This window comes from Reinekea marinisedimentorum (assembly GCF_004341165.1).
Classification (GTDB): domain Bacteria; phylum Pseudomonadota; class Gammaproteobacteria; order Pseudomonadales; family Natronospirillaceae; genus Reinekea; species Reinekea marinisedimentorum.
In genome coordinates this window covers 1-57,671 of sequence record NZ_SLZR01000006.1, presented here as the reverse complement: position 1 = coordinate 57,671, position 57,671 = coordinate 1, and the positions used below count along the sequence as shown (strand labels likewise).

Sequence of the window (57,671 nt, the reverse complement as noted above, 5' to 3'; positions counted from 1 at the left end):
CTGAAAGTCGGCCTTTTCAAGCCTGAAGAAGTCAAATAAGGGGGTTCTGATGAAACGCGTTGTAGTTACAGGAATGGGCATTGTTTCCAGTATCGGGAACGATGTAAATGCAGTCACTGACGCCCTGAAACAGGGTCGCTCCGGCATCACTTTTAATCAGGAATATGCTGATCTTGGCATGCGCAGCCAGGTATGCGGTAAGCCTGATATTAACCTGGCCGACCATATCGACCGTAAAGTCATCCGTTTCATGGGCGATGCAGCCGGTTTTGCATACGTTTCGATGAACCAGGCAATTGAAGATGCCGGCTTAACGGAAGATCAGGTTTCAAACCCACGCACTGGCCTGGTTGCCGGTTCCGGTGGTGCAGATTCCGGCAGTCAAACGGAAGCAGCAGACATCATGCGCGAAAAGGGCTTAAAACGAGTTGGCCCGTACCGCGTCACCCAAACCATGGGCTCTACGGTTTCTGCCTGCCTGGCAACCCCGTTTAAAATTAAGGGTGTGAACTACTCAATCAGTTCGGCCTGTGCGACCAGTGCCCACTGTATTGGCAACGCTATGGAGCTGATTCAGCTGGGTAAACAGGATGTTGTATTCGCCGGCGGCGGTGAAGCTCTGCACTGGACCATGAGCTGCCTGTTTGACGCCATGGGTGCGACCTCGACTAAATTCAACGATAACCCTGAAGCGGCAAGCCGTGCTTACGATGCTGACCGCGATGGCTTCGTCATTGCCGGCGGTGGTGGCATGCTGGTTCTTGAAGAGCTGGAACACGCCAAAGCCCGTGGAGCGAAGATCTACGGTGAGCTGGTTGGCTACGGCGCGACAAGCGACGGTTACAACATGGTGGCACCAAGCGGTGAAGGCGCCGTACGCTGCATGCAAATGGCAATGCAGAATGTTGAAGGTGAAATCGGCTACATTAACGCTCACGGCACCAGTACACCGGCCGGAGACATCACTGAGCTGAAGGCAGTACGTGAAGTATTCGGTGAAAAGATGCCGCCTATCGCATCCACTAAATCCCTGACCGGCCACAGCCTGGGCGCTACCGGCGTTCAGGAAGCGATCTACTCGCTGGTGATGATGAATGAAAACTTCATAGCCGCGAGCAAGAACGTTGATAACATCGATCCGGAGGCTGGTGATGATGTCAACATCGTAACCGAGCGCCAGGACGACGTTAGCCTGAATTACGTCATGTCGAACAGCTTCGGCTTTGGCGGCACCAACGCAACACTGGTTTTCAAGAAGTATCAGGGCTAAGCCCGCTTAACCTGCACTGACCCGCCGGGTTGGTGCAGGCCCCTTCGCTTTTCTCTCTTTTTATCTTACTCTCATTCTCCATTCGCCTGGCTTTGAAACGCTGTTATCCCGAAAAGATGACAAACCTCAACATTTTGAGAACCTTTTTCATTAACATGACGGCCTACCCATACTGCAAATCGATGATAAAGAAATCATGGCCCTGAGCGACTACCTGACCACCTTTGGACAATACCTGAAAGCCAAGCACGGAGAGAAGATCTACAAACTGTCACTGCACGCAGATGTAACCTGCCCAAACCGTGACGGCACCAAAGGCATCGGCGGTTGCACCTTTTGTAACAACAAAAGCTTTTTCCCGAACGACATGGACCCGAATACCGGCATTACCGAGCAGATTGAATCGAATGTTGAGCGGCTGCATGTAAAAACCAAGGCCAGAAAATTCCTCGCTTACTTTCAGGCTTATTCCAACACCTACGGTGAACTGAAGTACCTTCAGGAGCTTTACGCTGAATCGCTGAAGCCTGATTGCGTTATCGGCATCTGCATTGGCACCCGGCCAGATTGTGTGTCAGATGAAGTACTGGCCCTGCTTAACCGCATTAAAGACCTGGGCTATGAAGTGTGGATCGAACTGGGCTTGCAAAGCGCACACGATAAAACACTCGATGCCATCAACCGAGGCCACAGCTTTGCAGACTATCAGGATGCCGTGCGCCGCATTCAGCTCTACGGCATCAATGTCTGCACCCATCTGATTGCCGGCCTGCCCGGTGAGAACAAACAGATGGTTCTGCAATCCTGGCAGCGGGTGATGAACGAAGGCGTACAGGGCGTTAAATGGCACCCGCTTCATGTCGTTAAAGGCACCGAGCTGGCCAAACAGTACAGCCGCGGTGAATACCAAACCATCGACCGCGACACCTACATAGATATTGTCGGCGACGCACTGGTACAAACCCCTAAAGAGGTGATCGTGCACCGTGTCATGTCGACCGTTGCCCGCAAAGAATTACTGCTCGGGCCACTCTGGACAGAAGACCGCTGGCCGGTGATGTCAGGCCTGGAGGCTCGGCTTAAGCAGGCTCACAAAAAAGCTGTCTGAAAAGACAGCCAGACCCTCTTCAAAATGACTTTCATGAACAAAAAATTTCGTCCAATTTATTGAAAGCTGTCACAAAAACTAGAAGATCTACACTTTCTTTGCCACAATTGCATTATTGCGACTACGGATCAAATAAACAGTTTATTGACGTTCTTGGTCTACACTGAATATGGAAATGACTCTTTTAAGTTGAGTAACTAAATACAATTATTAACGAAGAAGTAGAGAGAAAGCATGGACTCACAACTGGAAGCGCTTGAGCAGGCAATTGAAGCCGCAGAAGCGGACAAGCGCGCTTTTGTTAAAGAAAACCCAAATGGAACCGGTGATAAAGCAGAGCGAATCAGGCTGTATAATCAGGTTGAGACTGCCCGCAAAGCTCTGCGTGATTATAAAAGAGCCAACCCCCACCTTCTGTAACCTTTAATCGGGCGCCTTGCTCGCCGAGCAAGGCGCTTACCTTCACTTCGCAATAAAACCTATTCTTCAGCTTAAAAATTACCATTTACTCAATCGCCTTATTAAATTCTCGACTAAACTCATGCTTATCATTTTGACAACGAAGAGTTGAAGTTCGATGAGCGCACTCCCCCCTCACAACAATTATCAGGTACCCATCGAGCATCGCAACGAATGCCTGATAACCAATGGTGCTGGCAGTTATGCCAACCTATCGGTTACCGGTGGTTTGAGCCGAAGCTATCATGGGCTGTTAATTCAGGCGACATCACCACCAATGGGTCGCCGGTTGTGTTGGCACAGCTGCATTGAGACTGTGAATGGCACCAGTCTGGATGCGCGCCAGTGGATCGAAAACAATCAGCGCAAGTGTCACAACGGGCATCGCTTTATCACGGCTTTCGACGGGGGAGAAATACCCACCTGGCACTACAACGTAGACGGCAATCAAATCAAGAAAGAACTGCTGATGGAACAAGGCAGTAATACCACCATTCTGAAATACACCCTTATCTCAACCAGTAATTCTGCACCGTCCATTAAACTGAAGCTGGAAAACTACGTGCACTTCAGAGAGATTACCTCATGCAGAAGCTCTCTTTCTGAGCAGGACATATTTAACTGGCGGGTGCAACCTTCCCATCAGGCGATTCATTTCGATGATCAGGTACTGCGACTTTCAGCACAAACACCAGACGCTAACTCCAAACAAAAAACCGAATGGTTTGAGCCTTCGCTAGGCAACCAGATCAGCAACCTCTATTACGCGTTGGAAGTTGAAGATCAGGGCTATGCCGTGAGCGATGCTTCTTTGAAAGTGCAGCAGAGCACCATCGAACTGCATGTGGGTGAGTGTTGTTATATGGTGGGCACACTGGAAGAATCGTGGCCGTTCAGCACTCAGGCATTTCAGAAAAAAACGCAGCTTACCTCCTGCGTTTACAGCGACAACCGCTTTGCCAACGACCTGAGCCATTGCGCCATGCAGTTTATGACCAGGCGTCAGCGCCACCCGGAAAACGCCATCGTTGCCGGCTACCCCTGGTTTGGCGATTGGGGCAGAGACACAATGATCTCTCTGCCCGGAATTGCCTTAACGACCGGCAACTTCGACCTTGCCAAATCGATACTCAAATCTTATGCGCACTTTCTTAATGCCGGCTTATTGCCCAACCGCTTCCCTACCCGAGCCGGTGAATCAATTGATTACGACACCATTGATGCCAGCCTGTGGTTCTTCTGGGCCGTTCAAAAGTATATTGAACACACTCAAGACTGGGCATTCCTAGACAATGAAATCGGCCAGGATTTGTGCGACATCATCCGGCATCATATCCGCGGTACCCGCTATGGCATCGGCATAGATAACGATGGCCTGATCAAAGGTGGAAGCCCGGAAACCAAGCTAACCTGGATGGATGCCTGCTATAACGGCAAAGCCATAACCTCCCGCCATGGTAAGGCCATAGAAATTAACGCCCTTTGGTACAACGCGCTTTGCTTTGCCGATGAATGCTGCCAGCGACTCAAAAAAGAATGCCAGTCTTTTTCCTATCTGATCCCTAAGGTTAAAGAGCAGATCAACCTGCAATTCTGGAATGAAACCCAAAACGCCTGTTTTGATGTCATTAATGAACAGGGGCGTTCAGACCTTATCCGCTGCAACCAGATTATTGCCATAAGCCTTCCTTACAGCGCTTTCGATGAAGATCGCATGACGAAAATCTACAATACCGTTCATGAAAAACTCTATACGCCCAAAGGCCTGCGTACCCTGGCCAAAGAACACACCCAGTACAAAGGCGAATACTACGGAACTCTGGAACGGCGCGACCAGGCGTACCATCAGGGAACGGTCTGGGCATGGTTAATGGGGCCTTTTATTGATGCCACCATGAAATTAAAGAAAGATCCGGAATACGCCGCCAGCTTACTTGAAGGGTTGAAACAGCACTTTTATACCGAGGCCGGTATTCAGGGTATCTCAGAAATTTTTGATGGCGACGCCCCTCATACTGCCCGGGGCTGCTTTAATCAGGCCTGGTCGGTTGCAGAATGCCTGAGAGTGATTCACGCCTATCAACTCAATGTTAAAGACCCGAACGAAAAAGAGGTGGTTTTGGCTCCGGCTGTGCCGGGTACGTATGCCATTTCCGGCAACGAAAATTAGTGTAATATCTTCTGTTATTACACTAGTCGCTCGGGAAAAAACCAATGAATGCAGACAAACCCTATTGCCTTGTTTTAGGTGGTGGTGGCGCGAAAGGCGTTTACCATATTGGTGTTTGGCAGGCGCTACAGGAACTGCAAATTCCGGTGAACGCCTTTATTGGTAACTCCATTGGCGCCATCATTTCTGCGTTTTTATCTCAGGGTGCAGAAGAAGAACTTCTGCACATCGCCCGCTCAATCAATATTAAATCGCTGATCAGACTTTCGAAAGAAGAAGCCCTGACGGATGAAGAATCGATGAATCGACATCCGTTAAAATACTGGCAGGCGGCATACAACAATTTTGTTGAGCGCAAAGGGCTGGATACCAGTCCAATGCGAGAGCTTCTGGAAGGTGCACTCAATGAGGAGCAAATCCGCAACTCAGGATTCGATTTCGGCATCACCACGGTAAACGTTAGCGACTTTAAACCGCGGGAAGTCTTTATTGAAGATATGGAGCAAGGTCAGCTAGTTAATTATGTCATGGCCAGTGCGGCCTTTCCCGGCTTTGAGCGGCCTAAAATTCAGGGCAAACAGTATGTGGATGGCGGCCTTTACGATAACGTACCCTATCGAATGGCCCGCAGACGAGGCTACCGGAGAATCATTCTGGTGGATATTTCCGGCATTGGCTTTAGCCGCCGCCCCAGGACAGAAGGCTCGCAAACCGTTTATATAAAAAACTCGATCGACATGGGCAATGCCTTCGATTTCACGCCGGATTTCATCCACCTGTTCTGGCAATTAGGCTACCTGGACGCCATGCGGGTATTTGACGAACTCATCGGCTACGAATATTTCCTGACCAAAAACGATGCACTGGAGAAAGAGTTTGCAGGCAGGCAAGAGCTGCGGGCGCAAATGACTCCACTGCTGACGCTGTTTCCCGATGCGATGAGGCACGACCAACGGCATCTGCTCAAAACACTGGAGGTGTGTGGCCGAATGCTGCGGGTAGAACGAATTAAAAAGTACGCTTATGGAGAACTGGCAAGAGCCATAGACCGGGCTATCGATAAAACCCGCAGCAAGGCCAATAAGTTTATTGCTGAGCACGGCTTAGAAGCCGAATTACCGCCGCTGAAGTTGCTGGATGCCTTCACTCAGGAAGTCATTCAAAACAAGACGCTGGATGAAAACCCCTACTACTATTACTTTCTGGCTCAGAAGTTCCCGGCAACAAAAGCCGTCTTGCTGGCCCAAAAATACCTGCTCAAAGCGACACCGGAGCTTAAAATTCTGGATTTCTACATGAAAAACGTAGCGGGCAAGCTATAAGCTTGCCCCGGGGATCATCAGGCAGTTAATGAACCTTTCACCGCTCCAATCCACTCATTGATTCGCTGCTCGGTTTTATCGGCTTCATTAATTTCATCAATACCGCAGCCACACCACTGCTCACCCACCTCAGCCAAAGAAAACTCGTAGTTGTACAGGCTTTTAGGAACAAAACCTACAGCGCTGGCACCGGCTCCAGTGAAGGATTTATACAGCTTACCTAACGCACTGCAAAAGTTTTCTGCGTGCTTTTTGCAATCACCGGCACCGAAAAAGGCGACCTTTTTACCGCTGAAATCAAACTCACCGGTTTCCATATCGAGTAAGGCATCTACCCAGGAAAAGTGAGGGTCTCCCTGCCCCCAGGTAGAACTCCCCAGAAACAGAACATCGTATTCGAGCAGGTCATCGAGTTCACCGAAATCATCTTCCATATTAATGATGTCAGACTCATCAATTTCGAACTCGTTAACCAGAGCATCGACAACCTTCATCGATGTTCCACCTGCGGTTCCAACAAAAACGCCTATCTTAGCCATGCACTATCACTCCTCACTTTTAGTATCTCGTAAGCAGCAATTGCAAGCATTAAGCCAGCGAATCAATCTTATGTGAATTGAGCGTAGCCCAGTGAACATAGGCTTTCAGAAACATAAAGCAGAAACAAACCCAACAGCCGTACATCGGCTTGCCGGGTTTGTTGTCAGCTATGCAACAAAGAAAAAGCTAATATAAGTCGGGAGCTTTGGCGGTGAACCGCTGATGATACTGGTAGCAGGCGCGTTCGTCGGCTTCCATATCGCCCGTCGGGTAAAACAGATCGCCGAATACTACCGTTTTGCGCTTGTAATCAAACCCGACCCGCAAAACCGGAATCGCGGCACCCTGAGCAATGCGCAGGAACCCGGTTTTGAATTTGCCCACTTTCGAACGGGTACCTTCCGGTGCCACAGCAATGTGAAGCTTTTCGTGTGAATTAAACTGATCGACCACTTGATCGACAAAGCCTTTTGGGGCATGCCGATACACCGGAATACCGCCCCAGTGTTCAAGCAGCCCCTTAATAGGCCACTTAAACAGAGAGTGCTTGGCTATCCAATTGACCTTAAAGCCAATTTGAAACATCACCATCAAACCAATAAAGAAATCGAGATTGCTGGTATGAGGTGCTACAGCAAACATCAGCTTGCTTTCATTAGGCAGCTGCCCTTCTATCTTCCAGCCCGTAAGCTTAAGCGCCGTACGGCCAAACCACCGGCTAAAACGATTGCCAAAGGGCTCCCAGCCGGCTGGGATTTGCGTTGATACAGACAACTGATACTCCACATTTATATACAACTGTTCAGAAATACATTGTAATTTGTGGGGTTAATTAATGCAGCTATTCATTTTCAAACACTGGAACATAAATACTGGCTTTTCGTCTCTTCTTGAATCTTTGGAACAACTGATTTTCTATCCTCTAAAACAACAAGCCCCCTATGTTTACTGGGCTAAACCGCTACGTTGCAAAAAATGACTTAAGTTGGTCACAATATTATTGATCTATAGCAACGAGGAGTTCAAACTCCGCAGGTTTACTACGCGACTGACTTTTATCGCACTAAATTCAACACAAGAGAGGTTTAGATCAGTATGACACTGAATATTGCAGTGCCAATTGACACCACTGCCGGGGAAACGCGGGTTCCCGTGAGTCCCGATACCACGAAGAAGCTCGTAGGTCTGGGCTTCAATATTACCGTTGAGAAGGGAGCTGGTGCTCAGTCCCAATTTTCTGATCAAGATTACATCGACGCTGGCGCGACTATTGAAGCCGACGTTGCCAAGCTATATGCCTCTGCTGACGTACTGTTAAAAATCAATCGCCCGGAAGAAACTCACCCTGCAACAGGCAAGGGCGAACTGGAAATGCTGGGCGAAGGCAAAACCTGGATTTCGTTCCTGGCACCGGCGCAAAACGCTGACCTGCTGGATGCGCTGCAAGCGAAAGGCATGAGCGCTATTTCACTGGAATCCATTCCACGTATTTCCCGTGCGCAAAAGATGGATATCCTCAGTTCTATGGCCAACATCGCCGGTTACCGTGCGGTTGTTGAAGCGGCTCATAACTTTGGCCGTTTCTTTACCGGCCAGGTGACTGCGGCCGGTAAGATTCCGCCAGCCAAGGTATTGGTGATCGGCGCCGGTGTAGCCGGGTTGGCTGCCATTGGTGCTGCAAAAAGCCTGGGTGCTATTGTTCGCGCATTCGATACCCGTATGGAAGTGAAAGAGCAGGTTCAATCCATGGGTGGCGAATTCCTGACCGTTGAGCTTGAAGAAGACGGTGCTGGCGCTGGCGGCTACGCCAAAGAGATGTCGAAAGAGTTTATTGAAGCGGAAATGGCCCTGTTCATGGAACAGGCTAAAGAAGTAGACATCATCATCACCACCGCTCTAATTCCGGGTAAGCCAGCACCTAAGCTGATTACCGAAGACATGGTTAAAGCCATGAAGCCGGGGTCTGTGATTGTGGACCTTGCCTCACCAAACGGCGGTAACTGTGACTGCACCGTTAAAGATGAAGTGGTTACCGCGCACGATGTTAAAGTTGTGGGCTACACCAACCTGGCTGCACGCGCTGCAAACCAGGCATCTACCCTGCTTTCAAACAACATTTTGCGTTTGTTTGAGCACCTGTGCGAAGCAAAAGACGGCAAGCTGAACTTCAACCTTGAAGATGAAATTACCCGTGGTTGCACAGTGGTTCACGAAAAAGAAATTCTTTGGCCACCACCGCCACCGAAGCTTTCTGCAGCACCGCAACAGCCGAAGAAGCAACCGGAGCCGGTTGTTGAAGCAGAACCGAAAAAGGCTAAGGCACAGCCGATTGCTCTGTACTGGCTGATCGCCGGTGCTCTGCTTTTAGGCTTGGGTAAAGTTGCACCGGCAGACTTTGTGGGTCACTTCACCGTATTTGTACTTTCTATCTTTATTGGCTGGCAGGTTATCTGGAACGTCAGTCACTCGCTGCATACGCCGTTAATGGCGGTTACCAATGCGATTTCCGGTATTGTGATTATTGGCTCGCTGCTTCAGGTTTCCGGTAGCGGCTCAGCGTTGGTTACAGCATTGGCAGCCATCGGTATTCTGGTGGCAAGTATTAATATTGGCGGCGGCTTCGCAGTAACGCGTCGCATGCTCAACATGTTCCGTAAGGAGGGCTAAGAATGACTGGTTTACTTTCAATGGCCTACTTACTGGCTGGTGTTTTCTTTATTTTATCTCTGAGCGGCTTAAGCTCTCAGGAAACCGCTCGTCGCGGTAACCTGTACGGCATGGTCGGTATGGCGATTGCCATTATCGCAACCATCGCTGCGCCAGAGGTTAAATCTTATGTTTTGCTGATCCCAATGATTGTTATCGGTGGTGCGATTGGCCTGCGATTGGCTTCCCGCGTAGAAATGACTGAAATGCCACAGCTGGTTGCCATGCTGCACAGCTTTGTAGGCTTAGCAGCGGTGTTAATCGGCTGGGGTGGTCACTTAAGTGCCGAAGCCAGTTATGGTGTTGTCGCTCAGGCGGCAGAACACATGGGCGCACACAACGGTGCTGAAGCGGCTATTCACAACGTTGAGATTTTCCTGGGCATCTTCATTGGCGCTATCACACTGACTGGCTCATGGGTTGCCTGGGGTAAGCTGCAAGGCTCTATCTCTGGTAAGCCACTTATGCTGCCATTCCGTCATGGTCTGAACATTATTGCTCTGGCGGCCTCGCTGATCATGCTGTTCATCTTTGTGGGTCACCCACACGGAGCTCTGGCGATTGTACTGTTGCTTCTGATGACCATTATCGCTGGCTTGCTGGGTATTCACCTGGTTGCAGCTATTGGTGGTGCCGACATGCCGGTTGTTGTTTCCATGCTGAACAGCTACTCCGGTTGGGCCGCTGCTGCGACCGGCTTTATGCTGGGTAACGACCTACTGATCATCACCGGTGCTCTGGTGGGCTCTTCCGGTGCGATTCTTTCTTACATTATGTGTAAGGCGATGAACCGCTCGTTCATCAGCGTTATTCTGGGCGGCTTTGGTAGTGACGGCGGCAGCGCTGCGGCGGAAGACGAAGAATACGGTGAAGCCGTTTCTATCAACCATGACGAAGCTGCAGAACTGCTGAAAGATGCAGATAGCATCATCATCACGCCAGGCTTCGGTATGGCTGTTGCCAAAGCACAGCAGGCTGTGGCCGAGCTGACTGAAAAACTGCGCAAAGAAGGCAAAGAAGTTCGCTTTGCTATTCACCCGGTTGCCGGCCGCTTACCTGGCCACATGAACGTACTGCTGGCTGAAGCTAACGTACCGTATGACATCGTTCTGGAAATGGACGAAATCAACGACGACATGCCAGAAACAGACGTTGTTATGGTGATTGGTGCGAACGACATCGTAAACCCGGATGCGATCGAAAAACCAAACTCCCCTATCGCTGGCATGCCAGTACTGGAAGTTTGGAAAGCCAAGAAGTGCATCGTGCTGAAGCGTTCAATGGCGACTGGCTATGCGGGTGTTCAGAACCCGCTGTTCTTTAAAGAGAACTCAGCCATGCTGTTTGGTGATGCGAAAGAAAGCGTTCAGGCGTTGGTTTCTAAGGTTTAAACTGCCTGTCTGAATTACAACAAAGCCGGCAATTGCCGGCTTTTTTGTACGCTGAACACAAGCATAATGCAGCTACTCGATTAGCCAACTCATCCGCCATTGGCTTTCGGCCGCTATTATCTTTACGGGTTCATCTGAGCACCAGTAATGCTGAAACAACATCATCAATGGCAAACTGCATACTCCAGTGTCACCAAAAACGGTACTTAAGTTAAAGCGTGGCGGGATATTATTAGCCCAGCTCACGTCTTCATACTCTGTCCGTTTCTCATCGAGCGCCTGCTCCAGTCTATACAATTCGATACTTCCCTTTGCAGATGCCGACAGGTTATGGATAAGCACACTGCGCTCAATATTTGGCGTATTCACCAATAACTTAGCTAATGCGTCTGTCTTTCCAGCCAGTGGGTCATCTGCATACAACTCGAGCTCTCTTCCTACATGATTGTGTTTTCCGGGCTGAGCACTCAACCAAATGCCGACCGCAGCATCTGCGGGTGCCGGGCACTCACTGGTCAGGTTTGTTGCAATATCACCTCTCAAAGCCGCAATAGCTCGGGCTGAGCAACCGGCATGAACACTGATCCAAAGCCAGTGATCAATCTCCTGATTTTCACAGGTTTCTGCTATTGCATCCAAAGACGCAGAGACCATCGGCGCTACCTGAATCGCCTCAAACAACCCGTTGAATTGATTTTTAATGGTATTGGAAAGCTGAGTTGACAACCTACCACTCAATACCAAGCCGCGCTTACCTTCGGGTGTTTCTAAGTTTTTTACTTTGGTAATTAAGTCCTCAATCAGTACGAATTGGCGCGCGCTTTCGTCATCAATCGCCATAGGTACTGCCGGTACAGCAATGATTTTTTCAAGACTCTCGCCATTTATAACGACTTTCTTTTCCTGCGGCTGGCGATGAGAAATGCCTGCGAGTAAATTCGCTAACGCTATCTCTGGAGTATCGACCCCGCCTAATGTCAGGCATCCGCCAATGCATCGATACCGGCTTAGTGAGCTGAGGTCATGCATTTTCCTGCCCTCCATCTTTTAACACAATTTGACTGTGAGGGCCGCTCAACGGATGCCAATCGAGCCCGATGCGATACACCAAAGCCAGCAGCTGCTTATCCGTATCTATCAACAATGTATCTAAAGCAGGCGTTAACTTCTCAACCTTACTGCCATCGACCTTAAGCAACTCAATGGCCGGCGCAGCTTGCGGTAATTTAAGCGTGATGCTCTGCTGCTGAAAGCCGCTGAGTTTGACCAGCGAGCCATAGGGGATTGCCTTCTCAAACTGCTGATCTTCCGGTGCGCTGTTATATAAAGTTTCTGGCGGAAGACCTTTGTACGGGCATAAGCCTTCTACCGCAGCTTCGGCATCTGTTTGTTCAAACATTTCAAATCGAGGCGACCAGGTCATACTAATAGAGTTGAAACCTGCGGGCTTTGGAGTTTCTTTGGTGCTTTTCAGAATGGGCTGATACTCAAAGGTCGGCAGGTAAACGGGCTCACTTTTATGTTGGCGTGCTTTTACATAGCCAGTGCCGACCGGGTTTTCATCATAAATAATTGATTTATTATCACCCTCTTCAACAAACCTGCCACCAAAGGATTGCTCGTAACAGATGGGCTGTGGGGTCAGCGGCTCAGCTTCGCTGGCAATGGTGCCAAAGAAACTCTTTTTCCAGTATCGCTTGCCCGTTGCGACAATGGTTTTTTTCGCTGTGAACTCTGAGTGTAAAAACTCAACGACTAAAGGCTGCTGCTTTATACCCGGCACAGGCACAAGCGACCCTTTCAACAACCATTCAAAACCTTGTTTAAATGGAACAATATCCGACGCATTCTCAACTGACCTGCCTTCCGCATCATCATCGTAATACTCATCGGCATAATTAATAGGGCAATCGCTTGCACTAACAGGTGTCAACGTGCCGGCTTCATCCCAACAAAAACCAACTTTAATTGCGCAGGTCATTTGAGAATTACGGTTTTTGCCCCAGCCGGGGATTAATGCAGCATCCCAAGAGCTAAAGTTATCAAACTTCATGTATAACCTCGGGCACATCAATGTTTGTTTGTAAGAACTGCCACTGGTTGGTAACCCAGTGGTGTGAGTAATCAGGAATTGCTCGCCCTAAGGCCTGCCCAAGGTGATACCAGCCCAACGTTTGAAGGGCTGAAGGTTGATCAAGCAACCAATCTGCGAGGGTCAGAGCTGTTGAACATCGACCACCGAGCTGCAAGCGGTTTCCAGCATTTATATCAACAGGCATGACAGGCTGCAGTGGTGAGCTACTGATGGGCTCACCGGTTTTTGCATCAGTCATACTGTGTTTCCACTCAACTGAAACACCCAAGATATTTTCGACTGCATAGGCTGCACTCTCAGCCTGAGCAGAGATTAAAAAACACTGAGTCAAACGGCCAAGGAAGTTCGCTGTTCCACGATACGAAGCAGCCGTTAAGTGCGCGGGGTTTTGCAGACAATGTTTGAAATAGAGTTCAGTCGCAACGTCATCTTCGGTAAGGGTAAGCCATTGCCATTCGTCAGCGTCGGATTGAGAGCCTTCCAACCAGTCCATAAGTTGCCGGGAAGCATGCGGCTTTTGTTGAATAAGATCACGTAAGACCACCGAACGCTCAGAGTACTTGAGCTGGTCTGATTCTTCCAACCAATAGGGAAGAGAAATACCTAAATGACCCACCAGTTTGCGAATAGTTTCTTCAGGCCACAACAATTTTGAAAACTCAGATTCGCTAAAATGATTCAATAAAGGATGATCTGTCAGCGCTTGTAACTTCTCTTTACTGATTTCACAAGGCATTGCCAACCACAACAATTGAGAAAATTCCTGAGTCTCGTCAGCGCTTATATTCTCAGCCAGCACATCCAAAGCGGAGTTAAAAACAGCCACATCTTCACAGCGAATAGCCGCAATGATAGCTACTTTTAATTGCCAGGGCGCGCCCGGCCAGCTATCAACGAACAGCTCTTCTGCATGGTTAGATAAAACCTGAATACTGGGGAACAGGCGCTGTTCGATACTGTAGGCCTGCTTGGTGCTCATACCGCTCTGCCAACCACTGCACCGCTGCTTAAATAGTTGACTTGCCTGAGTAAGATGACGATCTAAATTATGACGATCTTGATCTGTTAGCATGCTGGCTTTACTCCCTTTGTCAGCATCTATAGTTCGTAAAACTAACAGACCGATATTAACAGAAATCCATTCTAGAAAGTGTGCAGGAAGTCGCTAACCTTGTTGGTACCAGTGGTCACCCTCGCCAGCGGGTTTCCAATTTTCTTCTTCGACTGCATCAGGATTTAAAAAAGGATAGGTTTGTGCGGCCGCTATGGATTCTTCAACAAGCGCCCGATAATCATCCTGTGACATATCACGCCATAACCACCTTGGACGGTTATGCTCTTCATCCCACTTTCGTGTAGTCGGATCTAAGTGCCGATAAGGTTCAAATTCTGGAACATCCGGCAATGGCCTGGATACATCCATAAAGTGCTGAAAAAATTCCCACAGCACACCAACATACCATGCTTGTTGATTAGGTGCGCCATAGACGACGCCATCCTTACTGTATTTATGTGCCAAATACAACTTACACATCGCTCGGTTACCGCCGTCCCACATGGTGGTAGTTCGCGCTTCCAACTCTTCAAACGGGATTTCAGTAATGCCCTTTCTTTTACTTATTGTACGTAAAGCCCCTAAGTCTCTACGCAGTGCTGATCCTGGGATAAAAGCCGGGTCGAATAGATCAGTCACACCAATATGGGTAAGAAATTTCAAGACAAGCCAATACAAAGGTAGTAGAGCGAAGCAGTAAAACATAAAAGGATTCGTAAAAAAAAATAAAGAATTACCAATCGCATCTCTCATACCCAAAGTAAGAAGATCAACTAAAAATCCGAAAATTAACATAAATCCATATACTACAAAAGCCAACAATCCAGTAATAATCCTTAAGAATTGAAACCATACCGATGCAATTTTTAGCGCATTTGGAAACTCATAAACAGAAGGTTTATAACCAATAAGATTATCTGTTAACTCATCAATCTTGTGACGAACATAAGACTTTTTATCAGTAAGTAATATTTTTTGGTTTTCAATCGCATCAGCACCGTCATCCAAAGCTAAATACTCATGACATCGAGTATTATTAACTAAAGATTGACCACCTATGGACTGTATCGAGTGGAGCAGATTGTGAGTACCCTTACTGTGGATTGCGTTACGTGTATGAGGCAACCCATTGATTTTCTCAAAACCTATAGCGGTTGATTTATATTTAACCTGAGGAAATTCACTGATACGTTCACCATCAGTTTTCCCAGTTCTACCTAGCCAAGACAATCGGGTCAGAAAACCTACTTTTTTGTACTCGGGTAGTCTTTCATTAAAATGTGTCATTACAGCCCTTAGCTTGTAGTCCAGCTCAATTTAGACCAACCTACATCAGTCTTAGTATCTTGATCGAAGTCAGACGCATTCAACGGCAAACTCGTTCCATCATTAAGGATATGACGAAACTTAAAATGCCATTCATTCTCCTTAAAAATAGTCTTATCAGGTAAGAAACGCATTTCGATCTTTTCCTCAGTCGCATCTGGAATACTAAAAACCAACACCGTTCTCGTAACAACAGTATTCTGCAAATCGTTAGAAACAAATACTGGTTTCATTTTTTTAAGCCTGTTTCGGGCAACAGGCACAAGCATTCCATTGGCGCCATTAGGCATCATTTCAATAAGCTCAGAAGTACATTCCCAATCAAGAGTACTTTCATCAAGAATAAACGCCGGATGTTCAACTATCACCGACACCCGGTGCATTAACCGACCACTATGTTCATACTTTTCTTTTGTAACACTAGCACTCGGTTGCATGATGATATTTTGAAGACCAGCTTTAGATTTACTAATAATATTAAATTCGTCTACACCTAATCGATTATCTACTGAATTACTAAACGGGGAATGTTCCGCCCAATACTCAGAAGGTGAATCTTTTAACCACTTATTAACGGCCCAAATTACAGCAAGGCTAATTCCAAAAATAGCCCACCCAATTAGCGGTACTACCAAAGAAACACCAGCCATAGAGCCACCAATAATACCAATAGCTGCACCCGCCACACCTAACAAAGCTACGACACCTGTTAATATTGCAGCATCACCATCATGCCGCTTAAACAATTTATAGCTATCCCATGCTGTGAAACCAGCACCGACCAAACTCCCAATGGGCCCTAACCAACGTATAATCGGTACCTTATAAAGGGTTCCACGAATCTTTATAGGGACTTGTCTTGATAAAAAACGAATAGACTTAAAGTTTGATTTTTCCATAGTATGGATAAGCTTATTTTTAGCTTTACTATCATACCATGCATCAGTCACATCAATTATCGCAGCCAAAGTATTTACAGCTTGAGCACGAAACCTCCAAGATAACTCTTTTAAATCATCAGGATGACTGTTATAAAAATTATTTAGAGCTTCTTTCAACGCGATCACTTCAAATAAAAGCATAATCTTTGGAAAGTTAGATGTTGTACCAACATAGAGCTGGTTACTGGTTGCTTGACTTGCAGCTTTATACAACCCATTGAGCCTTGATCGCTCTGGAATAACCCATACGTCTAATGCAGCCCTAATAATCGATTCTGAATTTCCAGTTTTGCCATGCTGCTCGAATATTAGCTCTTTACTCGCAGCTTCTCGATTGGGATCAAATCCTTGCCATGGTTTTAAAAATCCAATATCTGATGCTGCGACAACCTTACCCTCACTATCTAAAAGCTCAGTTACTTGGCTACGTGCCCTACCTTGCTGCTGGTTAAATGCACTTTCTGCACTAAGAAACTTTCTTTGACTGCGATTTTGCTTTTCATAGTACGCATTGGCTATACGTGCAAGCCGGTATTTACCAAGAGCTACTTTGCCTTCTAAGCTCTCACCCTTCATAACTATATGAAGCCCTTCCAAACCAGGAATACCGCTACCTTTAGCTAATCTAAATAGCAAAGTAATACTTTTCTTAATCGGTTCTGATGAACGATATTGAAAATTTTCGGCCAAAGCTGAAACTGTTTTTGAAAATCTGTTAAAAAAATCAAAAAAATTCTTCTCGCCATCAATGGATTCTTTTTCATCAGGCCGGTTAGCGATAGCACGTTGAAAATCCCCAAGCCTAAATGCTGGGCTATAAATAGACTTAACGACTGATAAAGCAGGAGGCTGATCTGAGGTAATATCAACGTCTTCCTCTTTTGGAAAGAGCCAAGAACTACAAGGATGACTGCCTGAGTATATCGACTCAGCAATATCTAAGCCCTTATTTAATACAGGCAAATGTTCTTTACGTTCACGGTCAGGAACTGCCTTCAAATCATATTGATGATCAAAAGTACTAGGATCTATAACAAGGTGGTTTACGACCTCTGCTATTCGTGACCACAATAAGTGATATCGGTCAGACGGCAACCAAGCAAAATCCTGTAATACATCGAACAACTTAATACTAAAATCATATGTTTCGAATGGGTCTGTATCACCACACACTAAATTTATATATTCAGTTTGAAAATCTCGGTATTCTTGACGAATTTCGGATCGTTGACTCACCCTTAACCAGTTTTCTAATTCTATTTTGTTTAAACGATCACCGGTATCCTCTAATTTTTCTTTGATTTCATCAAGTCGATCCTGAGCTTCAGATAGAGACTCTTCTGGGCTTTTTATATCTTTAGCATCCATTGCATTACGTGAGTCGTTATCTAAATAGGTTGCATAGGAATAGCGAGCAATATCGGTTAAGTCACATATATCTTTTCGCTTCCATTGGGGCAGATCTACCGGTAGCTTAGCGGGGGAGTGCTCTTTACTAGAAGAAAGTAGATAGGGGTATGGTAATCCAAGCGAAACTCGACTGACAGCTTCACCTTCTGGAATAAAGCTGCCCTGCATTTCAGCCAACATACTTTGCTGATTCATTAAAAGCAAAGTCATTGCTGTATTATATCGATCAATCACACCTAATGGATCTTGAACTTTTACTACACCATAATCGCCACCAAGAGAACCTTGGTCTTTAAGCGCTTTGCCTAAGCGAGATGTACGGTTCGCTTCAGTGTCTCCTATGGGTTCATCAGCATCTCTCAATTTTATAGACTGACCCGGTTTAATTTGGTCTGGGCTATCAAGGTCATTTAGTTCTGCCAGTTCCTGATAAGATTCAACAAAGCTATATTGGTTTGCAATGACACTTAATACCTCACCATGCTTCACTACATGGCTTAAGCGGGGGTCCTCAGGGTTCATACCACCCATAGAACAGATTCTCGACCAAGACCACTGAACCTCTGAATATGCAATTTGAACCTGAGTTTCAACACCGTCAAGCTTGGTTGGAAAGGTTATATTATAGTTTGATGTACTGTTTGCCTTGCGGGTATCTTTAGTTTGCCAATAACGCAAGTCGACATCAAAAAAATGGCTTCTCTCCTCGTTCTCTGCGCCTTCTTTTACCTGATACTCATGCCATAAATATCCGTTAACGAATATATAAAGCCAGCCGTCTCGAATACGCTTAGTAACATCTATTAAATCGTCTTCATCTTCATAGTGAAGTGCAACATTTGCATATTGAACCTGAGTGTTCGCTGAACCTTGTACCGATTCTTGCTTAACACTTTCGCAAGTATAGAGAGGTAAGCAGATAAAAGGCAGACCAGAGCCATTCCCATCTGCCATTGCTGGTATAAGAATATCGAGACCGTATTTACCTTCGGTCAACTCGGTAATTGACGTATTAGTAGCCATTGATATCTTCCTTATTCTTCAATCATCGGCGTGGTACGTATATCGACCAGATTATCCGCATTCACTGTTCGTATCAGATGTGTAACCGCTTCATTCAATCCTTCAATAGCCACCTCAATCCCATCCGGCCCCGTACTAGCATCCATCTCCGCCGGCGCCTGCACCGAATTAGCCGAACTCACCCCGCCACTCTGAACCAAAGGCATAGGTGGCGTATTCTTCTTATTAGAAACCATCATGTCCGTTGCTCGAGTAGCCGCTACGCCTTCAAAGAAGACATTGCTGCTCCCCATAATGAACGATGCCTCACCTTTAATTTTGTGAGACTTGATGCCCTTCTTATTGCCTGGCTGATCACCGGTACTTTTTGAAAACACGCTGTCTTTCGTGCAGGCGGGGTTGCCGTTAATGACAACGCTACTGACCGTTTTAGAGGAATCTGAACTTTTCGCGACATTGCTGTAAGGGATGGGCACTGTATGTTTACCGATTTTGGTTTTACACACATCGATGGTGGTTAGCACACCACCGCTGCCGGCATGAACGGCAGTAAGACCATTAATAAAAACGTTGTTGCTCATGTTGGTTATTCCCTTACTGTCACTTTTAGTTCAGTTCTATACGCGTGCCTAACAGGCGGTTTGTTCCGGTGGCTTCTGAAAGCAAATCCCTGCCTTCAATTGCAATATCGCCACTGGGTTGAATTGTTAAAACTGACCGCCCTACTTTCAATTTCATGGCCGACTGACTGCACAATACCCATTGTTCGCCATCAAAGGTAAGTTGAGGTTCAGCGGGCTCGTCTCGGTTTGGTAATCGGTGCGTTACAATGGTTTGCTGTGAAACCTTCTGTACCAGAACAAGGTCACCCTCTTTCAATTCACGGTTACCATGAACACAGTAGTCAACTTTTATAGCTTGCCGTTGATAGGAAACCTCAACAGCGACACCACTGTTCACCCTAGTCACTTCCGCAAGGAAGCTTACGCTGTGATCGCTCTCCGGCTGTGCATTGAGCTGAACAATGTTTTTAGCTGATTTTTCCACTTGCAGGCCTCCTTGTTAGTTACTGCCAATAGAACCAGCTTTCAGCGTAATGCTGGCTGCATTAATGGCCACGCTTGGCCCTTCCAATGTTAAGTTGCCGCTGCTATCAATCTGGATAGTGCCGCTGCCCTGAGTAAAGGTTAGTGAGCCGCCGGCACTGAACGATACGTCACTGGAGGCTTCCAGCTGATAGCTGCCACCCTCAACAACGATACTCTGGTCACCGGATACAACATGGGTACTGCAACCATCTGCGGCCTCTACAACCCATTGACCACCCACCTGTACATTCAGGTCACCCTCTTCCGTTACCCAACTTAAATCTTCCTGCGCGGTCAGCTGTAGGTTATTTCCGGCTTGATGGGTAATATCACCTTCTTCGGTCATCAGTGAGTAGTCACCTTTGACAGTTACCTCCTGATTACCGCCAACCTCTATGGTCATATCTGCACCAGACTGTGCCTGCATGTTTTTGCCGGCATAGATTTCCAGATCACCCTCTTCTGAGTGCAGCTCTGCCAGGTGTGCATCTGCGGTGGCGTTCAGTTGCAGGCGGTTTTTCTGTTCGGCTGTATTAAGTTGGATGCGTTCTTCACCCGGCGAATCGTCCATTAAGAACTCGTGTTTACCGCGCGTGCGAATCAGGTTCTGGTATGCGTTTTCACTGGTGACCACGTCGGGGCTCTGGTCGTTATAAACAGCGCCCATAATGGTTGGCCGGTCTATATCGCCATTCTCGAACGAGAGCACCACTTCGGTATCGACCGTCAGCGGGAAGTGCATACCGTGATCATTACCGCCAAAGGGTTGCAGCAACCTGGTTGGCAGGCTGGAGTCATCTCCGGCTTCGCGCTGGTCAAAGGGTAAATGCACCCGGTACAGACCAGCATCGTCAACTTCGCTGGCAATGGTTGCGGTAATAGACGTAGCAATTGGCCTGGCCGGTTTATACAAAGGTAAAAATGCCTGGCCGGCCGGTATAGCAATAAAGATATTGCTGTAACCTTTATGCAGGGCAGCAACACCCCCGCTGGTAGCGGCCGACTGATTTCCCGTAGATTCTAGCTTTGTAATAATGTACTGACCGTTCAAGTCACTATGACCAGTCAGTTCTATGTTCATGCCCGGTTGTAAACCACGGCAATTGGAGTGCATAACAATGGTATTGGCATTTGCCTGGCAGGCGTTGGCCATACCATCGGCAAGCTTTTGCGCTGCGCCGTCACTTTGCAGATTATCACCCCAGCGAAAGTGCGTCATATTGGCGCTGGAATCGGTCTGACTTTCAGCAAAAACATGAGTGCTGGAAGGAAACTGGTAATCGGCTATCTGAACTTTTTGCGGCTGTATACGCCAAACCTGCTTAACCAGAGAAACAGATTCTTCATTAAAGGCTGCACCACGTGCTGATCGATAAGGCAGCTCCAGTGGCTCGCTGGCATAGGGCATCTGTGCGATGTCATCAAAAAGGATTACTTCCAGCCCATCGGTGGTTTGATGCTGGTGCAGCATAATACCATCCCGCAGCAGAATACGATGAATAAAGTCCCAGTCACTTTCTTTGTATTGAACCGTCATAGGGTAAGGTTCAACATCGCCTGCCAGCACTTTTAAGGTGTACTGACCGTCTACAAATTCAGTCATCAGATTTTTAGCTATCTGTAAGGCCGACTCTTCAAGAAATACCCGGTTATGGTATTGATTCTTTAATGCCCACAGTGGCGATTTTAAGGTCAGGCGGTAACCTTCGTAGTTGCCGTTACCGTTTGCACCGCTTATCTGAAATACCGTAGAGTGAACCGGTGAAAGCTCGCCCCGCCACAAGAAGCTGACCACAGCTTTTTTACCCAGCAGGCTTTGCGGGTCTATATCCTGCAAAGCCAGAATTTTCACATCAATGCTGTAATCAGATTCCGCCAGGTTCCAACCGGTAACCTGTACGTTTTCAACGATGAATGCATCATCCGTAAAACTGTCTATCTGAATAAAATACTCGCTCTCATCCGCCATACCTATCTGGCGAACAGCGCGATTAATTTCTGCGACTGATTGAATCATTTTATTTCCCTTTGATCAGACACTTGTCTGGTTAAGGCCGTCCTTCGTTACCGGCCAATCAGTATTTCTGGTAACAATCCTTTTCAGCTATTTTCCAACACAACAGCCTCTGCAACAGCAGGCTTATCGGCAAATACACATTCCAGTTGCTGCTCTTCGTTAAGTACCAGCGTTAATATGTCCGGAACGTCATCCTCACTGATAAAGTGCAGCAGGCTTTGTGCAATACCCGGCATTAACTGCTGGTCTACCATAGAGTTGACGAACCGGGCACCGGAGTCATTCAGCTCACACTGCCCCGCTAAATGGCTAAGTACGGTTTGATCACAACGGAACTCTATCTGATACAAATCCATTAAACGTCTGGCGATCGCTTCCAGCTTCAGGCTAACTATTTGTGCAAGCACTTCACCACTTAACGAAACAAATGGCACCACCTGCATACGAGCCAGCAGAGCCGGGGCAAAGCACCCTAGCAACTCGGGTTTAACCAGTGTCTGCAGCTCGCTTAAGCCTGGCTCCTGCCATTCCTGCTCCTCTTCGCTCTGATGCGAAAGCTCTGCAAGTTTTTCCAATGCATCTTCTTCACCGGCACTCATGATATCGGCTATCTTTTCATCCGCCGATTTCGGGGTGCAGCGCTCCTGAATCTGAGCAGAACCGACGTTGCTGGTCATTAGAATCAGCGTGTTCTTAAAGTCAATCTCGCGTCCTTCACCATCTCGCATGAAGCCACGGTCGAATACCTGATAGAACAGATTCATCACATCCGGGTGCGCCTTTTCTACTTCATCCAGCAGAACAACTGAGTAAGGCCGCTGGCGAACAGCTTCTGTAAGGATGCCGCCCTGACCATAACCAACATAACCCGGAGGTGAGCCTTTAAGCTGTGAAACAGTATGCGCTTCCTGATACTCACTCATATTAATGGTAATTAAGGCACGCGAGCTGCCAAACATATGCTCAGCTATCGCGCGGGCCGTTTCAGTTTTGCCCACGCCACTCGGGCCCGTGAGCAGGAACACGCCTACCGGACCTTCACTGGTGCGCAGCCCTGCTTTTGCAGAGCGTAACGCCTTACCCATCGCCTGCAGTGCTAAATCCTGACCGATAACCACATCACTGATCGCCTCTTCAAAGGTCAGCACAGACTGAAGATCGCTCTTCGACATACTGCCCACCGGCACGCCGGTCCAGTCGGCAACAACATCTGCAATAGCCAGCTCATTAACTTCCGGCTGCACCAGTGGCCGCTCGGCCTGCAATTGGGTAAGTTCTGAACGCAGCGACTGTGAATGCGCTAATACCGCTGCGAGGTCTGCAGTCTCATCCTGAGAGGTCAAATTCTTAACATGCTGATGAATCTCACCCACCAGAGCGCTTTCCTGCTGCCACTGAGCGTGATAGCTTTCTGCTTCGTTCAGGCATTCCTGTAATTCTTTCTGCAGGGTTTCCTGCAGGGAATCATTAACCAGCATGCCGGCTTCTTGCTCATCCGCAATTTGCTGCAAGCGTGTTTCAAGATAATTCTGACGCTCGGCCAGGCTTTCCAGCTTTGAAGGGATAACCGACTGCCCCATACGAACACGAGCCGCTGCAGTATCGAGCAGATCAATGGCTTTATCCGGCAGGTAGCGACCGGTAATATAACGGTCTGAAAGAGTGACGGCTGCCTCTACGGCCGCGTCGGTAATACGCACTTCATGGTGCTGCTGATAGCGGCCTTTCAAACCATTCAGCATCAAAATCGCGGCTTCGATCGTAGGTTCTTCTACCTTGACCAGCTGAAATCGGCGCGCCAGGGCCGGGTCTTTTTCAAAGTATTGCTTATATTCACTGAAGGTCGTTGCTGCAATGGTTCGCAGCTCCCCACGCGCCAAAGCAGGCTTCAACAGGTTTGCGGCATCACTTAGCCCAGCTTCGCCTCCGGCACCAATCAGCGTGTGCGCCTCATCAATAAACAGCATCACCGGTGTCGCCGACTCTTTAACTTCGTCAATAACCTGCTTCAGGCGGCGCTCGAACTCCCCTTTCACGCCGGCACCGGCCTGCAATAAGCCCATGTCTAATACACAGATACGGATATTTTTCAGTAAATCCGGGACTTCACCGCGAGCTACTTTTTGGGCCAACCCTTCAACCACTGCCGTTTTACCAACACCGGGCTCACCCACCAGAATCGGGTTGTTTTTTCGGCGGCGACAAAGAATATCAATGGCCATACGAATCTCTTCATTGCGGCCGGTGATAGGGTCCATATCTTCATTTTTAGCTTTCGCGGTCAAGTCTGTCGTGAACTGATCCAGTGCGGATTCACCCTGCTGAGCCTGCGGCCGCACAGAAGACTGCCCGCCAGCAGGTACATCACGCACGGCACCTTCACTGCAGTTCTTGGTAATCTCGAACCGATGCGCTCGCAGCTCATCAAGTGACACCCTATCCAGGGCACGGTAGGCGCTGAACCCAGGGAATGAAGGAGACAACTCAATAACAGCTTCCAGGATGGATACGCTGTCTATATCTTCCCGGCGATAATGCACAGAGTTAATGACACAAGCCTTTTCCAATACCTGAAACAAATTTTCAGACATACCCGGCTTACCCTGATGACCGGAGCGCAAAGAGTTGATCGAATCAATTAAACCCTGCCAGAGCTCATCAATATTTACCTGAAAATACTCCAGCACAGCATCAATGCCATAACGATGGTCATCTTCAAGCAGCTTAATCAATAGGTGCTCAATAGTGATTTGATAATGACCGCGGCTAATGGTGAAACCGGCAGCCGCTTCCATCATTTGACCGCATTGCCCGTTTAACTTATCCAGTAATGCGCGAAGCGTTTTCCCGTCCATTGACTATTCCTTTTACTGTTACGCCACTTGCTGTGCGCTATTTGTTTCAAATTGTTTTGATGTCATCTTAAATGTCAGGCCCTTGCCACTGGCTTCACCCAGAATGCTGTGCACAGATAAGAGACTTTGTTCACTGCCCAATTGCCAGTTGTGAGAAAACTTCGGTGTCAGTTGAATTGACACATCGAAATCTACGCCATCCGGCAGAAACTCTTTCAGAATACCGGCCATTTTCTGGCCCATCTGCTGTTTGGGCTGAAGCGCCTGCGAGACGTCGTGGCTTACCGGGCCAATCTGCACTTCAACCTTGCGTCCTATCACTGGTATTGCATCACCCAGACAGGTATCCAGCCCAAGTGCCTGCTGCCCGTTCAGGCACAGGCCGTCCTCTATGGGTACCCAACTGATGACATCCGAGTCGATATTGAGTTCTTCCAGCGACATGGCCTCGCGCAAAATGTCTTCAAGTGATTCGCTGCTTCGGGCAGAACCAATGAAGTTGCCACCATAGGCCATGGCATCACTGCTGCTGTGCCAATACTGCCCGGTTGTGGCACGAATCAGGCGCTGATAAAGTCCGGATTCATCCAGCTGCGTGAACGGACTCTGTTTTTTCCACGCCTGATGTAAAAGCCCATAAAGGCGATGGTTAAAAATATCGAGAAACGTCTGCAGTTGCTTACCGGCTGCATCTTCTGCGGTGACGTCATCTAAAAAATACTGAGGCAGCGGAGAGTCAACGCCATACAAGCCCAGAAACCGGCACACAACCTCGAATCGCTGACCGGATATCGCTGCAACCGAGCGAATATCTGAAGCAGGAAACGCCAGGCTGGTATCCGGTCTGATCTTTACCCGAGCGTTAAACTCCGATGCACGGCCTTTAGGTAACAGCTGCTCTAGCAGCATTAACAGCTGGTGAAAATGATAGCGATGGCCGTTAGCTAAAATGTCTTTTAGAACAGGGCTTTGTTGCCAAACACTGGACTCCATTTCCACTCCTTATAAGAAGGCAGCTGCACCACCCGTGTTTGAACAAACTCCGTCATATTCGCGAAGTCACTGAAAAAGCTGTGCAAGACCGAACCAAACAGGTACATATCGGCAATACTACTGAAGCCAGATTCTGCAAGCTCTATGGTTATTTCCAGCCCCTGAAACAAAACACCACGCTTTAGCCGATGGGTGGTATTGGTTCGGATACCTGAAATGGCATCAATCTTCCGCTGATTTTCCGGCAGGTCTGACCAGTCAAACAGCACCAGCAAGTGCTTAAGGTTTTCAACCGATTCCAGAGAGCTGAGTTTTAGCGAAAGCAAGGAAACCAGCTGCCACTGGAAATCCTGAAAATCCGGTGCGCGCAGCATCTTGCTGCATCGGGTCACATTTGCCACCCCAACCTGCCGATTAATGTCCTCACCAACCTTATTAACCCCACCTATCTCAATGAAGCGGCGCGGGTATTGGTCGTTGGTGATCATTGCCACCATACTGACAACTTCCGGGTTAAAAGGAGGCGTACTGTTTAACGAAATATAGGTTAAGCGCTTGTCTATACCGGCAGTGCGATGACTGGTTACAAAAACGCGATCATCCTGTTTGCGGTGCCTCATGGCATGAATCGGCATGTAGTAATTGGTTTCGCCGCTGCTTTGATCGCGACCGGAAACCTCCATAACGCTGTAAACAGAAGAAAATTCAGCGACCTGACGATCCGGGTTAACCCGATATTCGCTCTTGGTATGATCAACAATAACCGGCTCGGTATCTTCCTTATATAAATTGATAGCAGGAACACAATAGAGCTTCAGGTTATCGACTCCCAGTCGGGTATCGACCGGCAGCGAAACAGTGGCGTCAATTTCCAGAGTAAACTGCTCAGCCGCTTCCGGTATAGCCAGTTGTTCCATACCGAAAGGCTCAACAAATAGATATTTTTCCCGCGCACAAAAGTAATCGTGCATCAGGCTCAAGCCGGTGCGGGTTCGCCCATGAGATAACAACAGGTTGTCGCTGGCTTTCTGGTGGGCACCTTTAAATCTGATCGGTTGCGCTGTCGTGATAAACCCACGGCCGGGTAGTTCTGCCCGCACCCTGGTTTGGCTATCGGTGATGGTGTGAAACAGGCCATAAGCAAGAAGCAGGTCGGCCGATAAATACAGCTTCAGTTTGGTCAGATCTATGTTCTTCCATTCTGCCTGGCTGTTCTTCTTAAAGGTCAGGCGCAAAACACTGCCGCCATTAACCTTTTCTTCCGCCATAACGTGATGTAAGTGCAGCGGCAGCACCGAAACTGGGTAAGCGGTTGTAAACTGGCAGTTCGCATTAAGAGGGCCAACATTCATGGCCTTAACACTGCGCCCCTTTTCGACCTCCAGTGCCTCTTTGTTCTGAACGTTTGGCGTAAACTGAATGATCGTATTCGATGGATAAGGCCGAACCATAGCGGGCATAACCTGATCCAACAGTCGCTCGCTGATTTCCGGCACGGAGTCATCCAGGCGCTGACGTATCTGAGAGGTTAAGAAGGCCATACCTTCCAGTAATCTCTCAACATAAGGGTCACGGTCTTTAACGGCATTAAGATTTAACATTGCCGCCTGTTCAGGATAGGCTTCAGAAAATTCCTGAGCTAAATCCTGCAGAGAACGCATCTCTGCTTCAAAGTATTCCCGGTAAGAAAGCATCCGCAGTTTACATCCTGTTGGGCTGCATTATCTGAGCTTGATAGTTACTTTTAAAAAGCGTTTGAAAACGAACCTGAGTTCCATCTTGCAATCGCCCACTTATTTCCATACGTACAACGCAGTAGCGAATATCCCTGGCTCTGGGCTGAACCCGCACCTGAGTTAATCGCGGCTCATATTTTTCAATGACGTTCTTTACGGCGAAGGCGATATCCTGCTCTGAATAAGGCAGCTCACGGTAAAGCATATCCAAATCGGGCAGTCCATAATCCGGTAGATGCTCCAGCACACCCTGACGTGCGTTTAACAGCCTTATCAGGTGATCATGAACGCTGATGAGCAAATCTTCCTGACCGGGATACTTTTTAAGCGGATCACCGTTGGCAGTTTTACCTTTCAGAATATCGAATAGCGCGTACATAGGTATTTCTCAGAAAAAACGCACCCAGTTAAAAACCGGGTGCGTTTATTAATAGCCGAAATTATCGGCCTTCAGTCCAGGAGTCAGAGAACTCAATGTTACCGTCCAGGTAGCTCCAGGTGATCTTTTCATAACGAACAGCAACTGATTCCAGGTGCGGATAGCGTTCTTTATCCAGATCTTTAACGTTTTCCATTTTAGGACCAACGGAAGTTACGCGAACACCTTCCAGAGTGTGGCGGAAGTACTCCACTTCTGTACCGGTGTCATCAATTTTATACCAGCTTAATACCAGGCTGTTTAAAGTTTGGCCATTAGCACACGCTTTATACAGGTATGGGGTCGCGGCATCGAACGCCTTGGTTAAAACCAGTGGTTCGTGCTTACGAGTACCCGTTAATTCACCTGAATCTGCATCCGTTGGGATACGCAATTCGTGATCAAAAGCCAAAATTTCAACAGAACCTTCGCGACCTGAAACAGTTACAGAACCGGTAACATCATTTCCCTGGTCATCAGTGATCCACATATAGGCAGGAATCGCCATCCTTTATCTCCTTGATAATAAAATTAAAATTACGCGCTACAGTACTAAGCAACCTGCGATTCCAACGGCTGGTAATAGCCTGCGCTAAATGGAATCTTACTTCTGCCACGGCAACTCACCGCGGCAAAAAACTTCTATCAGCCTACTTCCGGCATTTGCGAAACAAGCGATAAACGAACGTCTACACCTTCAACCTGGAAGTGCGGCTGAACATGCATATTTACCGAGTAATAGCCTGGGTTATCTGCGGCTTCGGATACAAACACCTGACCATCTTTCAATGGGTGTGAAGCTGCTAACTGCGGATCTGGGTTATTCATCTTAGTTACCAGGCTCTGCAACCAGGTGTTCAGTTCATTTTCCAGATCCAGCCGTGACTTCAGAGAACCGATATTTTCACGCTGCAACACCTTCAGGTATTGAGCCAGCTTTGAAACCAGCAAGATGTAAGGTAAACGCGAGTTAATACGCGCATTGGCCGTAGCTGCATCATCGTTGTATTCCATTGGCTTCTGTGCGGAGTTAGCAGAGAAGAAGCAGGCGTAATCACTGTTCTTGTAGTAACTCAGTGGAATAAAGCCATGGTCAGCAAATTCCAGCTCTTTGGTCTCAGAAATTAAAACTTCGGTTGGAATCTTAGATTCCGTTCCACGACCAGATTCATAGAAATGCACTGGTAAACCTGTCAGCTTACCGCCTGCTTCAGGGCCACGGATATTCACTGTCCAGCCATGTTTCTTCTGGCTCTGGGCCATATTGCTGGCAAAAGCGAAAGCCGAGTTGCCCCAGCAGTAACGGTCGTGTTGCTCACCGGTCACCTTTTCAACATAGCCAAAGCTTCTCACCGGGTTGTTTTCACCATAAGGCAAACGAAGCAGGAAGCGAGGGAAAACCAGACCCACATAGCGAGAGTCTTCAGACTCACGGAAACTCTTCCAGCGCAGGTATTCAGCCCGGTCCATATAAGAAGAAAGATCCTGAATCTTTGGAATATCTTCGATCGTTTCTTTACCAAAGAACGCAGGCCCTACGGCACTGACAAATGGACAGTGAGCAGCACTGGAAACCTTAGAAATTTCCGTTAATAGCTCAATATCCTGGGCGGAACGATCAAAATCAAAGTTACCGATGACCGTGGTAATTGGCTCACCACCCGGCGTGTCGTATTCCTGGGTGTAGATATGATCGTAATAGCCGGATTGAGTGGTATCTGGTGACTCTTCAAAGTCTTCACGCAAGTCATCTTTGGTGACATCAAGCATTTCAATTTTGCTGTTCGCTTTGAAATCTGTTCGGTCAACCAGGAACTTCAGCCCACGCCAGGAAGACTCGATTTTCTGGAACTCTTTGTGATGAATCACTTCATCCAGCTGATTACTGATAGTCTCGTCAATCTGGGCAATGTAATGATCGAGCAGATTTTTATCGATACGTTCAATCTGCTCACCGGATTCCAGCGCAACCTTCAGGAACACCTGCAGTGCAGCTGTAATTCGCTCATTCTGCTTGGCTTCGCCCATGCCTTTTGAAGTACGAAATTTAGAAATCTCGATACCTTCAGCAACCGGATCGATATCAATAAGATCACACAAACGGTTATATATAGAGCCGTCTTCCAGGACCGCATCCGCGGCAACGGCCTGTTTAGCTTCTGCCATTTCCATCATTATTCTCCCTGATTCTCTACATCAGCTACCGGTGCCTTTGCCGGTTCCTGCACATCTGAAATATGCTTGGCCAACTCTTCTTTCAGAGTATTTAGATCGGCCTCTGAACTCATAATGCGCTCAACTTCTTTACGCAATGAGCTGTTATCAAGCAGGTTAGACTTCAGGTCTTTCAGCAGGTTACGCATTGCCAGCATTGAACTGATTTCTGGTATTTGCCCTGCAACCTGTTCCGGATGAAAATCCTTGAAGCTCTTGAACTTCAGGTCCACTTTGATTTCACTACCTTCGTCTCCGCTGATCTTATTTGCCACGGTGAACTGCGTTGAAGGCGTCATATCTTCCATAACCTTTTCCAGGTTATTGCCGGTAATATTTATCCGTTGACGCTCAGCAATATCACCCTGGCCTTGGCCATTGCTGAAATCACCCATAACCAGAAGCTTAAGTGGCAACTCTTTTTTAACCTTTGCACCACCTGTTTCTAAGTCCAGTGCGATATTTACCCGAGCTCGAGGAATTTCATTCTGAAAGCTATCGCCCATTGTTTTCTCCCGTTATTTTCCTAGAGCCACTGCATTGCACTGGCAACGTCAGTGGTACACATTAAAGATTGCAGGTGAGCCAGATGATTTTCGGTTTCATCCCTGCTGGCATCCTGCGCTAGTGTTGCCAGTCGATCTTTCTGTAAACGGTAAAGCCCGCGCCAGATCTGCATTGCAAAATCTGGTACGACACTTTGCAGCGACAGTTGATCAACTGTTTTTTCTAACTGAAATAAAATTGGCAAAGCCAATTCACTTCGTTCCTGCTCTATACAGAGCTGGGCCTTACAAAACTCTAAGTAACTCGTTTCTAGCTGATTCTTAGCCGGTATTTCGGATAAATAGGTAAAGGCCTCCTGAATCGATTTTTCCTGCAACAGAGTCCGCGCGTTATTCAGGTACTCTTTGTAACCACTTTGTTTTTGACTGCTTTCCGAGCCGGCGTTTTCTTCGTTAATTTGCTCCAGCCAGGCGGCAGCGGTTGTTGATGCAAACGCCTCGTCACTATCAAACTTCAACTGGGTTAACTTAGGTAAACGAACCGTTATTTGAATCACGTTGAGCTTTACCAGCGACGCCACTTCAGAATTCCCGGTATTCACGGCACAGTCGTGCATCCACTTGGCGATATCGAAATAAAACTGACCACTCGGCTCCATAAAGGCATCGACACTGGCCAGCAGCCCCTCTTCCCATTGGCTATTTTCAACAGCATTACGAATACGGGCCAAAGATGCTTCCCTCGGAGCGGGCAGCTTGGTTTTGCCGGCTTCATTGGGTGGCATCTTTAAATTGCCCCATTGGCACGACAGCGCCGTGCCTACTAATTTGCCGTATAACTTCTGTTCACGAAAATAGGCCAGTAGCCCACGCAGAGCCTGTTGATACTGGGTCGTAGACTCTATTGAACTGCTAACTTGTACAGCAGGTGCAGCCTGAGCCACGGTGCGGGCTACCGGTGCTGGCCGGCTGTTGGTGGCCGGCGGGTTATCTGCGGGCGCATCAGGCTCGGCGGCCTCCGCAGCAGGTGCATTCTCAAGCTTGATCTTCTCCAGCCATTTTTTCAGATCAGGCCAGGACATCGGTTCAGCACCTAACCCGGAAAGTTGCTCAAACAACCGCTCATAAAGCTCAATAGCAGATACAGCCTGCGGGTGATCAACACTGCCGGTTGCAGACTGCGCAAAGGTAAGAACCTTATCCTGCTGAAACCACTTCAAGGCAGCCTGACGGGCACGGGGTTTAGTCGGGTACAGCGAGTCACCAAAGGAATCGACCATGTGGTACAAGGCTGCCATGCCCTTAGCCAGACCTTCAAAGCCCTCTAAGCGGGAAAGTGCCAGAATAAAATAGGAGGCCACCCGAAGGTCTTTCGAGCTTTCGGTTAAAATTTGTTCACACAGGTCTCTGATAAGCTCAAAATTAACGTCAGATTTCTTTTCGATTTCTGCCTTTAATTGAGTAAATGAATCTGAGTAACGCGGGTCTTCACCGACTGGCTGACTCGCATTCACAGGCTCACCAAAACACCTTACCTGATCGATCCATATTTCCATCTTAAAATCCCTGAACTATTAGCATCGCGGAGCTAAAAATCCTTTAAAACATTCCGGCTAAACCAACTGATACCATTCAATTGCTACGTCCAACAAATTGGCTTCCGGCTTAGATACCCATTGTTGAGCGTTTGCCTTAATTTCATCCGGCAATCCACCGACATCCATGACATCGTTCCACCCCAAAAAGGCGGCTAAAGCAGCTTGGGCATCTGCCGTGGCCTGGAGCGATGACAACGTAAGCGGTTTAGTCAAAATAAAGAGGCGGTCATTAGCACCCGATGTCGTCCAAACAATATCCGGACGCCAGCTTCCGCTATTCATTACACCGGTTAATAATTGCAACCAGAAAGCAATAGACGAATGTCTTTTTGTTCCGGATAACAATGGCAACCAAATGCCGTGATAAGCCCTATGTACCCTGCTCTGTTTAAGCTGGCGTATAAGCAGCAGCGTTCCGCCGATCAGATGTTCCCGTAGTTGCATGTCATTACCGGCCAGCTCATTCAGCCAGTCTTCCAGTGACACCTGCTCGGCAAGTTCCATAGCCTTGCGCTTAGCTCTGCGGGTATCTATTGGGCTAACATGCTCTGGCTGGGCTTTTAACAACCCCAACCAGGAAGAATTAACGTCTGCCTGCTGAAGCTCTTCGCCAATTGCATCCTCAATCGCACTTAAACCTGCGGTAAAGGTCGCATCGGGCCGGTTATAAAAGCTTGCGTCTGCAAGACGGTTAAACAATACAAACGGGTAGAACCGACCTGTTTTGTCTTCACTCGGATTTACCGTAGCAACCAGCCCCTGCCGGTCGGACCCACCGGTTAACAGCAGGCCACAGCCGCGGAAGTGCTCCAGTCGTTGATTCCTGGAAAGCTCCGAGTAAAAGCTTTGCAGAATTTCATCCAGTGCCCGCACTTCACGCCAATTACTATCTATCTGAATGAAATCCGATTCGGTTGGAAGCTTGCCGTAAGCTCCGGTAATACTTAAACGCGGAACTTCTACTTCAACGGCCACTTTAGGTTGCTTTCGCCTGAACATAATCAGCCCTTAAACAGGTCTTTAGGCAGATAGAAATTAGTCAGCATGCTTTTATTCAAAACACTGCCGGCCCTGTCTGCCCGGATTTTGTAGCTTAGGTTCACCAACCGCCCGTCCTCAAAGGAAACCGGTAGCGTCACATAAAACTGCGTATCATTATCGTGAGAGACTTCAGATTTACTCAGCAATTTAAGGAACGCCCAAGGACCGTCGAATGTCATATCGGCATAGCCACCACCGTGGTTCAGGTGTGCCTCAACCTGCGCAAACTGACTGGATTCAAGCGACCAGTTAAATTCCTTCCACTGCTCAGGTTCATTACGATAGCGATAGGAGCTGCTATCAACCTCAAACAGAGATTCGCTCACACCCGGAGATGGAATAGGGATAACCCAATAGCGCATGCTCACCAGATTCTGATCATCAAACAGACCATTCACCACCTGGCTGGCTGAATTCACCCCGGAGAAAAGCTGACGGTTGAAATTAAGCCCTTCGCCCAACCAGGTACGAACCTTCCAATTCCCGGAGCGAACCTGAACAAAAGGCTTCAACTCATTATTAACAAAACTCCATAGCTGACCTTTCGAAGGGGTCAGGAAGGCGCTGACATCACGTACGGTCGCATCAACACCATCTTCACTGAACGGGAAGCGTCCACGCAGTGATGCGCTATAAGTTTTATAAACATTATCGAGCCACAAGGATTCCAGCGATCGCTGGCTGGCCTTTATCATTCCAGACCAGACTGTGCGCAACGGCGAGGTGATCATTGCGCTGGTTAGACCCTTAACGGAGTCAGACTGGCCTTCCAGAAGATTGCTTACGTTAATCCAGCTGGTATAAAGCTGTTTGTTGTCTGCATTTCCGGAAAGTACATCACCCGCATAGCGGCGTGCTTCCAGATCAATATCGGAAGCGACCTTGATGGTATCCAACTCATCTGCCAGTGGTTGAATCTGCACCAGATAGGCTTCAAGAAAATCTGCCAGGCCACTGTCATCGTTATCAGTCACGATCAGGCTCAAATCTTTGGTCATGGCCGCAAAGGCTGAAATGACCGGATTTATCACTGGCAGGGCTTCTACCTGCTGCTCAGCATCGTCATCGGCATCATCACTCGTAATCGCTGCCAGTGGCTTAATTTCAGTTATAGCCAGGTTGGCTTTAACCTGTGCAAACAGTTTCACCAGTAGTCCATCAGATGCCGAGATATCTTTGACGATCTGAATACTCTTGGCTAAATCAGTGGTATTAAATGAGCGGGTTTGCGAAACCAGATCTATCCAGTTATCGCTGTAATCCGTGAAATAAAGCTGGCGAACATCACGCTCCAGCTTTTTAGCCAGAGTAGTGACAACTTCCGGATCATCTGCCACCGAATTCATACCCAGCACCCAGTCACCGTCTGCAGCGACAGTCGTCAGCCGCTTAATCTCACTGTTCACATAATCATGCCAGGCATTAACGGTATAGATTCCACTGAAAACAACTGGGCTCAACAGTACATTCTTCGATTCTTCACCAACCAGGCTGATCAGGCTCACTTCGTCATACTGGCCGGCAGCACCAGAAACCAACTGCATATAGAGGTTATCCGCATTGGGTTCAGTTCCCATTTGCGCCTGTGCAACGCCCACGATTTCGGAGCCTGCATCCCACGGGTTGGCGGCATTAATATCGACGTCCTCAAACGCGTACTGAAGGTACAATTTAGAGAGATCGACCAGCACGGGATAATGTGCATCATAAGAAAGCGTCATGTTTTCTTTAGGGAAGCTCTCAAACCAAACCTGTGCAATATTTTTGGCGATATGGTCACGTACGTATTTATCAGGGCGACTGGTCATCATCAGATAGGTTTCCAGCATGCGGTAATAACTCAGACGCAGAATATTTCGTTCTTCATCCGGTATTTCCTGCCAGCGGGTCGACATGTCACTCAGATTAGTCTTCAACCTTGGGGCTACCTGATGCTCCATGGTACGTTCCAGCGTAGCAACCAACAGGTTTCTCATTGGTTCACCATGGGTGCCAATCAGGTCGTAGCTGCTGAACAGCGACAGCGGTGAATAGGTTGATATTTTTTCTAGATCTTTGTAATGGCCATAAAGGCCAACCAACGCCTGGAACTGTTCTTCCTGCGTGCTTTCAGTACTCTGCAGGCGCTCAACAAGGGTGCCCGCTTTTTTCTCGTAATCCCCCAGCAGCTTCATGTTCGCGGTATAAGTACCGCCTAATGCAAGGCCGACCGCAAGGATAACGCCCAGCATACCAATCAGAGAGAAGCTTTTCGCGGCGAGATGGAACCGCTGACTGCTGCGACTCCCCCGAACAGCATTCTTCAGTGGGAAAATAACCTTGGTAAAAAAATCTTCAATGAAGTAGCTTCGGTTATGCTCTTTGCTGCGATAAGTAAGCCCCAGCGCTTTCGAGAAAATGTCTTTAAGCAGATTGTTCTTTCGTTCTATAACCTCGCCTTCCTGAACGCTACTGGTAAAGTAGACACCGGCAAACCAAGGCTTTTCATGGTATGGACTGTCTTTAAACAACAGCTCAATAAACTCTATAAGCCGCTCAGAAACACCGGCAAATTGAGACGGATACTGATAAATATCGGCCCGCTGTTCTGAAGAGCGTGCCAGTATCATCTTTTGCGTTCTTTGTTCCAGCAGGCGATCGTTCAGCGCATCAATCTTTTCTTTAAATACCTGAACAACATCCGCTCTTTTATCTTCTGTCTGATCAAGAACATAAACGCCCCACGGCTGCGCGGCCTCAGAATCACTCAAGTCTTCAAAGAAGGCGTCAAAGCCGCGTACCATATCGCACTTCGTCAACACGATATAAACCGGCACCATAAGGCCAAGCTCTACCATAACTTCCTGAAGGCGGTTGCGGGTATTGTGCGCATGGGATTTCAGGGTTTCGGAATCCCCTGTCAGCAACTCATCGATCGGTAACGCCAGAATAACGCCATTGACCGGCACGCGTGGTCGGTTCTTTTTCAGCAACTGAAGGAAATGAATCCACTCATCACCACCTTCTTGTGAGGAATACCGGCCCGCCGTATCAATCAATACTGCCTGATCTGAAAACCACCAGTCACAGTTCTTAGTTCCACCAATACCGGAAAGGTGGTAACGCTCGTCATCCTTGAACGGAAAGTTCAGGCCCGAGCGTGAATAGAACGTACTTTTACCCGCACCGGAAGGCCCAATTATCATGTACCAAGGCAGTGCGTAAAGCGCTCCCCTGCCCTTAAACCGACGGCCAAGATCGGTTGATTTCAGAGATTTAAGAGCACCTTCAAGCTTCTCTTTCAGCTGGTCATCATCGGTACCACTGGCCAGCCCTTCGGCAAGTTTTTTGCCCCGTATGCGAAAGAATACGAATTTGGCGATTAACCAAAGAACAAAGACCGCAAGCAAAACACCAATAGCAATCAGGCGCGACTGCACACTGATTAAACCGACATAACGACCACCAAACCAGATAATAATTGCCACAGCCAACACGCCTGCAGCAATACCGGTAGCTGCGCGCGCCAGAAAAGACACCAACCTCATCAACAACGTTTTCACCCGTTACGCTCCCTTGTCTTCGCCAGGAGCAGTTTCAACCTGCCCATCATCCACTAACGTTTCAGGCTCAACGATGAAAGGCTCCTGAACGGCAGGTGCCTGCTCAAAACCAACCTGAGAGTTAGCCAAAACTTCAATTTTTTCAGCACTAACACCAATCGCTTCCTGCATCTTAGTGCTATAAAAAATGGTCATACCCAACACTGCAGCAACCAGCACAACGGCCATAACCCAATAGGATTGACCGCCAACAATTCGAGCTGAAACCAGACTTTCTGGTGAAGCATTATCTGCAAGTACGCGGCTTACCGAAGAGTTAAACTTTTCAATTTCAATTCGAAATGCAGCGATATAAGCCTGCAACTGATCGTAACCTGAAAGCCGGTATTTACCCTGAAAACCAAGAATTAAGGCTGAGTAATAGAGCTGAAGAACATCCTTGTTTGGCTCAGACTGAGCACGGAGCTCATCCAGCCGAATGAAGAAGTTCTCACCGATAGCGCTATCACCAAAAAACTCGATAGCTAAGGGCCTGGCCATCCATTCATACTTTTTTTGCCAACGAGAGGTAAGAACAACCTCATCTGAAAAAGCAGCCATAGCAAACTTAATATCGCGGGTTATTTCCGGAGCAATCTGGCACTCAAAAAGTCGGCGTTCCAGCATTACGAACTGTTTTTCAACAATTTCACGAAGATTATCAACAGCTCGGTCAGCCTGTTCACCAACCTGCAAGGGTGTCAGTTCAGTAAAAATTGGGGAACAGACTTCAACAATTAAAGAATCTAAGGGCTTATCTAAACCTGGCATACTTACTTCTCTTCCAGAATAATCAACTCAATATCTGAATCTGCAAATTCACCCAAACAGAAAACACCAAACTTTTGGGTTTGAATTACGTTATCCCAAAGCTTGCTGTCAGTAGATATCTGAAAATACTCAAAGCCAGATTTAATTCTGATCTTTTGTGGCAACCGCTGAACATGACGCATAGAAACCCCTGGCAGACCACTGGCCACAACCGTTTCAAGCTGATCCGGAGAAGCCAGCTTACACATTTGAGTAAAGCGGGCCACCCAGTCGACTGAGTCTTGTTTGGCATCAACCGCCAGATAGAACGAATAGTTTTCCAGTGCATGCCGGGGTATTTGTGTAGATTCAAACCGACCGGGAGATACCGCCTTGAATTCAACTTTGTCTTCAGGTCGATCACGATTGACGGCAAGCATACTTCTTATCTCAGCCAGCAATACGGGAATGCTGCTCTCAGCACTTTGATGATCGTAATCCGGTACACGCGAGATATTCTCCGGCGCCAAAAATACAGCACAAACCTGATGCAGGCGACCCAGAAGCAAATACAGCGAATAAGGGTGCATACGGCCATGCTGGCAACCTGAAGCCAGCTCCGGCAGCAGCAACACCAGCTCTTTTTGGAAAAGAAAATTACTCATCTCACTGGCTGAATAACTCGAGATATCACCGATAGCTGCGCGGTTTTTTGAAAATTCACGAACAATTTTGGTCAGCATGTCAAGGCAGGACTGCGCCATATCTCTCATGGCAGGAACGGCGTTGATTGTCAGGCTAGCCGGAATTATTTCCGGAACGACTTTAAATTCACCATCGTATTGACGCTGTATACGCGCCAAACGGAGGCATGACATCTGATCCAGATCAGAATCTGTCTTTAACATCACATTAGGCTTCGCGAGCATCACCTCCCGGGTTCGGGAGCTGTCACTCTCATCTGCCAGATCATGATACTGAGCCAACCAACCGGCCACACGGCCAGAGGCCTGATACCCAGCCACGCCTTCAACCATATGGGAGTTAGGCACAGCTACATGAACAGTAAACTCATCCCGACCTACGGCATTCAAATCCATGAAGACCGGCGCATCCTGATCTCTTCGAAAATCAATAACACGACCATCCTGAAGAATACATTCAAGCTTAACCAGCTCGAACCGCCCTTCACGCAAAGCCGACTCATTCCACTGTAAAGACAGCAAACCCCAGAAGAAAGGCGATAGTGATTTTTGGACAAACTGCAAACGATCAGACTGAAACCTATCCCAGGCTTGAAAGTGTTGCTGCCCCAAAAAAACGCCCTCAGCCCAAACAACCTTGTTCAGTACAGACATTTAGAGGATCTCTAATTAAGATTATTGATATGTGAGAAAGAGCTCGTTTTTGTTCAAGAGCAAATCTAGCTTAGTGGTTTTAGCCAACTTACCAGACTTAACTTTTGCAACAGCCATTTGGTTTTTGCTGGACGCATCACGATAAAAAGCGACAACCCCGAGATACCTGGTTTCATCGACCTTTGGCATATTCAGCTCGGTTGCCAGTCCTGGCGAAACCATTAACTCTTCTTTTCCTACCAGAGTCACACCCAACAAAGACTCATCCTCATTAAATAAAGAACTCTTTGAAGCCTTTTCAAAAATAGCCGGATCGGTTAACTGATAGAAGCGAACCAGAACGGAATAGGAATCACCCTGCACATCCTGATTTAATTGACTTTGTGCTTCCAGCTGTACTTTTAGGCTCGGAGACGAGCAACCTAACAGGAACAACAAAACACAAAGAGAGCTACCGAATTTAAGACGCCTACTTATGTTCTTCCCAGTAACAAACATCTGATCTTCCTTTTCACAGATTTAGTTGAACAATTCAGTGGCAGGGAGAATAACAACCAAAACAACAAAAGGTAAACGCATAAAACGTGAAGCACGTACCAAGATTTGAAAAAATTCCTAAAAATTTTCAAATGCAAAAATAAGCAGAAATTGTGTAGCAACAGAAATAATCGCCATCATTGAGACATACATCTCATTAATTGAAAAAATAATTGAGTGAAGCCAAACGCGCATGAAATAATTCAGGAAAAGCATGATTAACAACTCATAAATTAGACACATTGAATTTATGACTGATGTTTATTGTTTTGAGTCTCACTGTTGTTTTATTTCACGAACAGTAGATACCAAACAAACGAACACTTTACGTTAACAGCGTTATCAGGAAGGTAACGCGCCACATCTTTTTGTAAGGAAGCTCAATGCGTAACAATGCAATAGCACGCTGCCAGCTGGGTTCCAGTTACTTTCCTGTTATTCAGTTAACAGGCAAAGAAGACTTAAGTGAGTGTTTTGAATTCTCTGTTCGACTCAGCGATGCCAACAAAATAATTTACACAGACACGCTAATTGGCAAGCCAGCCCAGCTTTCCTTTCACGACAACACCGGCAACTTTCGAATACTAACCTGCGACATTCACCAGGCCGAACAGGACGCCAACAGCATTAGCCTGCTGTTAAAGCCAAGTCTTTCCCGTGGAGAATATTTACAACAGTCACGCGTTTTCATGTATCGCTCCCGTGTAGAAATTATCGAACAGGTTCTGGGCGAACTTGGCTATGGTCGCTGGCAAATTCACTGGCACAGTGACATAAATGAAAGCGCGCTAACGGCCACATTTATCCAGGCAAATGAATCTCAGCTGTCCTTTTTTAAACGGCTTGTCGCAGAACTCGGCTGTTTCTTCTGGTTTGACAGTGACGGCAAAGAAGAGCAAATAAATATAGCTCTCGACTTCGCCCACACACCTTTTACCGCTCCCATTGTTACCACCGAGCAAACTAAACGGGAAGCCATGGCCGGCAAAGACTCGCCACTCACACGAGCCTGGGTCTCCACAATGCCTACGGCCACCTACCAAATGCACTGCCGGCCTCAACAGCCTCTCAAAGCCGCAAGTTCGGCTTCGAATTGCGAAAGCACCTTATCGCTGCAGGAAGGAGCTAAGGCACAGGCTGAAAACCAAAACAGGAAAAATCAGCTGGCTGGAAGTGAACAATTTTTCGTTACCGGCAGTTTTCCCATTCTGGCCTGCGGTTATTCCAGCGCCATTCCCGCTTACTGGAGCAAAGATGGCTTTAGCGACGACCTGACCTGTGTAGCCCTAGAGCACGAAGGCGAGGTATTCGATGCCCAAAACCCCGAGCTTGGCTTAAAGTACAGTGTGCGCGCAACGCTTCTAAAGCGCGCCAGTGGCTACGCACCAGCCTTCCCAGAGATGCCTGAGTTGCCGCTGGCGTTCCCGGCAAAAATTGAATCGGCCGATAACCTGGCCTACCTGGATGACCGTGGCCAGTATCAGCTGCGCATGGGCTTTAGCAACAACAATACCGAGTTGCTGAATCACACAAATGCCAGCCCCGCTATAGAACGCATGGTGCCATTTGCCAATGCCAATCAGGAACTCAATACGGGGTGGCACTTTCCGCTGCTCGACAACAGCACTGTATTAGTCACTCTGCTCAACAATGACCCCAACCGACCCTGCATCATGGGCTTCGCCAGCGAGTTTGGTCAGGACGGCCCGGTTAACAGCAGCAATAAGCACCAAAGCCGAATCGTAACACCCAGCCAGAATGAGCTGACCCTGGATGACGAATTACCTAACATACGACTGCAAACACTCGATGGCCAAACCATACTGGAACTAAACTGTGCCAGCGCCGGGCCCTACATAATGCTGGCCGCACAATACGGGCCTATAAAGCTCACCGCCGGCCAATATCAGCGCTGGATAGTGCAGGAAAATCTAATCCAAAAACACGGTGGCGCATATCTGGAAAAGGTTAACACCGACAGCATCGTCAACATAGATGGCAATCGCCAGCTGCAATCTGCCAAACAACAGATCGTCCGCAGTAAAGCTAATACCAGCTTTATCAGTGATGGACACCAACACTGGCAAACAAAAAGCAAAGGCATGACTTTGCGTATCGAAGGTGCGGTTACCATTAGCAGTAAAGGCAGTCAGTTAAACAAGACCAGCAGCGGAAGCTATTTGGTGCAGGCACCTAATGATATTACCTTTACAGGAACGGGCGGCGGTACCATGACCATTTCAAACGGTACCGGCGGCTTTAAGATAGACAGTTCAGGTAACATTAAGGCGTTCGGTAATAAGGTTACCCTGGGTGGCCCAAGTGGTGTCAGTTTCGCCGGCAACGTGAGCTATGTAATACCCGGAGCAAACGCCCCTGCCAGTGCGGCTTCAGTATCTCCCGCAGACGTTCCATACATCAACGTACTGTTAAATGAAAGTGAAGAAGAAGCGGGAAATGAAGGCCAGGATGCGCCTTTTATGTTCTCTCTATAATCGCCAGATTCACTCAAAAGCAGCTACAGCACGCATTGCAGTAAAGGAATAGCATGAACATTTTAATGCCTCTTGAAAAAACATCGGCAGAACAACTGATTAACAACAATATGGCGCTAAATGGCGGCCACTATATTTTTGGTGCCAATCGTCACTGGCATGGTGGTATGCACTTCACCAGCACAAAAAAAGTACAGGCCATAGCCGATGGTACCCTTATTGCGTACCGCACAACCGAAGATTACTTAAGTTACAGCTACGACAAAAATGGCTCTACGGTAGATTCGCCTTACAGCAACAACTTTGCTCTGATAAAGCATCAATTCAAATCGCCCAAAGGAGCCGAGCTAACCTATTATTCGCTGTATATGCACCTGCTACCCGCTAACTACTTAGAGGCCGATAAAAACAAAGCCATACCCAGCTTCTTACAAGCCGGTACTGGCAGCGAAGCTGAAGCCATCGTGAATAGCAATGAAGACCCCCAGGGTGGGTTAAACCTCCGCAGTACTGAAACAGGCGGCATACGTGCATTTGCCCCATTCAACTCATCACTGCAAATTGTTCAGCCTCCTGCAGACTATAAAACCAACGAAAGCTATTCGAGTTTCTTTCAAAACAACAACAGCGACTCAAACTGGCAGCTTGTACAGAACGGAAGCAACGACATTTTTCAAGCCTACATGAGCAGCGAACAAGTGGCCGTAGAGGGTAATAGCGCCACCGTCACAACAAATGAAGACTATGGCCCGGCGGGATACGGCCTAAGAATTCGGGAATGCGGCCCGGGCGGCAAAGTACTGCAGGTAGCCAAGAAAGGAGACACAGTTAAAGTAGTTTTGGATGAATCAGCAACCTGGCTGCAAGTTACAGAGATAAACGGCGAACCGGCACCGGAAAACAGCTATATCTGCAGCAGTCGCGAACGACTGAAAATCAACCCACATGAGGTAGATCACAGTAAAGCTACCGGCAGCGTCATTTGCCCGAACCTGGCAATTGAAGCGGGTGCCTGCCTGGGCTACCCCGGCCACCACCTGGACCAAAAAAATTGCCTTCATTTTGAAATTTTTTCAGATGATTCACTCATCAACTTTATGAACAACCCCTACAACGAAGGTGAAGGCTCGTTGCTGAAAATACCTGCTGGCACTCTAATATATAAGCGGGAGTCAATCCCGGTAGAGACTTCAGGGGAAAACATCAACGAACTCACAGGGATAAACGTTACTAACAGCAGTGAATCCGGAAATTTCGTTGAAGTAACAACCACCATACAGGCGGGCCTACTGAAGCATGCGGACCTGGCCTGGCACAAAGCCACCAACAGCTACACCATTACCAGCAACCTGGAAAGCTACCGGAAGTACTGGGGCAGCAGCTTAACAGCAGAGACACACCTGACATTCATCAGCAGATGTGACCAGCAGTTATCACTGACTGCAAACAACCCGGAATACCGACTTGCCAGTACTGATCTTGCCGAACAAAAGACCTTTTGGATAAACAAGGAAGACCTGAACCTGCTGGAAATTTCAGGCAAGGGAAGCTTCTTAAAGACAGCATGCAACAATGTGTATTGCGAGTGCCCGGAACAATATAGCTATCAAGGCTCAAGTGATATCACATCGGATGATGTTGTATTGAGCGTGACTGATTGCGTTATAGCATGTGACGCTAACGATACTGGCTGGGTTAATGCTCAACTTCCAAAGCAAACGGCCCGTTCAACTCCCCTGCTCAGCTTTGCGGGTGGGGCATCATGGCCAAAACAGAACAGCGGCTGGGTGAAAGAGGAAGACTGCCAAAAGCTCTCACCCTACGACTGGCCCGGTTTTAAAGTAATGAGCGAAACAGGGTCTGGTGGTAAAGATGCCTATATCGATATCAGCAACCTGAACAGTTTTTTCAGAGAGATCTTAGATACCATCGACGAAAACGGCAATGGCATTATTAGCTATCACGAGCTGAATAACGCTTATAAAAACCCAACCATCAATAAGCGCCTGGCCTACACCATTGCTAAACACCCGACAGAATGGGATGTTGATGAAAGCGTTTCAAAGTGGTCTCACCTAGAAACCTGGTTTGAGTCCAGTGAGAGTTTTGAGAATACTAAGGAGCAGATTCGGAATTTGAGCTTTATACAGGATGTAGATAGCCTTAATGATCCTGATACTTTTCACATCCATCCTCTCAGCTTTATTTTACAGTTGAAAGAAATACTCAAAATCTACCTACCCATACAAAAAATAAAGAATAGCCAAGATGATTCGTTAAAAGACCTCCCAGAGAGCAAACTTATCTGGTTCAACTCTGAAAAAATGAGCGAAAACATCAATTTTAAATCAAAATCAACTGAATTCAAAAAGCACTTAACTATAGATTTTAAGAGAAAGGTTATCCAGATCAGTAATGACTTAAACATTAACCCTAACTATCTAATGGCGGCTATGGCACTTGAAACCGGATATACATTTTCACCTTCCATTACCAATAGTATTGGAGCTACTGGACTAATTCAGTTTACCAAGACAACTGCAAAAAAAGTTCTCAAAACCACTACTGGTGACTTATCCCAATTAACTGCTGTAGAGCAATTAGATTATGTGAAAAAGTACTTAGTTAAAAACAAGGTGGACAAGGTAAGGAACGTTGGAGACCTTTATCTTTGTATTTTTTCACCTGCATATGTAGGGAAATCAGAAGACTTCATTCTTTACAGCTCTCCCGATAATGCCTATTTAAATAATCGTGGGCTTGATAGCAATAGTGATAGTAAAATTTCGAAAGAAGAAATAACTAAGAAAATCAACCTAATTATGAAGATAGGGAAAGAATATGCAGCGTAGAAAATATAAGAATCCACTACTACCAATACTTTTACTACTAGCATCAATTACTTGCGCAGAAGATCCCTATCCAGTTAATGAAATTGATGGATTATATCAAATTAAACTATCCAATAGCATTCTATACGAAATACCTTCAGATAATACTTATGAGCCTGAGGTGATATGGAGTTATCAGGATGAATCATTTAACTACTGGAGCATATCATTATTTCCAACCGGAAACTTATGTGACTTTGGTGATATTAAACTACTAACCTTTAGTAGGGAGGGCACTCTAATTGATACCGCCAACATTTCGTACTGCGGATACAAACAACCCAAGGTTAGTTTCGACAATGGTTTTATTACCATTCTATTACCCGCAGTAGAACACACCAGAGAAGATGGGTTTAAAATAAGCTCTGTCGAAAGAACATGGAAATACAGAGTAACTCGCCAATGATGAGCGCTATATATCAGATTCCTCTGCGATGTTATTTTTACACCTACCAAAGATCATATCTGAGCTGATAACAATTTAAGGCTTGGACCTAACCAAGAAATACGAAGCCAATAAACTTTGGCAGCATCTGGCTATTCTTTAGAGCGACGGAACTAAGTGAAAAATATTTTATTCGCTATGCTGGCTTTATATATCTATTACGCGTATGCAGGTGAGCCTCCAGAAGTTCTACAAACTTCTTGTGATGAGAAGTTCAGCTCCGGGTACTTTGAAATAAAATACAGCTCAGAAAATAATGCATTAATAACAGTCAATTCCAATCAAATTTATATTGACAGTAAATTCTCCAACCTAGAGAACTCTGATAACACATATCTATTTACATTCGAAAGAACTGCTGATCTTGGCAGAGGTGGAATGATGTTGAGCTGGGATGACTACTCTCATGAAACCCCCATCTTTAAACTGGAGAATATTGATGGCTACCGCTACAAAATAAATTGGTTTGGCTTTTGGAATGTAAAATCAAACAATTATAATTGGACCGTCAGCGATGAATTCTTCAGCGGGCCTGAACTCAATACAAAAGAGTCAATTTTATACAACTGCAACTTCAATAACTCAAGCACTACCGAGAATGAAACCGATTAATTTGATTAAGGTATGTACAAGTACATTATTGACACTTATTAGTTCGACCTTTGCTTATTCCGATAACATACCTTTGGAATATGACTGGCAGAGTTCATTTAGTGTTATTGAAAATAAGTCCGTATACGATTACTACATGTTAATACCATCCTGCTTTATTGATTGTGAAATGGCATATTTCGGACTATTTGATTCTGAAAAAAACGCATAGATGAAATTCAAGTTAAAAATATTAGCAATGGTTATATTCAATACCACAAGGACTCTCAAATAGTTATTTTTAAAAATCGAGAAGCCAATACAGAAATCATCGGAATTCAATCTGGCAAATGCGATATAGGCGTAAACTTTAATTTTATAAGCTCATTCTATGAGTTCAAGAATGGCTACTGGCATGAACGCAGGGATATAATCCCAAAGGAAATAGAACAAAGACTAGAAAATTTAGACTACGACACAGTTTGCCCATATTTCAACATGCCCCAGTACGGCCTTACTGTAGAAGTAAAAAACGCTTTCAACGGGGAGGTTATCGACCGCTTCAAATGGCAAAACAGTAAATTCATATACATTAGCGAATAGTATTTAATCCCTCCACCAGCTCCCCATACCCCTCAGCCGTATCAACATCAAAATGAATCGAGGGGTTCAGCAACCCTAAATAATTACACGAAAACCGAGTAAGAATTCGTTTAAAAGACTTAACCTCAACATCCCTCAAAATCGATTCCTTCAATAAAGCAGAAACCAACACCGGATGCCCGCCCTTCTCTTCATTACCGGGAAATACCGATCCTTTAAACCTTGCTTGCCACAGCTGCATATAAACCTCTGCTTCAATACAGGGCATATCCGCATGGCTGATGAAAAAGTAGTCTGTTGACACATGTTGAACACCTGCCCTTACTGAGCTGACCATTCCCTGCCCATACAGGGGATTATTCACTATGCATACACGGCTATTTTCAGCAAAGAGTTCGGCTAATTCATCGCCCCGGTGGCCGGTAACCAACAGAACACGCGAGCAAACCTTCAGCGCATTGTCGACGCTATGCTCGACAATAGTTTTACCCTGATAAGGTAGCTTTAGCTTCCACTCACCCATTCTGGTAGAAAGACCCGCTGCGGGTATAATGCAGTCAGCCTCAATTTTAGAGTTTTGTTCCACGCCAGCCTTTCTGGGAATTTCAGTCAGCAATATGATCAGTCCCGATGTTCTTTACCCGACATTATGCGCACTAAAGCCCGCAAAATCCAAAACCGCTGTCATCTCGGCGGTCGGTGCCGGCGGCAAAACTCATACGCTGTATTTTCTGGCTAACCTGCTCAAAGGCCACGGTCACTCGGTCTGTGTGACCACCACCACGAAGATGTACATGCCTAAACCAGGCCAGGTGGATAACCAGATTCAATTTAGCGAATTAGACAACCACTCCAATACGTCAGTTGGAATAACCTTTATTTACGCATCCGTTGTTCAGGATTCAGGCCAGCAATCTAAGGCCACAGGTATGACAGAGCAGCATGTAAATGAGCTTGCACTCTTGGCGTTATTTGATTTTATTCTGGTCGAAGCAGACGGCGCCAAAGGCTTACCACTGAAGGCCCCGGCAAGGCACGAGCCTTGCATTCCCAAATGCACACACCTGGTTATTGGTGTGACCTCTGCCGAATTATTTTTAGCACCTGCCGATGCAACCCGTATTCACAGGTGGCCATTGTTTTCAGAGCTAACCGGCTGTGAAGAAGGAAGTATTATTAACGAACAGGTAATCGGTCAGCTTTTAACCAGTAACGAAGGGTTATTTAAAAACACCCCGGAAGGTAGCCAAAAGGTCTGGCTGATCAACAAATTAGATCAGGTAAAAGAGCCTGCGCTTATCGCAGCACTTGCCGAAAACCTGCTTAAAAAGGTTCCGGGCCTCGACGAAGTCTGGCTTACCCAGCTTAACGGCAGGCAACCCATTAATCAGATTCTGACTCGCTGAGTTCAAATTAGTTTTAGGAAGTTTCATGAGCATTAACCCAAGCAAACTGGTCATTATTCGTGGCGCTGGCGATATTGCCACTGGCGTCGCTGTACGGCTGCACAACTGTGGTTTTCAGGTAGTGATGACGGAATTGCAAACCCCCACCATGATCCGCTGTACGGTATCGCTGGGGCAATGCCTGTTTGGTAAACCAACAGAGGTTGAAGGCATTACTGCGGTGCATGCGATCGGCGCTGAACAGGTGATAACAGCCTTGAACGCAGGGCAAATCCCGGTTTTAATTGACGATGATTTGAAAATTTTAGAAACCCTAAAGCCTAACTTTTTAGTAGATGCCATACTGGCCAAGCGGAATCTGGGCTTCAGCAAACACCTGGCCCCTGTCACCATCGCTTTAGGGCCCGGCTTTACCGCAGGTATAGATTGCGACGCCGTGATTGAAACCAACCGCGGCCACCACCTCGGCCGGGTTATCTACGATGGCCCAACGCACCCCAACACCGGCATCCCCGGCAACATTGCAGGCTTCACGCATGAACGGGTATTCCGCGCCCCCTGCAACGGCACTATGCACAGCACCGTACACATCGGTGATTTGGTTGAGGAAGGTGATATCGTCGCTACCGTTGGTGAAAGCAAGGTATATGCGCCACTTTCCGGCATGGTTCGCGGGTTATTGAATAATGGCCTGCAGGTAACCCAAGGCTTTAAAATTGGCGATATAGACCCGCGCGGCAAACATGCCGATTACACAACCGTTTCAGATAAAGCCCGAGCCATTGGCGGTGCTGTCCTGGAAGCCATGATGCACTTAAATTTCAAACAAGGCTGAGCGGCTCTGCTCGGCCTCCATGGCAGCCGGAGAACCTTTTAACTGCCATTCATACCAGCCACCGTCGTAAACACAGCTGCTGTTAAAACCTAAGGCATGACTCAAAGCACACATGCGTGAAGCACGCCAGCCAGTGCCGCAAAACCAAATAAGGCGATCGCTGCGGTCAATTTCCATTAGATTAAAACGCTCTTCCAGCCTTTTTAAAGCGGTAGCCACTGCGCCTGTTGAGTCAACCTGAAACTCGCCGTTCACTACAGATTCAGCCGTAGGTATCGTGCCGGCATGCTGCACATAGCTGTAACCTGTTACGTCACCATTGAATTCTGCTTCGCTTCGGCAATCCAGCAACCGATAGCCCTTGGCGCCACCTTTTATCAACCGTGTAAGCTCATCATGGCTGACGATTAGACTGGAATCTGGCTGCAACAAACATTCAACGGAAGTTCCACGCCCGTGTGCAGCCTTCTGCGAAGTAACAGCCCTTAAAGTATGCTTGAACGAATCGTTTAGATTTGCATCCACAACCAAATGCACGGCACCGAAACCAGCCATTTTCAGTGCCAGCCACACCCGGGCAGATACATCGGAACGGGAGGTGTTTTCACCGCAGCTGATTTTCACGGTATCAAAGATAACGATCTGTTGAGTGGTGTTATCTGGAATACCCAAGCGCAGGAACAATTCACGCAGCTGATCCGGCTGCGGCAGATTCCACAGCGAACCTGACTCTATTTCATCAACGTTTATACAGCTATAAAAGGGGTTTACACCCTGTTCAGCCTCGGCCCTCTGCTCTTCCTGGTAGCAAGCGGAATAGGCTTCAACAACGCGTATATCCGGCTCTTGCTGAAGCAAATCCAAGGCTTGCTGTTTGGTAAGTAATAACCCCAAATTATTCCCCGCTAAAGGGCTTCCTTTTAAGGAAACGCCCCATCCCAGCCTTGCCGGTAAACTGGCCATGCGCAGCAACAACGGCTCCACGACTGAGCGTTAACACCGGCCAGCCATCACAGGCCTGATTTTCAAAGGGCGTATAGTCGCAGTTATCGTTTAAGTTTTCATGCGTAATCGTAGTTTTCATGGCCGGATCGAACAACACCACATCGGCATCGCTGCCAACGGCTAATGAGCCTTTTTGCGGGTACAGCCCAAACAGCCTGGCGGGTTTATAGCTGGTCAGCTCAACAAAACGCGGAAGATCAATTCGCCCCTTACTCACCCCTTCACTGAACAGCAGTGGCATGCGCAGCTCTACACCCGGAATGCCATTGGGGCACTGGGTGAAATCACGATCGCCTGGTTGTTTCTGGATTGTTGTGAAGGCGCAATGATCCGTAGCCACGGTATCGATACTGCCATCGGCAAGACCCACCCAGAGCTTATCGCATTCACTGGCATTACGCAGAGGCGGGCTCAGCACAAACTTAACCGCATCCGGCCGTTCGTAGCTACGCTCGTCCAATGTTAAGTACTGCGGGCAGGTCTCCACCCAAACGCTCTGTTTAGCAGCGCGGGCAATACGGGTGTAATCCAACCCTAAGCCATTGGAAAGGTGAACGATATACAGCGGCGCATCGTCAGCCAGCTTTGCCAGATTAATCATCCGGGCAACGGCTTCGGCTTCACATTCCAGCGGCCGTGAAGCGGCATGGTATTTGGCGCTCGTTTTACCTTCGCTAATCAGCTGTTCACGCTTTGCACTAATGGCTGCATCGTTTTCCGGGTGAACGGCCGTGATCGCCCCCACCTTTTTTAACTGACGCAGCGCTTTAAAGGCGGCTTCATCATCCAGCTTGTAGCCATAGGTTAAGTAGAGCTTGAAGCTGCTGATACCTTCCTCGTGAACCATCGCTTCCATCTGCCCAAGAATGGCGTCATCTATATGCTGAATAACGCCGTGGAAGCTGTAGTCGATGACAGCACTTTCTTTGGCGTACGCCTTATAAACCCGCAGCTGATGGAACAGATCGCAACCTTCCGGGCCAAAACCCATATGGTCAACAATGGTGGTCGTACCGCCACAGGCGGCAGATCGCGTTCCGGTGAAGAAATCATCACACGAACGGGCAATGCCAACATCAATATTAAAGTGCGTGTGCACATCAATGCCGCCGGGAACAAGCACAAGCCCTTCTGCATCAATAACCTCGCACGCCTGGGCCCCCGCATCTATGTGCGCCGCAAGCGCGGCAATTTTGCCATCAGTAATCAGCATATCGCCCTGAAAGGACGTTAGATGATCACTGATAACAGCACCTTTAATAAGCAAAGACTTTCTGCCACCCTGCTGCCCGACATCGCTACTCACAACATTGCGCCATTCACCTACCATACGGCTCCGCCCAGTTATCAGATACTTGAATATTTGCCCTGCCAAACCACATCGCGGTAGTTCACCGGGTCGGTCTCGCCTTCGGTGCTCAGCAACAGCACAACTGAATCTTCATTCAGATTCAGGCTCTGCATTAACTCCGCCTTATTGTCGCTGAAATGCACGGCTGCCAGCAGGCCGGTACCAATTGCGCCGGACTCACCAGAAACAATACGCTCGTCCCCCGCCAGCGGGTTACCCAATACGCGCATACCCAATGCAGGCACTTTATCTTCAACAGAAACAAAATGACTTGAACAATTACGCAGCACATCCCAACTCAGTGGGTTTGGCTCGCCACAGGCCAAACCAACAGCAATGGTTGCCATGTCGCCGCCTACGTTAATCATTTCACCCTTTTCGCTGGAACCAGAGCGGTAGATGCAGTCGGCCTGATCCGGCTCAACAATAATCGCCTTTAAATCACTGGCACCCAGCTCTTCGGCCAAATAGCCCAGAACACCCGCCGCCATAGCGCCTACACCGGCCTGCAACACCACATGGGTTGGCTTGGGCAGCCCCTGCTCGGCAATCTGCTCAATGGCCTCAACCGCCATGGTACTGTAGCCCTGCATAATCCAGGTTGGGATGTCGGTATAGCCTTCCCATGCGGTATCCTGAACAATCTTCCAGTCATTCTGCTGGGCCTTTTCAGCCACCATGCGCACGGTATCGTCATAGTTCATATCGGTAACAATACACTCTGCACCGTGCGAGCGGATATTCTTCACCCGCTGCTCAGCCGCCCCCTTGGGCATATAGACAATAGCATTCTGACCCAGCTGTTCCGCAGCCCAGGCCACACCGCGGCCATGGTTGCCATCGGTTGTGGTGGCAAAGGTCATCTTTTCATCGACTTCGTTTTTCAGTTTATCGAAATCGAACTGTTCAATACCCCAACCGAACTCTTCGCACAGCAAGCGAGCAATGGCATAAACACCGCCGAGCATTTTGAAGGCGTTGAGGCCGAAGCGGTAAGACTCATCCTTTACCAGAATGCCCTTCACGCCCATCATTTCTGCCAACGAGCTCAAATCGCGCAGCGGCGTCGGCTCGTAGCCCTGCAAGCCCTTGTGAAATTGACTTGCCTTGCGCGCTTCGGCCACTGAAAACACCGGGCTCAACTCTCCGGTAAAATGCTTATTCGCGTTAATATCGATTTTAAATTTGGCCAAAACGTAACTCCTGATCATTTAGCTTTAGCAACAACATTCCAATTTTTGTGCCACTGTTCAGCGCCGCATGCTCTTTGGAGGTGCAAAACGGAATACCGGCAGCATCCTCAGTATCGCCGGCTACTGCAACTGTTTGCCGTGCCCGGCTATTCCTTTATCACCAAAGAAAACGCGGCAGGCCACACACCCTGCCGACTGCATGGCATTCAAACTGATAGAGCAAAACCATTAGCCAATCAATTTGATCGATCAAACCAGAAAAATGATAGTTACTGGCACAACACCTGCTTTGCCATATGCAAAACCACTGGAACAACCAAACCCAATGACAGAAGCCGCATTCGCCCCGCAAACCGAACAGACCAATCTGGAGCCCATATTCACCCAACTGATCAACTACATGGATCAGGGAATTCTGGTTTTGGACAACAGCAACAGCCTGCTACACGCCAACTTGCCGGCGCTGAAAAACCTGCGCATCAACCCTGCTGAACAAAACAACCTGACCATCAGCATTCGCTCGCTCATACAGGATACCAACAGCATGGAAACCGCTCAGCACGTTGTTTCCATTAACGGCCGCGAAGAACTGATCGTTGGCCAGCTGTACAGCGGGGAATATCAAAAGCTGTTTTTAATGTCGTTCTATCAGCCGCACCTTCCGGAAACATCCTTTGAAAGCAACAGCGCCTTCGAGGGTGTTATTGGCGAAAGCGAACGAATGAGACGCCTGAAAACACTGATTACCCGCATTGCTCCGGGGCCTTCCAGCGTATTGATCAACGGCGAAAGCGGTACCGGCAAAGAGGTGATTGCCAACACCATACACAAGCTCAGCAACCGCGCGCAAAACCCCTTTATTGCAATCAACTGCGCAGCCATTCCCGATCAGCTTCTGGAGAGCGAACTGTTTGGCTACACCAAAGGTGCCTTTACCGGCGCATCCAGCAAAGGTCGCATTGGCTTAATTCAGGCAGCCAATAAGGGCACGCTCTTTCTGGATGAAATTGGCGATATGTCTCTGCAATTACAGGCCAAACTGCTACGGGTGCTGGAAAGTCGCGAAGTAATGCCCGTTGGTTCCAATACTGCAGTTCCGGTAGATATCCGCATTATTTCAGCCACCAACCGCAACTTTATGGATTTGATCGCACAAAATAGCTTCCGGGAAGACCTGTACTACCGGCTCAATGTCATCCCATTGCACCTGCCGCCACTGAAAGAGCGCCAGGGCGATATTCACCTATTGATTAATTACTTTATGGAAATTCACACCCGCAAGCTCAGCGTAGCCTACCCGGGTATGACACAGGAAACATTGGATTGCCTGAACCGCTACCCCTGGCCGGGTAACGTGCGAGAGCTAAGCAACCTGGTGGAGTACCTGATCAATATTGTGCCGGAAGGCGATCAGATCAGCCTGGATTTACTGCCGCCACATTTTACAGAATCTGCCCAGCAAACACCGGCCACTTTGACTGCCACACCGGCATTCAGCACTCATCAGCCAATGCAAAACACCAGCAAACTCAGCCTGGAAGAAATGGAAAAACAGAGTATTGAAGACGCCATCGCAAGGCTGAACAGCCGTCAGGCAGTAGCCGATGAACTCGGCATTGGCATTGCCACGCTCTACCGGAAGATCAAAAAATATGGCTTGGGGAAATAGCGAAAACAGCTAGTTATGCCAACTGCAGGCTTGGGCCATTAAAGCCCAGCCTGCAAAGAAAAACCTCAAGTAAGGGTATTAACCCATTGGCCAATGCCCAACGCCTCCATCACAAACTCAACGGAAAGCGCCGCCAGAATCATACCCATTAAACGAGTCAGCAACGAAGCGCCACCCTCTCCTATCACCTTAATAATGCTGTTAGAGAACCACAACAACACCAGCGTTGCCAACAGCACCGACAGCATTGTTGCCGTGGTTAACACCTGCTCCGTTACGGTGTAAACGTGGTTATCGGTAATCAAAATAACCGCCAAAATGGCACCGGGTGAAGCTGTAGCGGGAATTGCCAGCGGAAACACAGAAATATCATGCCTCGACTCGCCAGATTCATTCGACGTGCCCTGTGAAAATATCATCTGCAGTCCGAACAGGAACAGGATAATACCGCCGGCCACCTGGAACGAAAGCAAACTAATACCCATAGCATTGAGAATTATCTGCCCTACCAGAATGGCACCTACCAAAATCAACGCCGCATACAAAACTGTTTTCATGGCCGTCTTCCTGCGATCTTTTGCAGAGAGCTTCGCCGTTAAACCGACAAAAAGTGCCATTGTTCCTATCGGATCAATCGTGGCCCAAATTATCAAAAAATCGTGCAAAATTTTATCGATCATTTATATCCTGAATAGTCATTAGTGCGGTCTGGTGGAAGGTAAAAAAGATAGCAAACCATCATGACTGAAGATTATACAGTATCAGGCACAAGACTTGCTAATAACCGTTCTCATTATGGGAGTGCGTCAGCTAAATTCAACTTCAGAAAAGTGCGGGTTTTCAATACCCGCCTTCAGTATGGCAATCGAGTCTAAAACCACTAGCACCTCCGCCCCGTCAACGCTCAGCTTTAAGCATTCTTCGCGCTGGCCATTTCGGGCAGTATCAAGGGCGATGCCATGCAGCACCTCACCAGAGCGCAAGGTAACCCGCACCGGGTAATTAAACATGCATACAATCTCTACATAATCGTAGTTGTTGCAGCTGATCATTGGTTTAGCCCCCTTTTTTGCCGAAAAAGCAGTAAGCCCGCTTCTGTTTAACTCTGTTGAAGCAGCACCAGGCTGCTCTGGTCTACCTGAATCAAGCCACGCCGCGGCCGGTCCAGATCGATAATAATAAAAACGATCAGTGATATCAGGAACGAAACCATGATGGTCGGTGCCAACACTCGCCTGCCACTTAGCCCGCTGGAATAGCCCAAAATTACACCAGAAGCAATAAACACCAAAAACAGCAAATATATAACCACCTCAGGAACATGCATTTGCAGCAAAGCGCTTCGCTTTCCCTGACTATCGAACATATCATTTAACGAAGTAATAAAGGCACCGGTTGTAACCGGCCTTGGGTCCTCATAGGCTGCATTTACAGCCAGGTTCCAAAGCTCATCTTGCACCCCACCTATTTGCGCCGCATAGACCTTACGTTCTTCTATCTGGGTTAAATCCACCTTTCCGGCATCAATGCGGTACTTCAGGTACTTTTGAAGCAACCGGTGAGCCTCACTACGATAAGACACGGGCAGCAGCTGAACCCTTAGCATAGCGGTTCCAATACTGTTAGCTTCCGATATAAGAGCCTCGCTGCGGTTGTCATACCGCTGCATCGACATACTGAAGGTAAAGCTCAGCAACAACGCCAGCAAACCCAAAATACTCGCCTGAATGGCACCGGTTAACGTCTTCATCTCTTCATCGGTACGGTTCTGAATAAACCGCCCTATATGAAAGCCAACCTCATTAAACAAAACCATGAAGGTGAACAGCGCTACGGTAATAACAATACTCGAATAATTAAACAGGAACGGGCTTTGATCCATAACGGAACCTCACTGCGAGTCTGAAAGACTGACCAAAACAATACTTTCAGCGTAGCGGAAATATCCGTCGATGAGCCTTTATTTGGAAGGGTAAGGAGTCTGCCGGCAAGCCTATGCAATAACCGAGTGGCCAGCCAAACTCAGCCTCATAATGTGCTGCGGCCCAGCATTGCCGCCGTGAAACAGATCACCGGTATCTTTGAAACCGCCATTCACATAGCAATTGTACGCACTCTTGTTTTTACAGTTAACGGTGAGCACTGCAGAAGCCCAGCCTGAATAAGTTATCGTAAGATACGGCTCTAAAGCCAAAACAGCAGCCTTACCGTAACCCTTCCCCTGGTGGCCAGAATCTATAAAAAACGTTCGCAACCCAAGCTCATCTGATCCGGCAAACGAATAGTTGCTGGAATAGCCAACATCTATATTGAAGAACCCCACTATCTTTTTATCAGCAGTGATTACATGTAAATGCCAAGTATTCGGAACCTCTTGCAGCAGATCAGCCAGAACGCCAACAAACTTCACCTGATCGTCAGCGACCGAGAGCGTTTTAATCTGATCTAATTCAGAATCAGCAGCCTTTCTTATTTCTACCATAAAATGAACATTCCAGAGGGTTGTTTACCGTATGTATTTACTGCGACGTCGTTAACGATTGAATTGATTGTTAAATTACCGTTCCATCGCGAAAGCTGGATAATTTATAAGCTTTATCTAACTCATCGGGTGATGCATTTGAGCCACTAAACTGAAGTACAACCTTTTTACCTGACAACTTTTCTCTTAACTTCCATGCAGCCATAATCGTTGAACTTCCCGCACCTTCCATTAGGTTTTTAGTGTGGTGAGCAGCTAAAGCTATACCCTGCAAAATCTCCTGCTCTGATAGGAGAACAAAGTCATCTAATTTATCCTGATAAATACTAAAAGTAGTTTCGTAGGCTGTACCTGTGGCAAAGCCACCTGCAAAAGTTTGATTGGAGCTTGCGACAATTTCCTTGCTACACCATGACTGATAAGCCGCCGAAGATAATACCGCTTGAACAGCATAGATACTAATTTCAGGAGATATGGATTTTAGTACCGTAACCCCTGATGCCACTTCGCTACCACCGCCTAACGGTAAAATCACAGCATCAATATCTGGGATATCTTCGATGATTTCGAGAAACTCAGTGCCAACACCATTTATCACAAGTGGCTCGTTTGCTGGATGAACGTAGTAGTAACCTTTTGTTTGATTAGTTTCAGCTACGACCTTGGCCGCTTCATCAAAGTTCTCTCCGGCCTCAATTACGTCAGCACCTGCACTTTTAATTAACTCAATTTTCACAGGGTTAGAGCCAACAGGCACGACGACAATCGCAGGTATATCAAACAGCTTAGCTGAAGTGGCAACAGATAAACCATGGTTACCAGTCGAGAATGTGACTACTCCATTCGCTTTAGCTTTTTTGAGGTGTGACATTATATTTATGCCACCTCTAATCTTAAAACTTCCTGTTATGTTTTGGTTTTCATGTTTCACATAAACTTCACAACCAAGCAATCGGGATAAGCCATCATACTTAACTAAAGGTGATGGTTTCATATAAGCTGAAACCACCTTTTTTGCCTTATATACCTCATGAAGAGATATAGGGTATTCTTTTAAATGTTCCACTGTGCTTCCTTGTAACGCCCAGCACAGCTGGTGGCATAGCTGGCACGTAATTGCGCAGCAATTTGAGTGACAGGTTTGCCAGTCCGATGCTGCTGATTGTTAGATTCAGCCATTATAGACATTCTCTTATAA

The 57,671-nt window shown here is 47.4% G+C and carries 47 protein-coding genes (1 of these 47 running past the window's edge); 15 read left to right on the top strand and 32 right to left on the bottom strand.

Annotation, left to right across the window (positions count from 1 at the left end):
- The 6 genes from fabA to BCF53_RS08440 form a co-directional block, all read left to right on the top strand.
- Positions 1-39, top strand: partial view of a bifunctional 3-hydroxydecanoyl-ACP dehydratase/trans-2-decenoyl-ACP isomerase gene (fabA, locus tag BCF53_RS08465; RefSeq protein ID WP_132701293.1) — the end only. 480 nt of this gene lie to the left of the window's left edge; only the last 39 of its 519 coding nucleotides appear in the window; the start codon falls outside the window, past its left edge; the stop codon is at positions 37-39.
- Positions 40-49: 10 nt separating this feature from the next.
- On the top strand, positions 50-1,270 hold the full coding sequence (gene fabB / locus BCF53_RS08460) for a beta-ketoacyl-ACP synthase I (RefSeq protein WP_132701292.1): 1,221 nt from the start codon (positions 50-52) through the stop codon (positions 1,268-1,270).
- 196 nt (positions 1,271-1,466) lie between these two features.
- Positions 1,467-2,378 (top strand): tRNA modification radical SAM protein MnmL/YtqA, encoded by a 912-nt coding sequence (gene mnmL / locus BCF53_RS08455; protein ID WP_132701291.1) that lies wholly within the window; start codon positions 1,467-1,469, stop codon positions 2,376-2,378.
- A gap of 234 nt (positions 2,379-2,612) precedes the next feature.
- Complete coding sequence (locus BCF53_RS08450; RefSeq protein ID WP_132701290.1) at positions 2,613-2,798, top strand: hypothetical protein; 186 nt, start codon at positions 2,613-2,615, stop codon at positions 2,796-2,798.
- A gap of 157 nt (positions 2,799-2,955) precedes the next feature.
- On the top strand, positions 2,956-5,007 hold the full coding sequence (locus tag BCF53_RS08445; protein ID WP_132701289.1) for an amylo-alpha-1,6-glucosidase: 2,052 nt from the start codon (positions 2,956-2,958) through the stop codon (positions 5,005-5,007).
- Between the two features lie 44 nt (positions 5,008-5,051).
- Complete coding sequence (locus tag BCF53_RS08440) at positions 5,052-6,329, top strand: patatin-like phospholipase family protein (protein WP_132701288.1); 1,278 nt, start codon at positions 5,052-5,054, stop codon at positions 6,327-6,329.
- A 17-nt stretch (positions 6,330-6,346) separates the two neighbouring features.
- Here BCF53_RS08440 and BCF53_RS08435 read toward each other — a convergent pair whose 3' ends face one another.
- Together BCF53_RS08435 and BCF53_RS08430 are read right to left on the bottom strand one after the other, a co-directional pair.
- Positions 6,347-6,868, bottom strand: coding sequence for a flavodoxin domain-containing protein (locus tag BCF53_RS08435; RefSeq protein WP_132701287.1), 522 nt, complete (start codon positions 6,866-6,868; stop codon positions 6,347-6,349).
- 187 nt (positions 6,869-7,055) lie between these two features.
- On the bottom strand, positions 7,056-7,643 hold the full coding sequence (locus tag BCF53_RS08430) for a lysophospholipid acyltransferase family protein (RefSeq protein WP_132701286.1): 588 nt from the start codon (positions 7,641-7,643) through the stop codon (positions 7,056-7,058).
- 327 nt (positions 7,644-7,970) lie between these two features.
- Here BCF53_RS08430 and BCF53_RS08425 point away from each other — a divergent pair, with 327 nt between their 5' ends.
- The gene (locus BCF53_RS08425; RefSeq protein ID WP_424511403.1) at positions 7,971-9,536 is read left to right on the top strand and encodes a Re/Si-specific NAD(P)(+) transhydrogenase subunit alpha; all 1,566 of its coding nucleotides are present in this window, start codon (positions 7,971-7,973) and stop codon (positions 9,534-9,536) included.
- Positions 9,537-9,538: 2 nt separating this feature from the next.
- Positions 9,539-10,966, top strand: coding sequence for a Re/Si-specific NAD(P)(+) transhydrogenase subunit beta (gene pntB, locus BCF53_RS08420; RefSeq protein ID WP_132701284.1), 1,428 nt, complete (start codon positions 9,539-9,541; stop codon positions 10,964-10,966).
- Between the two features lie 72 nt (positions 10,967-11,038).
- On the opposite strand, the gene BCF53_RS08415 is transcribed toward pntB, so the two are convergent.
- The 21 genes from BCF53_RS08415 to tssJ all read right to left on the bottom strand — a co-directional run bounded on the left by BCF53_RS08415 (position 11,039) and on the right by tssJ (position 39,468).
- Positions 11,039-11,995 (bottom strand): hypothetical protein, encoded by a 957-nt coding sequence (locus BCF53_RS08415; RefSeq protein ID WP_132701283.1) that lies wholly within the window; start codon positions 11,993-11,995, stop codon positions 11,039-11,041.
- A complete protein-coding gene (locus BCF53_RS08410; RefSeq protein ID WP_165901858.1) occupies positions 11,988-13,019 on the bottom strand; it encodes a DUF2169 domain-containing protein in 1,032 nt (343 codons plus the stop codon). Before BCF53_RS08410 ends, BCF53_RS08415 begins: the two co-directional genes overlap by 8 nt.
- Complete coding sequence (locus BCF53_RS08405; RefSeq protein ID WP_132701281.1) at positions 13,009-14,133, bottom strand: hypothetical protein; 1,125 nt, start codon at positions 14,131-14,133, stop codon at positions 13,009-13,011. Before BCF53_RS08405 ends, BCF53_RS08410 begins: the two co-directional genes overlap by 11 nt.
- A gap of 93 nt (positions 14,134-14,226) precedes the next feature.
- A complete protein-coding gene (locus tag BCF53_RS08400) occupies positions 14,227-15,402 on the bottom strand; it encodes a hypothetical protein (protein ID WP_132701280.1) in 1,176 nt (391 codons plus the stop codon).
- Positions 15,403-15,410: 8 nt separating this feature from the next.
- Positions 15,411-18,815 (bottom strand): LysM peptidoglycan-binding domain-containing protein, encoded by a 3,405-nt coding sequence (locus BCF53_RS08395; RefSeq protein ID WP_132701279.1) that lies wholly within the window; start codon positions 18,813-18,815, stop codon positions 15,411-15,413.
- 11 nt (positions 18,816-18,826) lie between these two features.
- Positions 18,827-19,396, bottom strand: a complete 570-nt coding sequence (locus BCF53_RS08390) for a DUF4150 domain-containing protein (protein WP_132701278.1) — start codon at positions 19,394-19,396, stop codon at positions 18,827-18,829.
- 25 nt (positions 19,397-19,421) lie between these two features.
- Positions 19,422-19,862, bottom strand: a complete 441-nt coding sequence (locus BCF53_RS08385; RefSeq protein WP_132701277.1) for a hypothetical protein — start codon at positions 19,860-19,862, stop codon at positions 19,422-19,424.
- A gap of 15 nt (positions 19,863-19,877) precedes the next feature.
- Positions 19,878-21,920 carry a type VI secretion system Vgr family protein gene (locus tag BCF53_RS08380; RefSeq protein ID WP_132701276.1) on the bottom strand — a complete coding sequence of 681 codons (2,043 nt, stop codon included), beginning with the start codon at positions 21,918-21,920 and terminating at the stop codon, positions 19,878-19,880.
- Positions 21,921-22,003: 83 nt separating this feature from the next.
- Positions 22,004-24,775: a type VI secretion system ATPase TssH gene (gene tssH, locus BCF53_RS08375; protein WP_132701275.1), complete on the bottom strand. Its 2,772-nt coding sequence runs from the start codon at positions 24,773-24,775 to the stop codon at positions 22,004-22,006.
- An 18-nt stretch (positions 24,776-24,793) separates the two neighbouring features.
- Positions 24,794-25,768 carry a type VI secretion system baseplate subunit TssG gene (gene tssG / locus BCF53_RS08370; RefSeq protein ID WP_132701274.1) on the bottom strand — a complete coding sequence of 325 codons (975 nt, stop codon included), beginning with the start codon at positions 25,766-25,768 and terminating at the stop codon, positions 24,794-24,796.
- Positions 25,732-27,462: a type VI secretion system baseplate subunit TssF gene (tssF, locus tag BCF53_RS08365; protein WP_132701273.1), complete on the bottom strand. Its 1,731-nt coding sequence runs from the start codon at positions 27,460-27,462 to the stop codon at positions 25,732-25,734. The genes tssG and tssF overlap by 37 nt, the downstream gene beginning before the upstream one ends.
- 7 nt (positions 27,463-27,469) lie before the next feature.
- Positions 27,470-27,883 carry a type VI secretion system baseplate subunit TssE gene (tssE, locus tag BCF53_RS08360; protein ID WP_132701272.1) on the bottom strand — a complete coding sequence of 138 codons (414 nt, stop codon included), beginning with the start codon at positions 27,881-27,883 and terminating at the stop codon, positions 27,470-27,472.
- 61 nt (positions 27,884-27,944) lie between these two features.
- Positions 27,945-28,430: an Hcp family type VI secretion system effector gene (locus BCF53_RS08355; RefSeq protein WP_132701271.1), complete on the bottom strand. Its 486-nt coding sequence runs from the start codon at positions 28,428-28,430 to the stop codon at positions 27,945-27,947.
- A 137-nt stretch (positions 28,431-28,567) separates the two neighbouring features.
- Positions 28,568-30,097 carry a type VI secretion system contractile sheath large subunit gene (tssC, locus tag BCF53_RS08350; RefSeq protein WP_243645799.1) on the bottom strand — a complete coding sequence of 510 codons (1,530 nt, stop codon included), beginning with the start codon at positions 30,095-30,097 and terminating at the stop codon, positions 28,568-28,570.
- Positions 30,097-30,642: a type VI secretion system contractile sheath small subunit gene (tssB, locus tag BCF53_RS08345; protein ID WP_132701270.1), complete on the bottom strand. Its 546-nt coding sequence runs from the start codon at positions 30,640-30,642 to the stop codon at positions 30,097-30,099. Before tssB ends, tssC begins: the two co-directional genes overlap by 1 nt.
- A 20-nt stretch (positions 30,643-30,662) precedes the next feature.
- Positions 30,663-32,198, bottom strand: coding sequence for a TssA family type VI secretion system protein (locus BCF53_RS08340; RefSeq protein ID WP_132701269.1), 1,536 nt, complete (start codon positions 32,196-32,198; stop codon positions 30,663-30,665).
- 57 nt (positions 32,199-32,255) lie between these two features.
- A complete protein-coding gene (gene tagF, locus BCF53_RS08335; RefSeq protein WP_165901857.1) occupies positions 32,256-33,215 on the bottom strand; it encodes a type VI secretion system-associated protein TagF in 960 nt (319 codons plus the stop codon).
- A gap of 26 nt (positions 33,216-33,241) precedes the next feature.
- On the bottom strand, positions 33,242-36,823 hold the full coding sequence (gene tssM, locus BCF53_RS08330; protein WP_132701267.1) for a type VI secretion system membrane subunit TssM: 3,582 nt from the start codon (positions 36,821-36,823) through the stop codon (positions 33,242-33,244).
- Between the two features lie 3 nt (positions 36,824-36,826).
- The gene (gene icmH / locus BCF53_RS08325; protein WP_132701266.1) at positions 36,827-37,633 is read right to left on the bottom strand and encodes a type IVB secretion system protein IcmH/DotU; all 807 of its coding nucleotides are present in this window, start codon (positions 37,631-37,633) and stop codon (positions 36,827-36,829) included.
- Between the two features lie 2 nt (positions 37,634-37,635).
- The gene (gene tssK / locus BCF53_RS08320) at positions 37,636-38,970 is read right to left on the bottom strand and encodes a type VI secretion system baseplate subunit TssK (protein WP_132701265.1); all 1,335 of its coding nucleotides are present in this window, start codon (positions 38,968-38,970) and stop codon (positions 37,636-37,638) included.
- 21 nt (positions 38,971-38,991) lie between these two features.
- A complete protein-coding gene (tssJ, locus tag BCF53_RS08315) occupies positions 38,992-39,468 on the bottom strand; it encodes a type VI secretion system lipoprotein TssJ (protein WP_132701264.1) in 477 nt (158 codons plus the stop codon).
- 422 nt (positions 39,469-39,890) lie between these two features.
- On the opposite strand from tssJ, the gene BCF53_RS08310 reads away from it, so the two are divergent.
- The 4 genes from BCF53_RS08310 (at position 39,891) to BCF53_RS08295 (ending at position 45,950) form a co-directional block, all read left to right on the top strand.
- Complete coding sequence (locus BCF53_RS08310; RefSeq protein ID WP_132701263.1) at positions 39,891-42,002, top strand: contractile injection system protein, VgrG/Pvc8 family; 2,112 nt, start codon at positions 39,891-39,893, stop codon at positions 42,000-42,002.
- A 53-nt stretch (positions 42,003-42,055) separates the two neighbouring features.
- Positions 42,056-44,854 (top strand): hypothetical protein, encoded by a 2,799-nt coding sequence (locus BCF53_RS08305; RefSeq protein WP_132701262.1) that lies wholly within the window; start codon positions 42,056-42,058, stop codon positions 44,852-44,854.
- Entirely contained in the window at positions 44,844-45,299 is a 456-nt protein-coding gene (locus BCF53_RS08300; RefSeq protein ID WP_132701261.1) for a hypothetical protein, read from the top strand. Before BCF53_RS08305 ends, BCF53_RS08300 begins: the two co-directional genes overlap by 11 nt.
- Positions 45,300-45,455: 156 nt before the next feature.
- Positions 45,456-45,950: a hypothetical protein gene (locus BCF53_RS08295; protein ID WP_132701260.1), complete on the top strand. Its 495-nt coding sequence runs from the start codon at positions 45,456-45,458 to the stop codon at positions 45,948-45,950.
- Positions 45,951-46,521: 571 nt separating this feature from the next.
- On the opposite strand, the gene BCF53_RS08290 is transcribed toward BCF53_RS08295, so the two are convergent.
- A complete protein-coding gene (locus tag BCF53_RS08290; protein ID WP_165901856.1) occupies positions 46,522-47,148 on the bottom strand; it encodes an NTP transferase domain-containing protein in 627 nt (208 codons plus the stop codon).
- A 1-nt stretch (position 47,149) separates the two neighbouring features.
- Here BCF53_RS08290 and yqeC point away from each other — a divergent pair, with 1 nt between their 5' ends.
- Both yqeC and yqeB read left to right on the top strand, forming a co-directional pair.
- A complete protein-coding gene (yqeC, locus tag BCF53_RS08285) occupies positions 47,150-47,938 on the top strand; it encodes a selenium cofactor biosynthesis protein YqeC (RefSeq protein ID WP_165901855.1) in 789 nt (262 codons plus the stop codon).
- A gap of 25 nt (positions 47,939-47,963) precedes the next feature.
- Complete coding sequence (yqeB, locus tag BCF53_RS08280; RefSeq protein WP_132701257.1) at positions 47,964-48,773, top strand: selenium-dependent molybdenum cofactor biosynthesis protein YqeB; 810 nt, start codon at positions 47,964-47,966, stop codon at positions 48,771-48,773.
- Here yqeB and BCF53_RS08275 read toward each other — a convergent pair.
- From BCF53_RS08275 to dpaL, 3 genes are read right to left on the bottom strand one after another with little or no spacing between them, the layout of a single operon-like run.
- Positions 48,753-49,667, bottom strand: coding sequence for a sulfurtransferase (locus BCF53_RS08275; protein WP_165901854.1), 915 nt, complete (start codon positions 49,665-49,667; stop codon positions 48,753-48,755). The genes yqeB and BCF53_RS08275 overlap by 21 nt on opposite strands.
- A gap of 1 nt (position 49,668) precedes the next feature.
- On the bottom strand, positions 49,669-51,108 hold the full coding sequence (gene hydA, locus BCF53_RS08270) for a dihydropyrimidinase (protein ID WP_132701255.1): 1,440 nt from the start codon (positions 51,106-51,108) through the stop codon (positions 49,669-49,671).
- A 17-nt stretch (positions 51,109-51,125) separates the two neighbouring features.
- Entirely contained in the window at positions 51,126-52,322 is a 1,197-nt protein-coding gene (gene dpaL / locus BCF53_RS08265; protein ID WP_207902685.1) for a diaminopropionate ammonia-lyase, read from the bottom strand.
- A gap of 325 nt (positions 52,323-52,647) precedes the next feature.
- On the opposite strand from dpaL, the gene BCF53_RS08260 reads away from it, so the two are divergent.
- Entirely contained in the window at positions 52,648-53,991 is a 1,344-nt protein-coding gene (locus tag BCF53_RS08260; RefSeq protein WP_132701253.1) for a sigma-54 interaction domain-containing protein, read from the top strand.
- A gap of 65 nt (positions 53,992-54,056) precedes the next feature.
- On the opposite strand, the gene BCF53_RS08255 is transcribed toward BCF53_RS08260, so the two are convergent.
- From BCF53_RS08255 to BCF53_RS08235, 5 genes are all read right to left on the bottom strand, one after another.
- Positions 54,057-54,671, bottom strand: coding sequence for a MarC family protein (locus tag BCF53_RS08255; RefSeq protein WP_132701252.1), 615 nt, complete (start codon positions 54,669-54,671; stop codon positions 54,057-54,059).
- Between the two features lie 126 nt (positions 54,672-54,797).
- Positions 54,798-55,043: a Rho-binding antiterminator gene (locus BCF53_RS08250; RefSeq protein WP_132701251.1), complete on the bottom strand. Its 246-nt coding sequence runs from the start codon at positions 55,041-55,043 to the stop codon at positions 54,798-54,800.
- Between the two features lie 47 nt (positions 55,044-55,090).
- A complete protein-coding gene (locus BCF53_RS08245) occupies positions 55,091-55,873 on the bottom strand; it encodes a bestrophin-like domain (protein ID WP_132701250.1) in 783 nt (260 codons plus the stop codon).
- A 111-nt stretch (positions 55,874-55,984) separates the two neighbouring features.
- Positions 55,985-56,473: a GNAT family N-acetyltransferase gene (locus tag BCF53_RS08240; protein WP_132701249.1), complete on the bottom strand. Its 489-nt coding sequence runs from the start codon at positions 56,471-56,473 to the stop codon at positions 55,985-55,987.
- Positions 56,474-56,543: 70 nt separating this feature from the next.
- Entirely contained in the window at positions 56,544-57,539 is a 996-nt protein-coding gene (locus tag BCF53_RS08235) for a threonine ammonia-lyase (protein WP_207902684.1), read from the bottom strand.
- Positions 57,540-57,671 lie beyond the last annotated feature (132 nt).

Excerpts from the sequence above, each read along its gene's own strand:
- fabB (WP_132701292.1), top strand. The coding sequence starts at position 50 with ATGAAACGCGTTGTAGTTACAGGAATGGGCATTGTTTCCAGTATCGGG.
- mnmL (WP_132701291.1), top strand. The coding sequence starts at position 1,467 with ATGGCCCTGAGCGACTACCTGACCACCTTTGGACAATACCTGAAAGCC.
- BCF53_RS08450 (WP_132701290.1), top strand. The coding sequence starts at position 2,613 with ATGGACTCACAACTGGAAGCGCTTGAGCAGGCAATTGAAGCCGCAGAA.
- BCF53_RS08445 (WP_132701289.1), top strand. The coding sequence starts at position 2,956 with ATGAGCGCACTCCCCCCTCACAACAATTATCAGGTACCCATCGAGCAT.
- BCF53_RS08440 (WP_132701288.1), top strand. The coding sequence starts at position 5,052 with ATGAATGCAGACAAACCCTATTGCCTTGTTTTAGGTGGTGGTGGCGCG.
- BCF53_RS08435 (WP_132701287.1), bottom strand. The coding sequence starts at position 6,868 with ATGGCTAAGATAGGCGTTTTTGTTGGAACCGCAGGTGGAACATCGATG.
- pntB (WP_132701284.1), top strand. The coding sequence starts at position 9,539 with ATGACTGGTTTACTTTCAATGGCCTACTTACTGGCTGGTGTTTTCTTT.
- BCF53_RS08415 (WP_132701283.1), bottom strand. The coding sequence starts at position 11,995 with ATGCATGACCTCAGCTCACTAAGCCGGTATCGATGCATTGGCGGATGC.
- BCF53_RS08410 (WP_165901858.1), bottom strand. The coding sequence starts at position 13,019 with ATGAAGTTTGATAACTTTAGCTCTTGGGATGCTGCATTAATCCCCGGC.
- BCF53_RS08405 (WP_132701281.1), bottom strand. The coding sequence starts at position 14,133 with ATGCTAACAGATCAAGATCGTCATAATTTAGATCGTCATCTTACTCAG.
- BCF53_RS08400 (WP_132701280.1), bottom strand. The coding sequence starts at position 15,402 with ATGACACATTTTAATGAAAGACTACCCGAGTACAAAAAAGTAGGTTTT.
- BCF53_RS08395 (WP_132701279.1), bottom strand. The coding sequence starts at position 18,815 with ATGGCTACTAATACGTCAATTACCGAGTTGACCGAAGGTAAATACGGT.
- BCF53_RS08390 (WP_132701278.1), bottom strand. The coding sequence starts at position 19,396 with ATGAGCAACAACGTTTTTATTAATGGTCTTACTGCCGTTCATGCCGGC.
- BCF53_RS08380 (WP_132701276.1), bottom strand. The coding sequence starts at position 21,920 with ATGATTCAATCAGTCGCAGAAATTAATCGCGCTGTTCGCCAGATAGGT.
- tssH (WP_132701275.1), bottom strand. The coding sequence starts at position 24,775 with ATGGACGGGAAAACGCTTCGCGCATTACTGGATAAGTTAAACGGGCAA.
- tssG (WP_132701274.1), bottom strand. The coding sequence starts at position 25,768 with ATGGAGTCCAGTGTTTGGCAACAAAGCCCTGTTCTAAAAGACATTTTA.
- tssF (WP_132701273.1), bottom strand. The coding sequence starts at position 27,462 with ATGCTTTCTTACCGGGAATACTTTGAAGCAGAGATGCGTTCTCTGCAG.
- tssE (WP_132701272.1), bottom strand. The coding sequence starts at position 27,883 with ATGTACGCGCTATTCGATATTCTGAAAGGTAAAACTGCCAACGGTGAT.
- BCF53_RS08355 (WP_132701271.1), bottom strand. The coding sequence starts at position 28,430 with ATGGCGATTCCTGCCTATATGTGGATCACTGATGACCAGGGAAATGAT.
- tssC (WP_243645799.1), bottom strand. The coding sequence starts at position 30,097 with ATGATGGAAATGGCAGAAGCTAAACAGGCCGTTGCCGCGGATGCGGTC.
- tssB (WP_132701270.1), bottom strand. The coding sequence starts at position 30,642 with ATGGGCGATAGCTTTCAGAATGAAATTCCTCGAGCTCGGGTAAATATC.
- BCF53_RS08340 (WP_132701269.1), bottom strand. The coding sequence starts at position 32,198 with ATGGAAATATGGATCGATCAGGTAAGGTGTTTTGGTGAGCCTGTGAAT.
- icmH (WP_132701266.1), bottom strand. The coding sequence starts at position 37,633 with ATGCCAGGTTTAGATAAGCCCTTAGATTCTTTAATTGTTGAAGTCTGT.
- tssK (WP_132701265.1), bottom strand. The coding sequence starts at position 38,970 with ATGTCTGTACTGAACAAGGTTGTTTGGGCTGAGGGCGTTTTTTTGGGG.
- tssJ (WP_132701264.1), bottom strand. The coding sequence starts at position 39,468 with ATGTTTGTTACTGGGAAGAACATAAGTAGGCGTCTTAAATTCGGTAGC.
- BCF53_RS08310 (WP_132701263.1), top strand. The coding sequence starts at position 39,891 with ATGCGTAACAATGCAATAGCACGCTGCCAGCTGGGTTCCAGTTACTTT.
- BCF53_RS08305 (WP_132701262.1), top strand. The coding sequence starts at position 42,056 with ATGAACATTTTAATGCCTCTTGAAAAAACATCGGCAGAACAACTGATT.
- BCF53_RS08300 (WP_132701261.1), top strand. The coding sequence starts at position 44,844 with ATGCAGCGTAGAAAATATAAGAATCCACTACTACCAATACTTTTACTA.
- yqeC (WP_165901855.1), top strand. The coding sequence starts at position 47,150 with ATGATCAGTCCCGATGTTCTTTACCCGACATTATGCGCACTAAAGCCC.
- yqeB (WP_132701257.1), top strand. The coding sequence starts at position 47,964 with ATGAGCATTAACCCAAGCAAACTGGTCATTATTCGTGGCGCTGGCGAT.
- hydA (WP_132701255.1), bottom strand. The coding sequence starts at position 51,108 with ATGGTAGGTGAATGGCGCAATGTTGTGAGTAGCGATGTCGGGCAGCAG.
- BCF53_RS08260 (WP_132701253.1), top strand. The coding sequence starts at position 52,648 with ATGACAGAAGCCGCATTCGCCCCGCAAACCGAACAGACCAATCTGGAG.
- BCF53_RS08255 (WP_132701252.1), bottom strand. The coding sequence starts at position 54,671 with ATGATCGATAAAATTTTGCACGATTTTTTGATAATTTGGGCCACGATT.
- BCF53_RS08250 (WP_132701251.1), bottom strand. The coding sequence starts at position 55,043 with ATGATCAGCTGCAACAACTACGATTATGTAGAGATTGTATGCATGTTT.
- BCF53_RS08245 (WP_132701250.1), bottom strand. The coding sequence starts at position 55,873 with ATGGATCAAAGCCCGTTCCTGTTTAATTATTCGAGTATTGTTATTACC.
- BCF53_RS08240 (WP_132701249.1), bottom strand. The coding sequence starts at position 56,473 with ATGGTAGAAATAAGAAAGGCTGCTGATTCTGAATTAGATCAGATTAAA.